Source organism: Thalassobacillus sp. B23F22_16, assembly GCF_043496955.1.
In the GTDB taxonomy this organism is placed as follows: domain Bacteria; phylum Bacillota; class Bacilli; order Bacillales; family Halobacillaceae; genus Thalassobacillus; species Thalassobacillus devorans_A.
Window position 1 is genome coordinate 1 of record NZ_JBIEKD010000016.1, and the last position, 57532, is coordinate 57532.

60 protein-coding genes are annotated in these 57532 nt (G+C 42.5%); 22 read left to right on the plus strand and 38 right to left on the minus strand.

The genetic code is table 11. The features are described 5' to 3' along the window. The first annotated feature begins 218 nt into the window (after positions 1–218). The gene (locus ACGTNI_RS13090; RefSeq protein WP_394463101.1) at positions 219–1136 is read left to right on the plus strand and encodes a zinc dependent phospholipase C family protein; all 918 of its coding nucleotides are present in this window, start codon (positions 219–221) and stop codon (positions 1134–1136) included. 41 nt (positions 1137–1177) lie between these two features. Here ACGTNI_RS13090 and ACGTNI_RS13095 read toward each other — a convergent pair whose 3' ends face one another. Then, complete coding sequence (locus ACGTNI_RS13095) at positions 1178–2473, minus strand: MFS transporter (protein WP_394463103.1); 1296 nt, start codon at positions 2471–2473, stop codon at positions 1178–1180. 100 nt (positions 2474–2573) lie between these two features. On the opposite strand from ACGTNI_RS13095, the gene ACGTNI_RS13100 reads away from it, so the two are divergent. Continuing rightward, positions 2574–3194, plus strand: a complete 621-nt coding sequence (locus ACGTNI_RS13100; RefSeq protein WP_394463105.1) for an NAD(P)-dependent oxidoreductase — start codon at positions 2574–2576, stop codon at positions 3192–3194. Between the two features lie 238 nt (positions 3195–3432). On the opposite strand, the gene ACGTNI_RS13105 is transcribed toward ACGTNI_RS13100, so the two are convergent. The 4 genes from ACGTNI_RS13105 to ACGTNI_RS13120 form a co-directional block, all read right to left on the minus strand. Continuing rightward, on the minus strand, positions 3433–4284 hold the full coding sequence (locus ACGTNI_RS13105) for a M15 family metallopeptidase (protein WP_394463107.1): 852 nt from the start codon (positions 4282–4284) through the stop codon (positions 3433–3435). A 149-nt stretch (positions 4285–4433) separates the two neighbouring features. After that, positions 4434–4676, minus strand: coding sequence for an IDEAL domain-containing protein (locus ACGTNI_RS13110; protein ID WP_062444120.1), 243 nt, complete (start codon positions 4674–4676; stop codon positions 4434–4436). A gap of 298 nt (positions 4677–4974) precedes the next feature. Continuing rightward, positions 4975–5586 (minus strand): NAD(P)H:quinone oxidoreductase, encoded by a 612-nt coding sequence (gene wrbA, locus ACGTNI_RS13115; RefSeq protein ID WP_394463109.1) that lies wholly within the window; start codon positions 5584–5586, stop codon positions 4975–4977. Positions 5587–5860: 274 nt separating this feature from the next. After that, complete coding sequence (locus ACGTNI_RS13120; RefSeq protein WP_085506860.1) at positions 5861–6079, minus strand: hypothetical protein; 219 nt, start codon at positions 6077–6079, stop codon at positions 5861–5863. Between the two features lie 239 nt (positions 6080–6318). On the opposite strand from ACGTNI_RS13120, the gene ACGTNI_RS13125 reads away from it, so the two are divergent. Continuing rightward, positions 6319–7191, plus strand: a complete 873-nt coding sequence (locus ACGTNI_RS13125) for a cation diffusion facilitator family transporter (RefSeq protein WP_394463111.1) — start codon at positions 6319–6321, stop codon at positions 7189–7191. A 96-nt stretch (positions 7192–7287) separates the two neighbouring features. Here the strand turns inward: ACGTNI_RS13125 and ACGTNI_RS13130 are convergent, their stop codons facing one another. The 4 genes from ACGTNI_RS13130 to ACGTNI_RS13145 form a co-directional block, all read right to left on the minus strand. Further along, the gene (locus tag ACGTNI_RS13130; RefSeq protein WP_394463113.1) at positions 7288–7842 is read right to left on the minus strand and encodes a GNAT family N-acetyltransferase; all 555 of its coding nucleotides are present in this window, start codon (positions 7840–7842) and stop codon (positions 7288–7290) included. Between the two features lie 71 nt (positions 7843–7913). Continuing rightward, complete coding sequence (locus ACGTNI_RS13135; RefSeq protein ID WP_394463115.1) at positions 7914–8423, minus strand: hypothetical protein; 510 nt, start codon at positions 8421–8423, stop codon at positions 7914–7916. 63 nt (positions 8424–8486) lie between these two features. Then, positions 8487–8777 carry an AzlD domain-containing protein gene (locus tag ACGTNI_RS13140; RefSeq protein WP_394463117.1) on the minus strand — a complete coding sequence of 97 codons (291 nt, stop codon included), beginning with the start codon at positions 8775–8777 and terminating at the stop codon, positions 8487–8489. Continuing rightward, positions 8774–9460: an AzlC family ABC transporter permease gene (locus ACGTNI_RS13145; RefSeq protein ID WP_394463267.1), complete on the minus strand. Its 687-nt coding sequence runs from the start codon at positions 9458–9460 to the stop codon at positions 8774–8776. The genes ACGTNI_RS13140 and ACGTNI_RS13145 overlap by 4 nt, the downstream gene beginning before the upstream one ends. A 674-nt stretch (positions 9461–10134) precedes the next feature. On the opposite strand from ACGTNI_RS13145, the gene nhaC reads away from it, so the two are divergent. Next, positions 10135–11511, plus strand: coding sequence for a Na+/H+ antiporter NhaC (gene nhaC / locus ACGTNI_RS13150; protein WP_394463119.1), 1377 nt, complete (start codon positions 10135–10137; stop codon positions 11509–11511). Positions 11512–11752: 241 nt separating this feature from the next. Next, a complete protein-coding gene (locus ACGTNI_RS13155) occupies positions 11753–12580 on the plus strand; it encodes an MBL fold metallo-hydrolase (RefSeq protein ID WP_394463121.1) in 828 nt (275 codons plus the stop codon). On the opposite strand, the gene ACGTNI_RS13160 is transcribed toward ACGTNI_RS13155, so the two are convergent. Beyond that, a complete protein-coding gene (locus tag ACGTNI_RS13160; RefSeq protein WP_394463123.1) occupies positions 12577–13362 on the minus strand; it encodes a cobalamin-binding protein in 786 nt (261 codons plus the stop codon). The genes ACGTNI_RS13155 and ACGTNI_RS13160 overlap by 4 nt on opposite strands. Before the next feature lie 95 nt (positions 13363–13457). On the opposite strand from ACGTNI_RS13160, the gene ACGTNI_RS13165 reads away from it, so the two are divergent. Beyond that, complete coding sequence (locus ACGTNI_RS13165; protein ID WP_394463125.1) at positions 13458–14324, plus strand: alpha/beta fold hydrolase; 867 nt, start codon at positions 13458–13460, stop codon at positions 14322–14324. Positions 14325–14373: 49 nt separating this feature from the next. On the opposite strand, the gene map is transcribed toward ACGTNI_RS13165, so the two are convergent. Beyond that, the gene (gene map / locus ACGTNI_RS13170) at positions 14374–15126 is read right to left on the minus strand and encodes a type I methionyl aminopeptidase (protein ID WP_394463127.1); all 753 of its coding nucleotides are present in this window, start codon (positions 15124–15126) and stop codon (positions 14374–14376) included. A 244-nt stretch (positions 15127–15370) separates the two neighbouring features. Between map and ACGTNI_RS13175 the strand changes: the two genes are divergently transcribed. The 3 genes from ACGTNI_RS13175 (at position 15371) to ACGTNI_RS13185 (ending at position 18335) form a co-directional block, all read left to right on the plus strand. Continuing rightward, positions 15371–15874: a GNAT family N-acetyltransferase gene (locus ACGTNI_RS13175; protein WP_394463130.1), complete on the plus strand. Its 504-nt coding sequence runs from the start codon at positions 15371–15373 to the stop codon at positions 15872–15874. Between the two features lie 93 nt (positions 15875–15967). Further along, positions 15968–16690 carry an ABC transporter ATP-binding protein gene (locus ACGTNI_RS13180; protein ID WP_394463132.1) on the plus strand — a complete coding sequence of 241 codons (723 nt, stop codon included), beginning with the start codon at positions 15968–15970 and terminating at the stop codon, positions 16688–16690. Further along, positions 16683–18335 carry a putative ABC transporter permease subunit gene (locus tag ACGTNI_RS13185; protein ID WP_394463134.1) on the plus strand — a complete coding sequence of 551 codons (1653 nt, stop codon included), beginning with the start codon at positions 16683–16685 and terminating at the stop codon, positions 18333–18335. The genes ACGTNI_RS13180 and ACGTNI_RS13185 overlap by 8 nt, the downstream gene beginning before the upstream one ends. Positions 18336–18826: 491 nt before the next feature. Here ACGTNI_RS13185 and ACGTNI_RS13190 read toward each other — a convergent pair whose 3' ends face one another. Next, positions 18827–19246, minus strand: coding sequence for a universal stress protein (locus ACGTNI_RS13190; RefSeq protein ID WP_394463136.1), 420 nt, complete (start codon positions 19244–19246; stop codon positions 18827–18829). Positions 19247–19526: 280 nt separating this feature from the next. Between ACGTNI_RS13190 and ACGTNI_RS13195 the strand changes: the two genes are divergently transcribed. Further along, positions 19527–20999: a SulP family inorganic anion transporter gene (locus ACGTNI_RS13195; protein WP_394463138.1), complete on the plus strand. Its 1473-nt coding sequence runs from the start codon at positions 19527–19529 to the stop codon at positions 20997–20999. 105 nt (positions 21000–21104) lie between these two features. Here ACGTNI_RS13195 and abc-f read toward each other — a convergent pair whose 3' ends face one another. Continuing rightward, entirely contained in the window at positions 21105–22700 is a 1596-nt protein-coding gene (gene abc-f, locus ACGTNI_RS13200) for a ribosomal protection-like ABC-F family protein (protein WP_394463140.1), read from the minus strand. Between the two features lie 341 nt (positions 22701–23041). Then, a complete protein-coding gene (locus ACGTNI_RS13205) occupies positions 23042–23806 on the minus strand; it encodes a (S)-benzoin forming benzil reductase (RefSeq protein WP_394463143.1) in 765 nt (254 codons plus the stop codon). A gap of 146 nt (positions 23807–23952) precedes the next feature. Between ACGTNI_RS13205 and ACGTNI_RS13210 the strand changes: the two genes are divergently transcribed. Further along, a complete protein-coding gene (locus ACGTNI_RS13210; RefSeq protein ID WP_394463145.1) occupies positions 23953–24579 on the plus strand; it encodes a YczE/YyaS/YitT family protein in 627 nt (208 codons plus the stop codon). A 38-nt stretch (positions 24580–24617) separates the two neighbouring features. Here ACGTNI_RS13210 and ACGTNI_RS13215 read toward each other — a convergent pair whose 3' ends face one another. From ACGTNI_RS13215 to ACGTNI_RS13225, 3 genes are all read right to left on the minus strand, one after another. Next, the gene (locus ACGTNI_RS13215) at positions 24618–26726 is read right to left on the minus strand and encodes a TRAP transporter permease (RefSeq protein WP_394463147.1); all 2109 of its coding nucleotides are present in this window, start codon (positions 26724–26726) and stop codon (positions 24618–24620) included. Then, positions 26710–27249, minus strand: a complete 540-nt coding sequence (locus tag ACGTNI_RS13220; protein ID WP_085506843.1) for a DUF1850 domain-containing protein — start codon at positions 27247–27249, stop codon at positions 26710–26712. The genes ACGTNI_RS13215 and ACGTNI_RS13220 overlap by 17 nt, the downstream gene beginning before the upstream one ends. A gap of 83 nt (positions 27250–27332) precedes the next feature. Beyond that, on the minus strand, positions 27333–28340 hold the full coding sequence (locus ACGTNI_RS13225) for a TAXI family TRAP transporter solute-binding subunit (RefSeq protein WP_085506842.1): 1008 nt from the start codon (positions 28338–28340) through the stop codon (positions 27333–27335). A 309-nt stretch (positions 28341–28649) separates the two neighbouring features. On the opposite strand from ACGTNI_RS13225, the gene ACGTNI_RS13230 reads away from it, so the two are divergent. The 5 genes from ACGTNI_RS13230 to ACGTNI_RS13250 are packed head-to-tail and all read left to right on the plus strand — an operon-like array spanning position 28650 to position 33909. After that, the gene (locus ACGTNI_RS13230; RefSeq protein WP_085506841.1) at positions 28650–30200 is read left to right on the plus strand and encodes a spore germination protein; all 1551 of its coding nucleotides are present in this window, start codon (positions 28650–28652) and stop codon (positions 30198–30200) included. Beyond that, entirely contained in the window at positions 30197–31414 is a 1218-nt protein-coding gene (locus tag ACGTNI_RS13235; RefSeq protein WP_394463151.1) for a Ger(x)C family spore germination protein, read from the plus strand. Before ACGTNI_RS13230 ends, ACGTNI_RS13235 begins: the two co-directional genes overlap by 4 nt. 6 nt (positions 31415–31420) lie before the next feature. Further along, positions 31421–31654: a hypothetical protein gene (locus tag ACGTNI_RS13240; protein ID WP_085506839.1), complete on the plus strand. Its 234-nt coding sequence runs from the start codon at positions 31421–31423 to the stop codon at positions 31652–31654. A 31-nt stretch (positions 31655–31685) separates the two neighbouring features. Then, positions 31686–32822 (plus strand): GerAB/ArcD/ProY family transporter, encoded by a 1137-nt coding sequence (locus tag ACGTNI_RS13245; RefSeq protein ID WP_394463153.1) that lies wholly within the window; start codon positions 31686–31688, stop codon positions 32820–32822. Further along, positions 32809–33909, plus strand: a complete 1101-nt coding sequence (locus tag ACGTNI_RS13250; RefSeq protein ID WP_394463155.1) for a GerAB/ArcD/ProY family transporter — start codon at positions 32809–32811, stop codon at positions 33907–33909. The genes ACGTNI_RS13245 and ACGTNI_RS13250 overlap by 14 nt, the downstream gene beginning before the upstream one ends. Positions 33910–33928: 19 nt before the next feature. Here the strand turns inward: ACGTNI_RS13250 and ACGTNI_RS13255 are convergent, their stop codons facing one another. The 3 genes from ACGTNI_RS13255 to pyrH all read right to left on the minus strand — a co-directional run bounded on the left by ACGTNI_RS13255 (position 33929) and on the right by pyrH (position 36273). Continuing rightward, positions 33929–34369, minus strand: a complete 441-nt coding sequence (locus ACGTNI_RS13255; RefSeq protein WP_085506836.1) for a hypothetical protein — start codon at positions 34367–34369, stop codon at positions 33929–33931. Between the two features lie 194 nt (positions 34370–34563). Next, the gene (dat, locus tag ACGTNI_RS13260) at positions 34564–35457 is read right to left on the minus strand and encodes a D-amino-acid transaminase (RefSeq protein WP_394463157.1); all 894 of its coding nucleotides are present in this window, start codon (positions 35455–35457) and stop codon (positions 34564–34566) included. 75 nt (positions 35458–35532) lie between these two features. Next, positions 35533–36273 (minus strand): UMP kinase, encoded by a 741-nt coding sequence (pyrH, locus tag ACGTNI_RS13265; RefSeq protein ID WP_394463159.1) that lies wholly within the window; start codon positions 36271–36273, stop codon positions 35533–35535. A 465-nt stretch (positions 36274–36738) separates the two neighbouring features. Here pyrH and ACGTNI_RS13270 point away from each other — a divergent pair, with 465 nt between their 5' ends. After that, entirely contained in the window at positions 36739–38016 is a 1278-nt protein-coding gene (locus ACGTNI_RS13270) for a tetratricopeptide repeat protein (RefSeq protein ID WP_394463161.1), read from the plus strand. A 1-nt stretch (position 38017) separates the two neighbouring features. Then, positions 38018–38158 carry a hypothetical protein gene (locus tag ACGTNI_RS13275; RefSeq protein ID WP_394463163.1) on the plus strand — a complete coding sequence of 47 codons (141 nt, stop codon included), beginning with the start codon at positions 38018–38020 and terminating at the stop codon, positions 38156–38158. A gap of 76 nt (positions 38159–38234) precedes the next feature. Here the strand turns inward: ACGTNI_RS13275 and ACGTNI_RS13280 are convergent, their stop codons facing one another. The 4 genes from ACGTNI_RS13280 to ACGTNI_RS13295 all read right to left on the minus strand — a co-directional run bounded on the left by ACGTNI_RS13280 (position 38235) and on the right by ACGTNI_RS13295 (position 42091). Next, the gene (locus ACGTNI_RS13280) at positions 38235–39536 is read right to left on the minus strand and encodes a TrkH family potassium uptake protein (protein WP_394463269.1); all 1302 of its coding nucleotides are present in this window, start codon (positions 39534–39536) and stop codon (positions 38235–38237) included. 195 nt (positions 39537–39731) lie between these two features. Beyond that, entirely contained in the window at positions 39732–40115 is a 384-nt protein-coding gene (gene crcB / locus ACGTNI_RS13285; RefSeq protein ID WP_394463165.1) for a fluoride efflux transporter CrcB, read from the minus strand. Beyond that, on the minus strand, positions 40112–40510 hold the full coding sequence (locus ACGTNI_RS13290; RefSeq protein WP_394463167.1) for a fluoride efflux transporter FluC: 399 nt from the start codon (positions 40508–40510) through the stop codon (positions 40112–40114). The genes crcB and ACGTNI_RS13290 overlap by 4 nt, the downstream gene beginning before the upstream one ends. Before the next feature lie 153 nt (positions 40511–40663). Next, a complete protein-coding gene (locus ACGTNI_RS13295; protein WP_394463170.1) occupies positions 40664–42091 on the minus strand; it encodes a SpoVR family protein in 1428 nt (475 codons plus the stop codon). 161 nt (positions 42092–42252) lie between these two features. Between ACGTNI_RS13295 and ACGTNI_RS13300 the strand changes: the two genes are divergently transcribed. After that, entirely contained in the window at positions 42253–42912 is a 660-nt protein-coding gene (locus ACGTNI_RS13300) for a metalloregulator ArsR/SmtB family transcription factor (protein WP_394463172.1), read from the plus strand. Positions 42913–43000: 88 nt separating this feature from the next. Then, positions 43001–44236 (plus strand): MFS transporter, encoded by a 1236-nt coding sequence (locus tag ACGTNI_RS13305; protein WP_394463174.1) that lies wholly within the window; start codon positions 43001–43003, stop codon positions 44234–44236. A 49-nt stretch (positions 44237–44285) separates the two neighbouring features. On the opposite strand, the gene trxB is transcribed toward ACGTNI_RS13305, so the two are convergent. From trxB to ACGTNI_RS13345, 8 genes are all read right to left on the minus strand, one after another. Next, entirely contained in the window at positions 44286–45242 is a 957-nt protein-coding gene (trxB, locus tag ACGTNI_RS13310) for a thioredoxin-disulfide reductase (protein WP_394463176.1), read from the minus strand. Between the two features lie 205 nt (positions 45243–45447). Next, complete coding sequence (gene arsC, locus ACGTNI_RS13315) at positions 45448–45870, minus strand: arsenate reductase (thioredoxin) (RefSeq protein ID WP_394463178.1); 423 nt, start codon at positions 45868–45870, stop codon at positions 45448–45450. Between the two features lie 25 nt (positions 45871–45895). Next, entirely contained in the window at positions 45896–47191 is a 1296-nt protein-coding gene (locus tag ACGTNI_RS13320) for an arsenic transporter (RefSeq protein ID WP_394463180.1), read from the minus strand. Positions 47192–47206: 15 nt separating this feature from the next. Then, positions 47207–47551, minus strand: a complete 345-nt coding sequence (locus ACGTNI_RS13325; protein ID WP_394463183.1) for an ArsR/SmtB family transcription factor — start codon at positions 47549–47551, stop codon at positions 47207–47209. Between the two features lie 141 nt (positions 47552–47692). After that, positions 47693–47851, minus strand: a complete 159-nt coding sequence (locus ACGTNI_RS13330) for a DUF1540 domain-containing protein (RefSeq protein ID WP_394463185.1) — start codon at positions 47849–47851, stop codon at positions 47693–47695. A gap of 117 nt (positions 47852–47968) precedes the next feature. Next, the gene (locus ACGTNI_RS13335; protein WP_394463187.1) at positions 47969–48586 is read right to left on the minus strand and encodes a YhcN/YlaJ family sporulation lipoprotein; all 618 of its coding nucleotides are present in this window, start codon (positions 48584–48586) and stop codon (positions 47969–47971) included. A gap of 289 nt (positions 48587–48875) precedes the next feature. After that, positions 48876–49376 carry a hypothetical protein gene (locus ACGTNI_RS13340; RefSeq protein WP_394463189.1) on the minus strand — a complete coding sequence of 167 codons (501 nt, stop codon included), beginning with the start codon at positions 49374–49376 and terminating at the stop codon, positions 48876–48878. A 105-nt stretch (positions 49377–49481) separates the two neighbouring features. Then, positions 49482–49658 carry a hypothetical protein gene (locus ACGTNI_RS13345; RefSeq protein WP_062444003.1) on the minus strand — a complete coding sequence of 59 codons (177 nt, stop codon included), beginning with the start codon at positions 49656–49658 and terminating at the stop codon, positions 49482–49484. Positions 49659–49818: 160 nt separating this feature from the next. On the opposite strand from ACGTNI_RS13345, the gene ACGTNI_RS13350 reads away from it, so the two are divergent. Further along, positions 49819–50052: a YhdB family protein gene (locus tag ACGTNI_RS13350; protein WP_062444000.1), complete on the plus strand. Its 234-nt coding sequence runs from the start codon at positions 49819–49821 to the stop codon at positions 50050–50052. A 90-nt stretch (positions 50053–50142) separates the two neighbouring features. Here ACGTNI_RS13350 and ACGTNI_RS13355 read toward each other — a convergent pair whose 3' ends face one another. Continuing rightward, positions 50143–50868 (minus strand): SDR family oxidoreductase, encoded by a 726-nt coding sequence (locus tag ACGTNI_RS13355; protein WP_394463192.1) that lies wholly within the window; start codon positions 50866–50868, stop codon positions 50143–50145. Between the two features lie 15 nt (positions 50869–50883). Further along, positions 50884–52446, minus strand: coding sequence for a GNAT family N-acetyltransferase (locus ACGTNI_RS13360; RefSeq protein WP_394463194.1), 1563 nt, complete (start codon positions 52444–52446; stop codon positions 50884–50886). Between the two features lie 206 nt (positions 52447–52652). On the opposite strand from ACGTNI_RS13360, the gene ACGTNI_RS13365 reads away from it, so the two are divergent. Continuing rightward, a complete protein-coding gene (locus ACGTNI_RS13365; protein WP_085506817.1) occupies positions 52653–52877 on the plus strand; it encodes a DUF3892 domain-containing protein in 225 nt (74 codons plus the stop codon). A gap of 33 nt (positions 52878–52910) precedes the next feature. On the opposite strand, the gene ACGTNI_RS13370 is transcribed toward ACGTNI_RS13365, so the two are convergent. From ACGTNI_RS13370 to ACGTNI_RS13385, 4 genes are read right to left on the minus strand one after another with little or no spacing between them, the layout of a single operon-like run. Continuing rightward, a complete protein-coding gene (locus ACGTNI_RS13370; protein ID WP_394463196.1) occupies positions 52911–53642 on the minus strand; it encodes an ABC transporter ATP-binding protein in 732 nt (243 codons plus the stop codon). Next, the gene (locus tag ACGTNI_RS13375; RefSeq protein ID WP_394463199.1) at positions 53639–54694 is read right to left on the minus strand and encodes an ABC transporter permease; all 1056 of its coding nucleotides are present in this window, start codon (positions 54692–54694) and stop codon (positions 53639–53641) included. Before ACGTNI_RS13375 ends, ACGTNI_RS13370 begins: the two co-directional genes overlap by 4 nt. Further along, positions 54678–55865 carry an ABC transporter permease gene (locus ACGTNI_RS13380; RefSeq protein WP_394463201.1) on the minus strand — a complete coding sequence of 396 codons (1188 nt, stop codon included), beginning with the start codon at positions 55863–55865 and terminating at the stop codon, positions 54678–54680. Before ACGTNI_RS13380 ends, ACGTNI_RS13375 begins: the two co-directional genes overlap by 17 nt. A 20-nt stretch (positions 55866–55885) precedes the next feature. Then, positions 55886–57511 carry a hypothetical protein gene (locus ACGTNI_RS13385; RefSeq protein WP_394463203.1) on the minus strand — a complete coding sequence of 542 codons (1626 nt, stop codon included), beginning with the start codon at positions 57509–57511 and terminating at the stop codon, positions 55886–55888. Between the last annotated feature and the right edge of the window lie 21 nt (positions 57512–57532).

Consider the following 57532-nt stretch of genomic DNA (forward strand, 5'->3'; position numbering starts at 1 on the left):
TTTAGGGCTTCGCAGTTTGTATCAAAGATATATTTTCTTACGTCAATCTTAAAGAAACCGCCGTATACGGGTCCGTACGTACGGTGGTGTGAGAGGACGGAGGTTAGTCACCTCCTCCTACTCGATTAATGTAAGAAGGCCGTCTTCATATAGACTTTGCGACAAAACTGGTTTGTCTCCTGTATAATTAAAGCATATTATTGATTGGAGGGAAGGTTATGCCAAATATATGGACACATATTCACTTCGCACAATCATTATTGGATACACTTGAAAATACTGAACGTTATAAGGTTCTCTCCCCATTCATCAATTTAGGAGCCCAGGGACCTGATCCTTTTTTCTATCATCGCTTCTGGCCATTTCTGAAAAGTGAAGGAGTCGAGGAAGTCGGCATGCGCCTTCATACGGAAAACTGCGGGGATTTTCTCCTGGAGCTTATTGATCAAGGGACACATGCTGCCGCTCCTGTACAGGCTTATATTTTCGGGTTTATCACCCACCATATCTTAGACCGAAATACCCACCCTTACATACATTATCGTGCCGGTTATGAAGGGAACAAGCATCAAAAGCTTGAAGTGATCATCGACACCCTTCTTCTGGATCGTGATAGAAATTTGAAGACATGGCGAAACCCGGTCCATAAAGAAATCGATGTGGGAAAACAGCTGGATAAAGGATTGATCCACCTGCTTCGCAACACCATCGAGCAATATTACCCCGACTTGACTGCTGATCTTCCTGAAGATTATATTCAGGCATCGTATCGCGATATGAAGACTGCCATGCGCGTCTTATATGACCCGGCAGGCTGGAAAAACAAGCTGCTCGGCTCGCTCGTTTCCTCCTTCTCTCACCAGCCGGTTGAGGAAACGGAAGATTATCTCAATACGAAGGAACAAGAATGGCGGCACCCGGCTACTGGAGAAACAAGGCAGGAATCCTTTGACACCCTTTATAACAATGCATTTGAAGAAGGAAAAGATATCCTCTACCTAGTGACAGAGTATTGGAGAAATGGGGCAGCAGACTCCCTTGAGCAACTGAAAGAAAAGCTGGCCGATATATCTTATGACACCGGTGAACCCCTGCATAAAAAAGCGACAAACCAATATAGTGATCCGATTGTATAAGAAAAAAGCAAGTGGACAGTCCAAAACGTCCACTTGCTTTTTTAAGTATGAATTTCCACTTTATCCTGTAACTTTGTCTGATCTTTTGCATCTTTTGCTCCTTGCTCAATATCAACTTTCTGCAGCAATATCAAACCTGCTACAAAAAAGACGACAAGCGCCAGGATGCCCAGACGGCTTGAACCAGTCAATTGACCGACTAAAGCGAATAGGAACGGGCCAAATATGGCAGCAAATTTGGAAGATATCCCATAGAAGCCAAAGAATTCGGCATGGCGATCACCAGGAACCATACGGCCAAAGATCGAGCGGCTTAATGATTGAGCTCCACCCTGCACCATACCGACACAGGTGGCTAAAAGGTAAAAGTGAAGGGCTGATGTCATAAAATAGCCAATAATGACGATGATGATATATACGACCAGACTAAGGGACAATGCATTTTTGGCTGTTATTTTTCCAGCAATCCATCCAAAAAAGAAAGTGAATGGAATACCGACAAACTGGGTGATTAACAGAGCAAGAATCAAATCGTTACTGCCGATACCGATATCTCTTCCGTACACCGTCGCCATTTTGATGATAGTAGAAATACCATCATTGAATAGCCAGAATGCTACTAAGAACAGTAACAGCTGTTTATATTGCCTGATTTCCTTGAAAGTGGTGCTTACCCGCTGGAAGCCGATCCGTGCGAAGGATTTCGTCCGCTTCTGTTTGACCTTCTTTTCCTCAAAAATATTTTTAAATAATGGGATGGAAAATATCAGCCACCAGATACCCACCGATACAAAAGCGAGTCTGGTTGCCATCAATGTGTCTGTGATGCCGAATAATCCAGGCTGCATAATCATTAGCAGGTTGATAGCGAGAAGCACACCTCCGCCAATATATCCGAAAGCGAAACCCCAGGCTGATACTTTATCCATCGTATCCTCCTCGGCAACTTCCGGCAGAAAAGCATCATAGAAGACGTTTCCTCCTGAGTAGCCGATTGTGCCAAATACCATGAGAACGGAAGCCAGCAGGTAATCCCCTTCCCCTACAAAAGCCATCAGCATACTGGCCAACATCCCCATAAATGCAAAGAACATGAGGAACTTCTTTTTAGCCGCAGAGTAGTCGCTGATAGCTCCAAGGACAGGCGCAAGTACAGCAACAATCAATACGGCGATGGATTGGGTATATCCCCAATAGCTGGCGGCAAGCGATTCTTTCAGCCCTGCCGCTGCTACATCATAATAAAAAACAGGCAGTACGGCCGCCATCATGGTTGTGGCAAAGGCAGAGTTACCGAAGTCATAAAATACCCAGCTTAAGACCGGCTTCTTTTTCATATGCTTCCCCCATCGGAATACGACTTGTTATACTAAGCATAGCAAAATTTTACTGCTGTGATGCAAAATTTTTTCAGAATATTTTCTTAGGAGGATGCGAATGAAAATTGCTGTATTCGGAGCCACTGGGAGAGTCGGATCTTATATGACCACCTTTGCTTTGGAAGCAGGCTGGCAAGTTAAGGCTCTCGTACGAACTCCCGAAAAAATCATTCAAAAAATACCAGAACCCGAAGTCATCAAAGGAGACGTTTGCGACAAGCATTTAGTAGATGAAACAATTGCAGGATGTGACGCCGTCTTTGTCAGCCTTGGCACTGATAAGACAAATACACTTTCAGCCTCTGCCCCTCACATTGTTTCAGCAATGAAAAAACACGGAGTCATGCGAGCAGTGATCATAGGCACCGCCGGTATTTTAGCCAGCCGCCACCAACCAGGGAAATACCGGTTTGAAACACCAGAAAGCAAACGAAAAACCACTACGGCAGCCGAGGAACATTTAAAAGCCTATCAAATATGGAAAGCAAGCGGTCTGGAATGGACGTATGTCTGTCCCACTTACCTGCCTGATGGTGAGCCAACAGGTGAGATTCGCTACGAAGCGGACTTCCTCCCAGAAGATGGGAAAAAAATATCCGTAGGCGATACAGCCCGATTCGCCTTTCATGTACTCCATGATAAACGGTTTGAGTGTCAGCGGATCGGAATTTGCTATTGAATGTTAAGGGTGGTTTTTTAAGAGACAATCTAAATGGATGGGAGACAAATACTAGCGGATGAGAGGAATTAGAGCCTGTATGAGAGACAACTTCGCGAAAAAGAGAGACAAAAATTGGAATAAGAGTGCCACTTTTAAAATTAATTGAGACAACCGCCCTATTATAAGAGTCACTTGCTAATAAAAACACCACCTGTCAGCTAACAGCAATGCCTTAGCTTCAGGTGGTGATTTTTATTTATGGATACAGGCCGAAAAATTCTTCTAACGTTTCTTCCTGTTGATGGATTTCTGCGGCTGGCTCTTTGCCTACATAACGTAAATGCCATGGTTCATAGGCATAACCAGTGATATCTGATTTTCCTTCTGGGTAACGGATAATAAATCCATATTCATGGGCATGGTCTGCCAGCCACTGACCTTCTTTCGTTTCGATGAAGTCTTGATCCAGCTTAAAGGCAGCGGCAGCTGATGTTACATCCATCGCAAGTCCGGTCTGGTGTTCACTTGTACCAGGCTTGGCAGAAAACTGGTTAGCATGTTCTTCCCCATTTTTCTTCACATTATCTTCATAGATCAGTTTCTGACGTTCATATGAGCGATACCCGGATGCTGCAATGAGTTCCACTCCGTCCTGCTTCGCTCCCTTGAACAATTCTTCCAATGCCTCGGCAGCTTCCAGGCGCATTTGTTTTTTCTCATGAAATTCATCAAATGGGAAAGCAACTTCTGGTACAACAAGGTCATTCGGTTCAAAACCGTCTGGAAGCTTCCTGCTTTTATTAACCACTACAGTTAGAGCCTGCGGTTCATCTACCGTAACCATTTCATCTCCTTTATCTGCAGCTGGTTCTTCTGAAGCCTCTTCCTCATTATTTGCCGACTCGTCACTTTCTTCCTGTCCCTGTTCTTCCTTACCTTCTTCACCAGCTTCATTGGATTCATCTTCTTGCTCAGGCTTCTCGGGTGATTCTGGTTGGGAGTCGTTATCTGCGGGCGCCGACTCATTACCGGTTTCATTACTGAGCCCGCTGCATCCGGCCGCTAGCAGTAATAAAGAAACAAAAATCAGACTGTAAAATCGTTTCATGGCCAATATCCTTTCTTAAAAACTTAGCTGGTCGCCAATAAGTATAAAAATCTACTAGACAACTATAACATGGAAAAAGAATATTTTTACAGCCCTTAATCCAAAAAGACCGGCTCACCTTTAAGGTGAACCGGTCTGATATCTAATCATTATTCCCAAGTATAAGGCTGGTACTGCTTGCTTAAACGATCGAAACTATCTCGGTCTTCATTCGCGATTGCCTCATTGATCTTTTCATCCAATCTATGTTTATTGAACTCGTAACTTAATTCATCAAGAATCAATCTGGAGGCTAGCTGTAAACCAAAGGATAATTCTCGTTTAGCTGTGATTGTCTTATTTCCATAAACAGGGCTTCTTCGCAACACGTAATTGATTTTTTGCTTTTTCATGTGGCCTACCCCCTAATGACTTTTTTCTATTATGCAGGAAATCGCCGCGTTTTGCAACAATTTTCTGAATATTTACTATACAGTTCCCCGCTAATAATCTATTTAAACCTCAACGTAACGATTATTATTATGTAAATATTGGAATTGAATGAATCAAAAAGTCCCACCCGGGTGCTGCCAGATGGGACAAGTTTTATGAGTCTCTAAGCTCAATTTTCACTCGTACATCTATTGATTCCTTTAAAAAAGCTTAGAGTTTTCATATTACTCTGAGCAAGGATTTTCTATCTTGTTATCCTTATTGCTGCCCTTTCACTACCATTTCAGCTACTTGAAGTGTACGCAGCGCCTGATTGCGGACGGCTTCTTCTACATCTTCCTGCATATTGCCTTCTGCATCTACGGTTACGCTGGTTCCATATGGGTTCCCACCTGATGAGAATGCTGCATCGTTTGTGTAACCAGGTGCCGCAATCAATACACCCCAGTGGAAGAGACTCGTATATAGATTCAAAATAGTAGCTTCCTGGCCACCATGAGGGTTTTGCGCTGAAGACATTGCACTTGCTACTTTATTCACCAATTTCCCTTGGAACCAAAGACCGCCAGCCTGATCCATCAACTGCTTAAACTGTGCCGGAACGTTACCGAAACGTGTCGGTACACTGAAAATATAAGCGTCCGCCCATTCCAGATCATCTACTTTAGCTTCTGGTACATCTTTGGTCGCTTCATAATGTTCTTTCCAAGCTGGATTTTGCTCGATGGCTTCCTTTGGCGCAAGCTCAGGAGCCTTTACTAATTTGACTTCTGCCCCTGCCTGCTTTACTGCATCTTCGGCCCACTTGGCCATCTTATAATTGGTTCCGGTTGAACTGTAATAGATTACTGCTACCTTTACATTTGCCATAAATGATTCTCTCCTTCCTTTCAATCTTTTTTCAGGCAGGTTATACTGCCCTTTCCACATTTTAACTACATTCCCGCACTCCATACACTTCAAACTAAAGAATCTTTAATTGAAGATATATATTGCACTGGTCACTTCAAAAATAAGAGGAATCAGATAACGGAGGCTGCTCGTTGAACTGTTTTATCTATGTACATAGAGCACATATAAAAAGACTGCTCCAATAAGTCCTTGCTGGACTTATGGAACAGCCCCATGAAACAGGATGACTCCCTTAAATCACCATTTCGTAATAGGCCGGATATGTCCAGTAAGCATCCGTCCACCCTCGTTGAATGGATAATTCTTCAAAACTTCTTGCCTGGCTACCATAAAAACTAATCAATGCTTGTTCCGGCGTTTCAGACTCGGGGTTATAAGATAATAAGACTGGTTTAGAAAATTTCATTCCATCTACTGCACCCTCTATAATAACGGTTTCTTGAATAATCACACACCCACCCCTTTTCATAAAATTTTAAATATTATAATAATTGCCCTGTTGATTTTATATACCCTTGTAACAAAAAAGTAATCATCTTTTAATTTAATGGATGATTTGTTTGCTTCATACAAAGAATATTGCCATGCTACAAATACTGTGACAGAGGCAATCATTGTTTCTCTAGACTTATCCACGAAGGCTTTGGTAAGCTATTTATGCTCGACAGCCTAAATTGCGGAGGCATTACGATGAATGAATATGAAAACCTGAAACGAGGAGAAAAAGGGGCATGGCTCAGTATCATTGCCTACCTTGTTCTGGCAGCAGTAAAATTGACCATCGCTTATATCGGGGGCTCTTCAGCTCTGCGCGCCGATGGATTAAATAATACGACCGATATCATTGCGTCACTCGCGGTCCTGATTGGACTGAGAATCTCACGAAAACCCCCGGATGAAGACCATCATTACGGCCACTTCCGCGCAGAAACAATCGCCTCGCTGATCGCGGCTTTTATTATGATGACCGTGGGGCTCGAAGTACTTTTCGGTACCTTCCAGGCGATGTGGTTAAATGAATATAATCAGCCAAGCATGCTGACCGCCTGGACAGCCTTAGGCGGGGCTATTGTCATGATCGGTGTCTACCGCTTCAATCTATCTTTATCAAAAAAAATTGACAGTTCTTCCCTTTATGCTGCAGCCCAGGATAACCGCTCCGATGCCCTTGTCAGTCTTGGAGCATTCACAGGTATCATTGGAGCACAATTCGGCCTGTTTTGGCTCGACCCACTCGCCGGTTTCATTGTCGGTATCATCATTTGTAAAACAGCGTGGGATATCTTTTACGATTCTACACATACATTGACCGATGGATTTGATGAAGACCTGTTGCAGGATATCCGATATCATATTTCCAGAAATCAAGGGGTCTGGGAAGTAAAAGATGTTAAAGGGCGGCTGCAGGGCAACATTGTCCTGATTGATGTGACCATTCTTGTCGATCCCCATATCAGTGTTCAGCAAGGCCATAACATCACGGATGAAATCGAGGATATGCTCGAGAAAGAGTTAAATATCCGTTATGCCCAAATCCATATTGAACCATATGAAGAAAAATAAAGCCATGTCCCAGGGAGGTCATTTCCCGGCGACATGGCTTTTTTACTAGCACTATAAGTTAATTTCCCTTTCAGTAAAGGTAAACGGGGGTGTTAATCATATTTGGTGGTTTCTTTCACTGACAAAACGGTCTACCAGCTCATCGATATTCTTCCAGCCAAAAGCAGTCTCCTCATACGTACCTTCTCCAATTGTCACCATTTCGGCTTCAACCTGCTTCGCTCCGTATTTGCGGTAAAATTCGCTGGATGGGTTATTCGTAAGCACCCAAACGAGAAGCGAGTGATAACCAGCTTCCTTCATCTCTTTCCCGAATGCTTCTAATAGCATTCCGCCAAGTCCCTTTCTTTGATAGGAGTCGAGCAAATATATGGCATAGATTTCTCCATCATAACCGTAATGCTTGGTCCGCTCTTTGCCGCCTGAAACAAAGCCGACGACTTCTCCCTGCTCATTCTCAACGACAAGGGCGACCTGGCCGTTCACCGGCACCTTCAACACAGCTTCCCATAAGGCTATCCGGTTTTCAACGGTTATATTACTTACATCTTTTTCATCTATCAGATCTTTGTATGTAGATTTCCAGCTGCTGACATGCACATGAGCTATTTTTTCTGCATCTTCAAATACAGCCTTTCTTACTTGATACATGGGATGTCCTCCTTTTACATTAAATAGGAATGCCGGCAGCATTCGAGAAACGCTGCCAGCGATTATTCATGTTAACACTGAAAGCTGACAATACGGTCGGTGTCGATACCGAAATACACCCATTGTCTACGACGGGGACGCCAGCGATATCCTGCAACAGATTGACGGCCAATAAACACCGGATAAAACCAGAACCGCTGTCCGTTACGTAATCTTACACGCGTCATCCGGAATAAACAGCGGTAAAAAGCACCCGGATCTACTGCATAAACGCCTGGTCCTCCCTGATATGTCTGCGGACCAAATTGAGGGACATCGGATGGCGGTGGTGGCAATTGCATTGTCTGACCTGGTCCTCCGCCTCCTGGACCCGGGAATCCGCCTGGTCCTCCTGGAAAACCGCCCGGTCCGCCAGGGAATCCTCCTGGTCCGCCCGGAAATCCACCTGGGCCTCCGCCGGGACCCTGGCCTGGAAACCCGCCGCCTCCTGGGCCTAAACCAGGAAATCCACCAGGACCCTGCCCCTGACCTGGGCCGCCAAAGCCTGGTAAATTAAAAAATCCTCCTTGTTGTCGATCCATATACGATCAAACTCCTTTATAGGAATAATCTCTACACTATATGCATCGCAACAAGGCGTGTGACTAGAGCGTTACTAAAAAGACAGTAGCAATCGCTCCAACTACCACAAGGATAATGTTCAATCCAAACCAAGATAAAGCAATGGCTACTGCTCCACCGATCAGGCCGACATGAGGAGCATCGGGCTTTACCGTCATTATACCTGGAAAAATGAGAGCGCCAAGGGCTGCATATGGGATAGCATTCAACCACCTGTCCACCCAGGCAGGGAAATTCAATTTATCTACAATGAAGGCCGGCAAAAAACGAGGCACTGCAGTTACAACTGCCATACCTAAGATCACCCAGATCATTGTTCTTCCTCCCCTTTCAGCAGGAAGACCCCACAGCTTCCCCCGATAATCGTACCAAGCACAATCGCCCAGCCATCACTCATAAATAAGGAAAATAGAAAATTGATGAGCATGGCGAGAATGGCTATAAGTGCTACCTTCGTCTCTTTTTTTACGGATGGGATCAACAAACCGATAAACATTGCATATAAGGCAATTCCCATACTTTGACTGAGTCTGCCTGGTATCACATCTCCCAGTATTCCGCCTAAGAATGATCCGCCTACCCAGGATATATAAGCAGTCAAGATTAAAGCTCCGTAGAACCAAGTACCATAAGGCTCTTTCGCTTCTTTATTATGCAAGGAAGAAACGGTGAACGTTTCATCGGTAAGGCCAAGTGACAAGGGCACCTTCCACTTCAAGCTAATATCACGCAGGCGGTTCATAAAAGACAAACTCATAACAAAATGACGGAAATTCAATACGAAAGTAGCGATAACTATTTCGACCATGCCAGTTCCAAGCGCAATCATATTCGCCCCCATAAACTGGGCAGCACCAGCAAAAACAAGTATACTCATTAATGTCAGTTCCATATTAGTAAGCCCTGATTGTCTTGCCAGCACTCCATATGTAATCGCAATCGGCAAATAGCCGAGCATGATAGGAAATCCTGCAGCAATTCCCCGTTTGATCATCATCAAGCGTGCAGATTGGTTGGTTACAGCAACAGCATTAGGTTCCACGACATTCCCCCGCAATCATTAGATAAACTTGGCTTGTCGCCCTTTTTTGGCGAAAGCCTTAGTTTTTCTTATACTTTAATCCTTTAACGAGACTAAACCTTCTTAAAGTATTAGATAAACTTGGCATGTTGCCCTTCAATTTTAACGCAATATGACATATGCCTTCTTTGTTTATAAATTGGTTTTCTTCTTAACGATAGAAAATTTCCACTATTATACACAATTATAACGGAACTTGAAAGAATTTATAGTAAATACGCTCATGAAGAAAAATTTGACATCATGATATGCATTGACAACAATCCTTGCTTTCCTTTATATTTACTTTACAACATAAAAGCGTTTAAGCATAAAAGATTTGCACAGGAATACCGCAGTAGTATAGTCAGAAACAGCAGTCAGAGACTGGGTGTCCGCTGAAAATCCAGGTTTCTTTCTATCACGAAATACAGCATTCGCTAAGCGTGTTTTCTTTTTCAAGAGTGGATGATCATTTGTCATCAATCAGGGTGGTACCGCGGAGTAAGCTTCGTCCCTACAGAGGGATGGAGCTTTTTCTATGTCTGCGTACCAAATACCCTCCTGGCACATTCGCTTGATAGTCTTATTTATTAGTGGGAGGAATTGTCATGTTACATTTACAACCTAAGAACTTACCTCGGTTAATGGAATCTGTCAGCATGCTGGCCGTCATTGTCATCCTGATCAGTTATTTCATTATCGAACTGCAGAGTGTGCCCCATGTACCGATTTTACTGGCGGTGCTGATTATGATTACGTATGGATTTGCAAGAAAATTTTCCTTTAAGCACCTCCAGGAAGGTATGGTGCAGGGAGCTCAATCCGGGATGGGAGCTGTACTGATTTTTTTCCTGATTGGTATTCTGATAAGCAGCTGGATGGCAAGCGGGACAATCCCAGCGCTTATGGATGTATCGTTTGCTCTTGCAGGTGGCTCCTGGTTTTTGGCAATCGTATTTACAATTACAGCCATCACCGGCGTTGCACTCGGCAGTTCATTCACAACAAGTGCAACATTAGGCGTGGCTTTTCTTGGGGTAGCCCAGTCTATGGATGCTTCTCTTGCCATGACTGCCGGAGCGATTGTTTCCGGAGCATTTTTTGGAGATAAAATGTCTCCTCTATCTGATACAACCAATCTTGCTTCTACCGTGGTCAAAGTAGATTTATTCGAACATATCAAAAACATGACCTGGACGACAGTCCCAGCCTTCATTATTAGTTTTATCTTGTTTGCTGTCTTGTCTCCGCAAAAGCAGGTAGAATCCGAAAATTTAAATACGATCCACCAGGCATTGAATGATTCTGGTCTGGTCCATTGGAGTTCATGGATACCGGTACTTGTTTTACTTGCCATGACTGTTACCAAACGGCCGGCATTCGTTGCCTTAGCTGTGAGCAGTATAACTGCGACACTCATCGCGGGAGTTCGCGGCGTGTTGCCATGGGGAGAATTATGGAGTACGTGGTTCGCCGGATACAGTGCCAGCACAAATAATGAAATGGTAAACGAAATGCTTTCCCGAGGTGGAATCGAGAGCATGCTATTTACTATATCACTTGTCATTATTGCCCTGGCACTTGGAGGATTACTCTTTGTGACCGGAGTCATTCCCGCTGTTTTATTCCATGTTCAGCGCCTGCTGCAATCCGTACGGACAATCACTTTATCAACTGCTTTTACTGCAATCGGCATTAATGTTTTTATTGGTGAACAGTACCTGTCCATTTTGTTGACTGGTGAAGCCTATCAGGACGTCTATGATCGGGCAAAGCTTGCCAGAAAAAACTTGTCACGTACACTGGAAGATGCCGGAACAGTAATCAATCCCCTTGTACCTTGGAGCGTCTGTGGTGTATTCCTTGCTGATGTCCTTGGAGTAGCTGTCATCGATTATCTTCCTTTTGCGTTTTTCTGTTTGTTAAGCCCAATACTGACAATCATTTATGGACTGACCGGCAAAACAATTACAAAACAAGCATAGCGTTTATTTCAGCCGTTTTGCTTATGCGTGTCGTGTTTTTCAGGGCGCTTGCGCTTTTCTTATTGGCTAGATTCAGCGCCCAGACACTCGCGACATAAGCAACCCGTCTTGCGGAAGGGAAGGACACATTCCTCCAGCCGTTTTGCTTATGCGTGTCGTGTCTTTCAGGGCGCTTGCGCTTTTCTTATGCATAACATCTTTGTTTTCAATGAAGACTAAAAGAAAACAAGGAGTATGAGATATGGATAAGCATGAGGAACATTTACAAGAAGGCTGGAAAATGGACCATGCGGAACCCGATATCATCAAAGAGGACCTGGCGATATACCAGACGCTGGTTGCCAATGTCTGTATGATTGGTGCTAAGGGCTCAGACGATTGGGTGTTGATTGATACCGGGATTGCCCGCTATGGAGAACGGATACAGGCAGCATGTGAAAAGCGGTTCGGAAACCGTCCTCCCAAAGCCATCATATTGACCCATGGCCACTTTGATCATGTAGGATCGGCCAAATACCTATGCAAACATTGGAATGTCCCTTTGTTTGTCCATCCAATGGAATGGGATTATGTCATTGGAAGGCGGGATTATCCTGTGGGGGATTCCACTGTAGGAGGCGGGACAATCGCTTTACTCTCCCCATTCTTCCCATCACGTGGAAAAAACCTTGCCAAGTTTGCGGAAAAATTGCCAGAAGACGGATCATTACCATTTTTACCGGATTGGCGTTATATCCATACCCCAGGTCATACACCGGGACACATTTCATTATTCCGGGAAAAGGACCGAGCCTTGATTGCAGGCGATGCATTCACCACCGAAAAAACGGAATCCAGTTTATCTGTTTTCACCCAGGCCCAGCATGTACATGGGCCACCTGCGTATTATACGCATAACTGGAGGGAAGCAGAAGCTTCCGTCAAACTTTTGGCGGAACTTGATCCTTCCGTCGCCATTACTGGACATGGTCTTCCAATGGAAGGAGAAGTCCTTACCAAACAATTGAATGAACTGGCAGATAATTTTCGCGAACTTGCGATTCCTAAACATAAGCGGAACCTCCATTAATTCCTCCACTCTGTTTCAGGGTGAAGCAGTTCGGCAAGCTTTTTTAAACCTTCCAATAACCGTGGAGATGGTCTGCAGTACAGTGATTCTTCGAGAACATGAATTCTATCCTCTTTTATTGCAGGCATCTCCATCCAGCCCGGTCGCTTTTTCACAAGCGCCGGGTTCATTTTTTCTTCTTTCACTCCTACCCATACCATACAGATATGGTCCGGGCTACGTTCTAATACATTATCCCAATCTGTTTTAACATTCGCTTCCGTTTCTGTGCGGAAAATATTATACCCTCCGGCAAGTTCACTGATTTCTGTCAGCCAGTTCGCTTTACCAGGAGTGAAAATAGGTTTCGGCCACCACTCCCAATATAAGGAAGGGCGATCTTTTAGCTCCGCTGCCTTGTTACGGTAAATAGTAATCGTTTGTAAGAACTCTTCTTTCCTACCCCTGGCCTCAGCTTCTATCCCAATCGCCTTACCGACAGTGACAAGATCCTCTCCGATCTCTTCTAATGTATTAGGATTGAGAATAAGGAACGGCAGCCCCTTCTCTTTTAAGCCTTCGATGTTTTTTTCCATTCCTGGCACACTCAGTGATGCCAGTACAAGGTCAGGTTCCAGTGCTGCGACTTTATCAATATCAATCGATAAGTCAGGCCCGAGACGCGGAAGCTGATTAACGCTTTCCGGCCAATCCGAATAGTCATCCACTCCGACCAGCCACTCTGTTTTCCCTAGATATTCCAGTAATTCTGTATTACTGGGGCAAATCGATACAATACGCAAAAAATCCCCTCCCATTTCAAATTGTCAGGTATTTCATTTTCTTCCATTATAGCTTATATTTAAAGTATCGATAAACGAAAGGAAAGGGTGAAAGGATGAAGCCGGTATTATTGGAAACTTCAAACGGACTGGTTGAATTCAGGTATGAAGGAAAAGGACCAGTTATTCTGTTACTGAAAGGCGGCCATTGCAGCCGTGATACGGACCTTTCCCACCAAAGTCTGATCCACGAAGGTTATAAACTGCTGACCGTTTCTCGTCCAGGTTATGATAAAACCGATATTAAAACCGGAAAGACACCGGAAGATTTTGCAGACACCCTGATAGAAATCCTGGATCACCTGGCAATCCCATCTGTCCAGGTTATCTCTGTATCCGCAGCCGGTCCAACAGGACTTGCCCTGGCTTATTATTACCCTGAGCGTGTTACTTCTCTTATATTGGAAGCTGCACTTGTCACTCCTTGGGAGGTAAGGTTTAAACGCAAAGGAAAGCTGTTGTTTGGCCCGGCGGGGACACTCGTCTGGAAAGGACTCAGAGGTTTGTTGAAAGTGCACCCGGACTTCGTCATGAAAATGATGCTCAAAGAACTGACGACGGAAGATCCTGAAAAATTACTAAAACAATTATCCAGTCAAGATCGTAAGTTCGTTTATGAAATGTTAGCCACTTCCCATTCCGGAAAGGGATTTTCCGCTGATTTGGAACACCAGCCGATTGATTTATCTAATCTAACCGTCCCTGTATTAGGTATGTACGCCAAGAAAGATGGCAGTGTTCATTATTCGAATGCTATTCTGCTGCAATCACTTGTCCCCCATGGTGAAATTTATGAAGTACCGGCAGACAGCCACCTAATCTGGATTGGAGAACACGCAAATGCTGTCTGGCGAAAACGTCTGGACTTTTTACAGAAGCATACGAGAAAGCCATCTGCAAAACAAACTGTGGAGAGCCTTTAAAAAAAGCTGTTTCCAATGGCTTAGACCAGCCTTTGGAAACAGCTTTTTATTAATCATCTTGTTCGGTCAAAATCACCGGGCCATCGGCGGTGATGGCAACTGTATGTTCATACTGAGCAGACAAGGAACCATCAACCGTTCGTGCCGTCCAGTTGTTGGTGTCCATCTTGCTTTCCCAGCCTCCGATATTTACCATAGGTTCAATGGTTATTACCATACCCTCTTTCAAGCGAGCGCCTTTTCCTGCTTCACCAAAGTGAGGGATGTATGGATCCTCATGAATCGTTTCACCGATACCATGACCGGTGAAATCGCGGACCACCGAATATCCTTCGCCTTCCACATAACTTTGAATCGCATGACCAATATCACCAATACGGTTGCCGACACGAGCCTGCTCAATCCCTTTATATAAAGATGTTTTGGTTACGTCCATTAATTTCTGTGCTTCTTCACTGATGTTGCCGACTGGATGGGTCCAGGCGGAATCCGCCAATCCGCCGTTTAAGCGAATGACCATATCGACCGTCACAATGTCTCCATCTTTCAATTCATCTTTTCTCGGAAAACCGTGGCAGATCTCATCATTGATCGAAGAACAAGTGGCAAATTCATAGCCTTGGTAGCCTTTCTGTTCAGCTGTAGCTCCGTGCTTCTCTAAATACTTCTCGACGAAATTTTCTATATCCATCGTCGTGATGCCAGGCTTGATAAAAGTCCGCAATTCTTTATGCACCTGTGCCAGCAGCTTACCAGCTTCGTGCATTAATTCGATTTCCCGTTTGCTTTTTCTTTTTATCATATTCTGTTCCCCTCTTTCCAATATATCAATATCCTTCAACTATTATAGATAATAACGAAATATAATGTGATAGGCTAACCATACGCTATTGTATCAGATTGATTGCTAAACACCACAATACAGGCAGCTGACATACCTGTGAACGCACCAGAATTCCATCTTACTCAATTTTTACTATTTCCTCTATTTACAATAACAAAAAGATAGGCTACTGTATTCAATAAATTAAAAGAGGTGGATAACAATGGAAATATGTCGTTTGTATTCGGAAGATGCCGCCGCTTACTGGGACCTTCGCTTAGAAGCACTGCAGACTTCTCCTGATGCATTTATCACTACCTATGAAGATGCTGTAGCCAAGGAGAATCCCATCGCGCAAGCAGCAGACCGGATGACTAGTAATAATAATTTTACATACGGAGCTTTTATTAATTCCAATCTGGTCGGCACGGTAACCATGCTGCGTCAATCCCACAAAAAGTTTTCTCACAAAGCTGATATCCTTGCTATGTATGTCTCCCCTCACTCTCGTGGAAAGAATATAGGAAAGTGGCTGCTGCAGCAAGCTATCGAAGATGCAAGACAAATAGGCATAGAACAGTTACTTTTAGGCGTTGTGTCTACTAATGAACCAGCTGTTCGTTTATATCAATCCCTCGGATTTACTGTGTTTGGAACTGAAAAGAACGCCATTAAAGATGGCAGTATTTATTTTGATGAATATATGATGGTCCTATTTTTAACGTAATTACTACTTTCTAACCATTTACTACCATACACAATGAAACTTATTTCCAGGGAAATCGTATATATACAGGAACATAAAGAAGGTGGGATTCGATTGATTACAATTAAAAACGTGACGAAAGAATATGCAGGGAAAACAGCAGTCAAAAACCTGGACTTAGTCGTCCCCGACGGAAAGATTTTCGGGTTCCTTGGTCCGAATGGAGCCGGGAAATCAACTACAATTAAAATGATTACCGGTATACTCCCAATCGACAATGGGACAATTACCGTGAACGGTTATGATATTGCCAGCCAGCCGATTGAAGCGAAGAAGATTTTCGGGTATGTACCAGACAGCCCGGACATTTTCCTCCGCTTAAAAGGGATCGAATATTTGAACTTCATCGGAGATATATTTGATATTCCAAAAGATACCCGCGAGGAAAAAATTGAGGATTTGACGAAAAGCTTCGGGATATATGAAGCGCTTGACGACCATATCCAAACCTATTCCCACGGTATGCGGCAAAAAATTGTTGTCAGTGGTGTACTACTGCACGACCCTGATGTATGGATACTAGATGAACCGTTGTCCGGACTTGATCCAAAGTCATCCTATACGTTAAAAGAAATGATGAGAGAACATGCTGCCAAAGGAAATACTGTCTTTTTTTCCACCCATGTCCTCGAAGTAGTGGAGCAATTATGTGATGAAGTAGCTATCATTAATAAAGGTAAGCTTCAGTTCAGAGGTAATATGAAGGAAATGAAGGAACAATTTAAAGCTGATGAAACACTGGAGAAAGTCTTCCTGGAGCTGACCAGTAATGAATAAGACGCTCCGCTTAATCCGAACGATGTTAAAAATGCAGTATTCTTTGGCAGGCAAAAGCAGCGGAGAAAAAATCGGATATGTTTTGTTAGCAATATTTTTGATTCCTTTTTCAGGCATTATCATCAGTGTTCTGAATGCCATCGTAGAAACACTATACGACCAGCTGGCGCCGTCAGGAAATGAAAACGCACTGCTTGGTCTATTGTTCGTCGGGATGACCATTGTTCTGTTGTTTGTCAGCTTGAGCTCGGTTCTAAGCTCCTTTTATTTTGCTGAAGACATTGAGGGTTTTATTCCCTACCCTTTCCATCCCTACCAGCTGCTAGCCGGAAAAGCCGCGGCACCATTCATCAACCTGTATGTAACGAGCGGTGTCCTCATGGTACCTATCTTGACGTTATACGGCATCCATAGTGGCGCTGGATTTACCTATTACATATATGCCCTATTACTGTTCCTTGTTTTTCCAGTCATTCCTTTTACGATGATGTCCATTCTATTGATGTTTTTCATGCGCTTTGCCAATATAGCAAAAAATAAAGATCGCACTAAAGTGTTCGCCGGTCTGCTTACTTTTGTATTTATAATCGGCTTCAACGTTATCATCCGTCTGAATCAAAATCCCGAACAGACCGCTGAAGGAGCCGCACAGCTCATTCAACAGCAAAATGGATTGTTGAATGTAATTACTGGCATGATCCCTACCGCTTATTTCAGCACAATGGCATTACAAAATGCAAAAGGGTTAAATGGATTATTTTTCCTAGTGGTGATTCTCGCTATTTCTGCAGGAGCTATCTTCTTATTCCTAACTGCAGGTCAAAAGTTTTATTTCAAAGGTGTGCTCGGCCTTACAGCAGGAAGTACGAAAAAATTCGATTCTGGGAAGGTCGCTAAAAAAATTAAAACTCAGCCCGTGTTTTTGGCATTACTTTTGAAAGAGTTACGAATTATTTTCAGAACACCGACATTCTTCATGCAGATTGTTGTGCAGAGCTTATTTGGACCGGTCTTTTTGATCGTTATCCTGGTTTTTGAAAGTTCCTCGGGATCAATAGGAGCACTTGGCTCCATGCTAGAACAGTTTGATGGTAAAGCTCCCCTGTTGTTATTATTTATCTTTACGTTGTTCATTTTAGGGGTCAATCCAGCCTCCTACTCATCTATTTCAAGAGATGGTCGAAGCTGGCCCGCTAATTTGTACTTACCTGTCCCGGCAAAAACTGTGATTTTCAGCAAAGTGATGACAGCCTGGCTGATAAATTTGCTTTCGATCATTTTATTAGCGGCAGTAGGCCTAATGGTCGTTCAGATGCCCCCTGCATTATTTACTGCCTGGATTACTTTGACGTTTTTAGCAAGCTGGTTCACCAGTCTGGTAGGTACGGCACTCGATTTGAACGACCCTAAACTCAATTGGACAGATGAACAGGAAGTATTCAAATCACGGTTTATCAGTCTCATAGCATTATTAATTGAAATGGGGACGTTTGGATTTATCGTTCTGCTATTATGGAATATTGACTCCCTTCAAAGTCTGTGGATGACATCGCTCTTACTCGCCTTATTATTGGCCTTTGCTATTGTCATCAGTCACATAGCACTACAAAAACTAATCCGTACTAAGTTTCTAAAAACCCGTTAAACGTACAAAAGCGCAAGCACCTTGCTAGTAATGACGTTCGACTAAAAACGGCACGTCCTCAAAAAAGACTTTGTCTTTTTCTGCGATGTACTTTCGCAGAAGTAGTTCTAGTGTGCCAACGTCGAACTGACCTGCATCCTGCAGGCCTCCGACAAGCTTAAGACAAGCCTCGCCGTGACGTTTTTTGTACTTTTAGACCAATTAAGTTTATTAAGGTTTAAAGTATAAGTAAAACTAAGGCTTTCGCCATAAACCATTGGCGATAAGCCAAGTTTTTCTAATCACAGAGAGGATTGACTTAAGACCTCGAGGGGGTAGGCGCTGGCCGATGAAAACGCCACGTCCTGTGGCATCATCGGCACTAGCACGTCCTGTGCGTCGGAGCTGGATGTAACCCACTACTTAAAGTTATCTACAAAAAAGAAATTTTATAATTTCCTAAACTAAAAAAACGCTTGATCCCTGTAGAAGTTCAAGCGTTTTTTTATAATTCATTTTACAATCATGACTGGACATTCCGCGCGTTTCGCCACTTTATGGCTGACACTTCCTAACACCATTTCCTGAAGCGTATTAAGACCTCGGCTTCCGATAATAACAATGTCAATATCCTCTTCATTGGCATACTTGACGATCGTTGGTCCTGGTTCTCCCCGCTTTAGTACTACTTCATAATTGACGTTCGCTTTTTCCAGACGTTCCTCTATCGGCTTCAGACGTTCAAGCCGCTTCATATCGATCGTAGCCTGGTTCCCTTCCACAAGTACATCATGTTTAGAAGTATCTCCATCGACAACATAAATGACCGTAATATGGGCATTCCCCTGCAGCCTTGCAAGCTCAGCTGCCTGTTCTGCTGTACGGATCGAGTGATCTGAACCATCAGCTGCAATTAAAATATTCCTGTACATAGCTTACTCCTTCTTAATTAAATTCGTCTTTTCATTTTATCACTTTTCAACTTAAACAAAAGATTTTTTCCTTATGAAATTTTAACTACATAAATAGTAGAAACTTGATTTTGCTAATATACGAAAGTAAAACGGAGTATATGTAAGCATGTATCGAAATCATGCGCTTACATGCGATTACCACTTATTGTTCATGCGTGATATAATCAGTTCCGTTCTTGCCGGAAATAGCACTGTTATGGGCAGTGCGACATTTAAAATTTAGAAAAGAGGTGCAGCATTGAACGTAGAAACAATTAAAAATCAATGGTTTGGAAACGTGAAGAACGATGTGCTGGCAGGCCTGGTCGTAGCCATGGCCTTGATTCCAGAAGCTATCGCCTTCTCGATCATTGCCGGAGTCGATCCGATGGTGGGTCTTTACGCTTCCTTCAGTATTGCTGTGGTCATCGCTTTTATGGGTGGACGCCCCGGAATGATATCCGCTGCGACAGGAGCTATGGCGTTATTAATGGTGACATTAGTAGCAGAGCATGGATTGCAATACCTGCTGGCCGCCACTATTTTGACAGGTATTATTCAATTCGCATTAGGTGCTTTGAAAATTGGACAATTTATGAAATTCATCCCACGTTCCGTTATGATCGGTTTCGTAAACGCACTTGGGATCCTGATTTTCACTTCCCAGCTTCCTCACTTTGTTGGTGAGAGCTGGCCAATGTATGCTTTAGTTATCGGATCTTTAGGTATCATTTACCTTTTTCCTCGAATCACTAAAGCTGTACCAGCTCCGCTAGTAGCTATTATTGCTATGACAATCCTGGTCACTACTACGGGAATGAATGTGAAGACTGTAGGAGATATGGGAGAACTGACTAGTACCTTGCCAATCTTCCTGATTCCTAATATTCCGTTGACGTTCGAAACATTGCAAATCATTTTCCCAACCGCTTTAGCATTAGCTTTTGTCGGTTTGCTGGAATCTTTACTAACTGCGCAAATCGTCGACGATATGACGGATACACTAAGTGACAAAAACAAAGAAGCACGCGGACAAGGTGTTGCCAACGTCGTTACTGGTTTCTTTGGTGGTATGGCAGGCTGTGCAATGATCGGTCAATCTGTCATTAATGTAAAATCAGGGGGACGCGGCCGGTTATCAACGCTTGTCGCTGGTGTGTTCCTAATGTTGTTGATTATCGTATTCCAAAATGTATTAGTTCAAATACCAATGGCCGTGCTCGTCGGGGTTATGATCATGGTTTCCATCGGTACATTCGACTGGAGTTCTTTAACGAAGCTTCACGTTATGCCGAAAACAGATGCCGCTGTCATGATTGTTACCGTTGTAACGGTTGTTAAAACGCATGATTTATCCAAAGGTGTCCTCGCTGGTGTCATCTTAAGTGCCATTTTCTTCGTAGCAAAAATTTCTTCGGTTCATGTAGCAAAGAAATTCGAAGAACAAACACGTACGTTGACCTATACAGTAAAAGGACAAGTATTCTTGGCTTCTGTCGATAATTTAATAAAACATTTTGATTTCAATGCAGACGCAGATTACGTTAAAATCGACTTCAGCCATTCCCATGTATGGGATGATTCCGCTGTTGCAGCAATCGATAAGCTCGTCCTCAAGTTTCGTGAACAAGGTAAAGAGGTTGAAATTACCGGCTTAAACGAAGACAGTTCAAAGCTTGTTAAACGACTTGGTGTTCATAATAAACCAAACGCTTCTTTATCTAACCATTAACTGAATTTGCAATTAAATCAACAAAAGCTTAGAGTTTTTATATACTCTAAGCTTTTTTATAATGACAGGAAATGTTGCATTTGACTTCCTAAAGATCATCCATTACTAGCTATTTTTTAGCTTTCTCACCTGGCCGAGCACCATCTGATACTCTTCTTCTAGCTGACTAATATCCTCTCCTTTAGCTGCCATACTGATTTTACTAATCAGTTCAGTCAACTTTGTTTCTAACGTCATTAAATCGTACTCCTGCTCATCAGCCTGTTTCGGCTTCCGTTTCTCTTTTTCATATGCATGGAGACTCCCTTCAAAACTATTGACCGTTTTGTTCTCCAGCACCCATAGATGGGTGGCTGTACGGTCTACAAACCGCCGATCGTGCGTGACGTATAAAACGGTACCCGGATAGTCACGCACGAGACCTTCCAGTGCCTCGATCGCCTCCAGATCAAGGTGGTTGGTAGGTTCATCAAGTATTAATAAATTGTAGTCGCCGGTCAGCAACCGCGCGAGAGCTACTTTGACACGTTCCCCTCCGCTCAGGACGCCAATCGTTTTATGAACATCATCCTCTTTAAAACGCAGCCTTCCAAGTATGATTCGTAATATATGTTCCGGAAGCTGGCTAGTTGACCTGACAAATTCCAGCACACTTTGCTGATTCGGTAGTTTTTCCAAAGACTGATCAAAATGCCCGACTTTCGTCCGGGCGGCAAAATCAATGGTATCTCCGCCTGCAATCAGCTGGCGGATCAATGTCGTTTTCCCACTGCCATTTACGCCAATGAGCGCTGTTTTCGACCCTGTCTTCAACTTCAAGGATGAGACCTCGTATAATTTCTTTTCTTCTATTGTTCCAACAACCTCTTTCGCAATAAGCAGCTGCTTGCGGTGGATTGGTGATTGAAGGATATAGTCCATTTTTACTTCATCCCACTCAAAAGGTTTATCTACGTTTTCCATCCGTTCAATCCGGCGTTCGATAACCTTTGATACCCGCTCAATTTTCTTTTGCTGACCGGCGGCTTTGTTTTTACCAAGCTGCCATTCCGAGTTACCCATCCTGGACGGGGGTTTACGCATTCCTTTTGCCTGGTTCCGCTTGATAGTCAACCGTTCCGTCAAACGCTGCTTCTCTTTTAAAAATTTTTCATGCGCTTCCTGCTGCTGCCTTCTCTGCTTTTCTTTTTGTGCCGCATAAAAGCTGTAATTACCCGCGTAACTTGTGATTTTCCCATCTTCCAACTCCCATATTGCGGTACATACCCTATCCAGCAAACTTCGATCATGAGAGACAATGACAAACGCTCCGTAATGGTTTTCCAATTGCTGTTCCAGCTGTCCGATGTGGTGCCAATCCAAATTATTGGTCGGCTCATCTAAAAACAATAGCTCCCTCTTTTCAGTAAATATCCGATCCAGCTTTGCTAACGTTTTTTCGCCTCCACTTAAAGAGTTCCATCTCTTGTTCTGACTACCGATATCGTCCAATTGCTGAAAACAGCTATATTGCGTATGAAAATCAACTTGCGGTTTCATTTCTGTGGCTCCGGTCAGATAATTCAATAGCAGCGTTTTTCCCTGACCATTTTTCCCTACCAGGCCGATCCGGTCGCCTTTATGAATCTTCAACTCATCTATATCCAGTAACTTTCTGATACCAATACTATATTCAATATTCATCGCCCTCATAAAAAGCATAAAAAAACCTCCCTGATTATTCAGAGAAGTGGTGTCACATCATTACTTATACAGATAGACGGAAGGACAGAATCCCTCTGCTGCGACTGGTCAAGCAATGATATCCAATTTTGGACAGACTAACCCCATCTCCGAACGAGTGAATGTGTTTATTCAAATCTCGTCTAAGTAATAGGATTAGTACTTCATTGCTCTAAACTTCAGTCCCTTCTTTTTCGTTACAACTATTATATGATAAAAATGTATGCGGTTGCAACTAAATTTTGTATCACAGTTGAAGCAGGAGAGTGCGTATGGTCACAGACTCCTGCTCATTGAAATCAACATTAAATTTATAAACTTTATTCCTTAATTAAATCATAGAGCTTATAAACTTTTCCGTTTTCTATTTCGTTTGGTTTATTCAAGAGATCCATTAACACAGCAGATACCGTATCCGGACCCCGAAGTTGCCCTTCTTTTTTCAACTGTCTGAATTTCTCTACATCCCGGAACGCATCTTTAGAGGCGGAACGAATGACATCCTGCATGTCTGTGTCCATCACCCCCGGACTGTAGGCCAGGATTTTATGATCGCTATCTTTTGTTTCAAGTTCCGCTGCCACAGTGGCTGTAAATTGATTGATTGCCGATTTTGTGCTGTTATACGTACTCCATCCAGGTGTTGATTTTTCAGCAGCACCAGAAGTTATGTTGACCATTGTCAGCTTTACATCATGAGTATCGGCATAAGATAAGAGACTGTTCGTCCATACAATGGGCGCCACCAGATTAACCTGCACATGCTTCGTCACCTGATCCGTATCCAAATTCCCAACCGTCTCGATTGGCTCAATCATGCCAGCATTATTAATCAGGTAAATATGATAAGTCTCTTTGTTAAAGTGCTGCTCAGCTATTTTCTCAAAGCATTCTTTCGCTTGCGCACTGTCACTCAAATCACAGGAATAGTGGTGATAATCCGCTTTCTCATTCTTTGAAAACTTCTTTAATTCTTCACTTCCTGAACGGGAAATGCCAATGACATCTATCCCATATTCCATAAAATCTTTAGCAATGGCTTCCCCTAGTCCTCTTGATTCACCGGTTACAATTGCAAACTGCATTTTATCCCCTCCGTTTTTTAATTAAATAATTGCTTCTCTTTTACCATAAAATAAATAGAGCCTACCGTCGAACTTTACATCCCAATAGGGTAAGTATATGCTTAGTAAAGCATCAGTTATTGTTATTAGCTTAAGGAGCCAGCACAATGAAACACTTGATTCTTTTTATCATTTACCTGGCTGGAATCGTAATTTCCAGCCTTGGTTTAGCTATGATTATCAAGTCAGGATTAGGCGTAGGTCCAGGCGACAGTGTGGCAGTCGGAATCTCCATGCATCTCCCTGTCTCGGTCGGTACCGTATTAATCATCAGCTTTATCATATTATTATTAATCAACGCCAGGATCGAAAGAAAACGTCCCGTTTATGAATCGATCCTCCCTATCGTAGTCCGGGGATGGACTTTAGATATTTTTCTTTACAAGGTACTAACTGAGGGTTATGACCTCTGGTGGTCTCAATGGCTTGTTTTCACACTAGGATTGCTGGCAATGGGTGCAGGAATCGCACTATACCTGCGCACACCGTTTCCACGAATTCCATTGGATCACTTTATGATGATTGTCAACAAACGAACAAACCAATCCAAAAGTTCTGTTCGAATATTTGCTGAATCAGGCCTGGCCCTGGTCGGGTATTTACTTGGTGCGCCTGTTGGTATCGGAACACTTATTGTTGCCTTATCGACTGGACCGGTGATACAAATGTTTTTCGTCCTATTCCGACCACTCATCAAACTCTGGGGCATCCACGAAAGGGAAAAAATGTTATAAAAAAGAACAAAAGCAGCCTGCACGCGCAGGCCGCTTTCTTATGCTCTTGCCTTTCTTCCTCTTCTTTCCACTGGCACGCCGAGCTTATCTCGTTTAAGCAGGAACTGCAAGCCAAGGATTAGAGCAAATACGGATAAACCAATAACATCAGAATAACCGCCAGGATAAATTAATGTCAGTCCGCCTGCTAAAGAAATGATCCGCTCAAACCACATCAGTTCACGGAACCAGTAGCCGATTAATCCGGCACCAATAGCAAGCATTCCACAAATAGCGGTAAAAATGATCCATAACAATTCTGTTGTTGTTGTATCAATCATCAATAGCTTCGGTTCTAATACAAACATGTACGGAATGATGAAGGCAGCAATTGCAAGTTTTGCGGCATTCACCCCGGTTCGAATCGGCTCTGAGCTTGCTACCCCGGATGCAGCGAATGCAGCAAGCGCTACCGGAGGCGTAATGTCCGCCACAATACCAAAGTAGAAGACAAACATATGCGCCGGCAGGTCAGCAATGCCTAACAAAATAAGAGCCGGTGCGGCAATCGTAGAGGTGATGATGTAGTTCGCCGTCGTTGGTGAACCCATCCCTAATATAATTGCGGCAAGCATGGTAAAGAACAACGTCAATAATATTTCTCCATTGGCTAATGATACTAAGCTGTTTGCAAGTTTCAATCCAAGTCCTGTTTTAGTGACGACCCCGACTATGATACCGGCAGCTGCTGTAGCAGCTACTACTCCTAGGGCTGTGCGGGCCCCATCAACTAAAGCCTCGATCGATTCTTTGAAATTTCCATCAAAAAGATAACTGACCAGGATGGTTACAATTGTAGCTGTAACCAGCGAACTAGTAGCTGAAAATCCGCCTGTAAGTGAGCCATAAAGCCCCATCCCTACGGCTACGACACCAAATACGATCGGATATATTTTTCGGAATTTTTCTTCTCTCATCATACCTACCAGGATAGTAGTAAGAATTCCATAAATAGCAGCACGCATAACACTTAGACCACTGCTCAAATAGAAAACGATAGCCACAATTGGCAGGAGGAGATAAATTTTCTTGAAAACTTCTTTCCTATCCGGCATTTGATCATCTGACAATCCACTTAAGCCAGTACGCTTCGCTTCAAAGTGGGTCATGATCCAGACACCCGTAAAATATAGCAAAGCGGGTATTGCAGCAGCCTTAGCGATACTCCAGTAATCCATTCCGATGAACTCAATCATAAGGAACGCCGCGGCACCCATGATTGGAGGCATTAACTGACCACCTGTAGAGGCAGCAGCTTCTACCCCACCGGCAAATTCACGACGGTACCCTAACCGTTTCATCATTGGAATTGTGAAAGAACCGGAAGTAACAACATTGGCAACAGAACTACCACTGATTGTGCCTTGCAAGGCACTGGAAAAGATGGCGACCTTTGCAGGACCCCCTGTCCGCTTCCCGGCAAGTGTTACGGCCAAATCATTGAAGTACTGTCCGACCCCGGTCTTCACTAAAAAAGCACCGAATAATAAGAACAGGAATATGAAGGTGGATGATACCGCGATTGGTGTGCCCAGGATACCTTCTGTTGTGAAGAACATCGACTGCACCAGACTGTCCAGGTTAACACCACGATGAATCAAAAAGCCTGGCATTTGTCTTCCCCAATAGGCATAGACAAGGAAAAGCGCGGCAATGATTGTAATCGGCAAACCAACTGCTCTTCTTGTCGCTTCCAAAACGAGCAAAACAGCTAACAGGCCAACATAAAAGTCGAGTGTAGTCATGTCACCAGCACGCGTAATAATATCTTCATAAAATAGTGGCCAGTAGGCACCTACCCCAAAACCAAGTATAGCAAGGACTAAATCATACCAAGCTATTTTCCCTTTGATACGGTTTTTCTTTGTTGCAGGGAATAAAAGAAATATTAATACCAAGCCAAACCCTACGTGTATGGATCTATGAATCTGGGCAGGCAGCGGATTGAGTGTGGTTGTATATAATTGATAGATGGAAAATGCTAATAAGATAAAAAATACGATTTTTGCCAAGAGACCGGTCAATTCACGCACGGAAGACTCTGGATCGTACTTCTGCATGATTTCCTGTTGTTTTTCTGTAGATAGTGTCTCATCTTTCTTGCTCATGCACGTTCACTCCTCTCAAAAGTTCCCAGTTGTTGATATAGAGGGGCTGAATACGAACGATTGTCCCGCCATCTACATAGTCCTTCAGTGCAAACTGCAAGTCATTGTAGATGATCCTATGGTTCGCTTTAACCTGTCCGACGGAAAGATCGATGTAATCGTGTTCTCCCTTTAACCCTGTTATATAATACTTTCCATCTTTTAATTCAAAAGCTTCTCCCTCTGATGCATTCCCAGGCATCCCTACTGCTGTATCTTCGTAAATCAGCTGGACTGGTATCAGTTTATCGTCTTTCACTTTGTATTCCTCTATAACATCACTTAGATGAATCGAATGCGTAAATTTGATTTGAAAATGCTCACTTTCCTTTAAGGGAACAAAAACCGCAAATTCCTCTGTCTGTTTATTCTGGAAGGAAAGGACATATTGGCAGGGATAAAATAACCAAACAGCAAGACCGGCAAAAACAAGAAATATTATGAAACCTGCTGCTATTCCCCTATTCATATCTGCTCTTCGCATTCCGAAAATCCTTTCTCACAAGAAAAGATAGACCGATATCATATCGGTCTATCACAAGCCATAATCCTCTTTAAGGCTTTTTATTATTCGGCAGAAACGCCCGCTTCATCGAAGTATTTTTGTGCACCGGGATGTACGTCAATGCCAACACCCTTAAGGGCAGAATCAGCTGTAATCACTTCACCTTTACTATGTGTGATTTGATCCGTGTTTTCAAAAATAGCTTTCGTGATTTCATAAACAGTATCTTCATCCATATCAGAAGTTGTAACAAGCATTGCTTGTACAGCAACGGTCTGGATCGCTTCATCTAATCCGTAAGTGCCTTCAGGTATTTCATCTTCAGAATAGAAAGGTACCTTATCCATCAACTCCTGGATTTTTCCATCGCCGAATTTCACGATGTTGACATCCGTAGTTGCTGCAAGACTTTCTACCGCACCTGTTGGGGTACCCGCAGTGATAAATGCAGCATCAATAGATCCGTCCTGAATTCCGGAAGTTGAATCACCAAATTCCAAATCGCGCTTCTCGATGTCATCCATCGTCATATCATGGATTTCAAGAATGTTCTCAGCGTTCGCGTACGTACCGGATCCTGGTGCACCGACAGAGACGACTTTTCCTTTCAAGTCTTCCACTGTCTCAATGCCAGTATCTTTTGTGGTTACGATTTGAATTGTTTCCGGATATAGGGTCCCGATCGCCTGAATGCCTTCGATCGGCTCATCAAACATTACTTCGCCGTCTGCTGCATAGGAAGCAATATCTGTCTGTGTAAATGCCAATTCTCCATCGCCATCACGCAATTTTTTCATATTTTCTACAGACGCGCCAGTAGAAACTGCGTTAGCCTCTGCTCCATCTACATTCGAGTTGATGATCGTAGCGAAGCTTCCTCCAAGCGGGTAATATGTACCTTGAGACCCGCCAGTCAGAATGTTCATGAAGGATGCGCCGCCTTCATCGCCGCCACCTTCATCTCCTCCGCCTTCTTCACCGCCGCCAGCTTCTCCACCGCCGCAGGCAGCAAGGAACAAGGAAAGCGTTAACAACATCGCCATAGTTAAAAACCAATTTCTTCTTTTCATGATTAGCCCCCTCTTTCAAATAGTTGCTTAGTAGAATAATGTTAGCAAAAATTGATGAAATATTCAAACATTTCATCGGGTTTCTGCATAGGTTTCTTGCAAAAAGTGATACTTATGCAGCATATATATTCTACTATAAAAAACAGGAAATTCAAACTAAAACAAAGCAATCGCTTACTTGTAATTTTTTTCTCTCACTTTCAAATATTTCTATAGATAACGAAAAGCTCCTGCATTCCCACCTTATAAATAAATTAACCATAGATGTACAAACTAAAAGGTAAAGGACCGAGTGAAGGAGCAAGTTCCATGAAACGGCGCAAAAAGAACCGGACACCAAAAGAAGATGTTCAACTGGACACCAGCCTGGCGAGAGCAATCAGCAGCGATCTTGATAGTAACCTGGCCTTCATAAAGGAAACTTTAGGCAACGGCTCCGATTTGGTTACAAGACGAATGACTCTAAACAAAAAAGCCAAAGCCAGCGGGGCCGTCATTTACATTGATGGACTGGTGGATAAAAATACGGTACAGGATTTTATCCTCGAAGTTGTCATGGTAGAAGTACCATCTGAGGATTTATCTATCTCACCTATTTATGAAGCAATAAAAGATTCCACCCTCCCTATCGGGGAAATATATGAGCTGAAACAAATGGATGAATTAATACTCCGGCTTCTTTCCGGAGAAACAATTGTAGTGCTCGACAATGAAACCAGAGCGATTGCAGCAAGCACAAAAGGCTGGAAAGACCGTGGTGTACAGGAAACCACCTCAGAAAGCGTCATTCGTGGTCCTAAAGAGGCTTTTACAGAGACTTTAAGAACGAATACCGCCATGGTGCGAAGAAAGATCAAAGATCCAAAGCTTCGCATAGACGCCAAGAAAGTAGGAAAAATGACAGTGACGGATGTCAGTGTCATTTATATACAGGATACAGCTGAAGAAAGCGTGGTGAAAGAAGTACATGCCCGATTAGATAACATCGATATCGATGGTGTGCTCGAAAGTGGCTATCTGGAGGAATTCATTGAGGACCCTCCCTATTCTCCTTTTCCAAAAGTTTATTATACGGAGCGTCCCGATGCGATTGCTGCCGGGCTGTTAGAAGGTAAAGTGGCGATCATTACAGATGGAACGCCTAATGTATTGCTCGTACCTGCCTTGTTCGTAAATTTCATGCAGTCAAGTGAAGATTATTATCAGCGCTACGATATCGGAACATTCATCCGTCTGTTGCGTTTATTCGCTTTTTGTATCGCTTTATTCATGCCATCTTTGTATATTGCTATCACGACGTTTCATCAGGAAATGATTCCTGCTCCTCTATTGATCAATTTGGCTGCCCAGCGGGAAGGTGTCCCTTTTCCTGCTTTTGTGGAAGCTGTCCTCATGGAAGCTACGTTTGAAATTCTCCGCGAAGCAGGGGTCCGGCTGCCGAAAGCTGTCGGTTCCGCCGTATCGATTGTTGGAGCGCTTGTATTGGGAGAATCAGCTGTCCAGGCAGGTCTTGTATCACCTGCTATGGTCATTGTAGTAGCAATTACTGCAATCAGCAGTTTCGTCTTCCCTTCCTATAATATGGCTATCCCTGTTCGGATGCTGCGATTTTCTTTGATGATTTTAGCCGCAACTTTTGGGCTGTATGGTATCATCCTTGGCTTAATTGCACTAGTTCTCCATCTCTGCAGTCTACAGTCATTCGGAGTTCCTTATATGTCTCCGCTTGCTCCTTTGGTACCTAAAGATCAAAAGGATGTGCTCGTTCGCTTTCCTCATTGGGGATTGTTATCGAGACCTTCCTCCACCTCTCATCAAAACGAAAAACGGACCAGCGGTCGAAAGGGGAATGGAGAATGAACAATAATTTCTCTTTTCTTCCTATTAGCAAACGGCTGTTCATCACTCTAGCTTGTCTATTATTTCTCACGGGATGCTGGAACAGCCGGGAACTGGACGACCTTGGTATAGCGGTAGCTTTGGGTATTGATAAGACACAGGAAGGAAACTACTCGCTTGTGGTACAAATGATCAATCCTTCTGAAATTGCTACAGAAGCTCCTTCAACACGCCCGCCGGTATCTCTTTATCAATCAGAGGGGGAAACCATTTTTGAAGCATTGCGAAAAATGACTTTGAGTGCACCGAGAAAAATTTATATGTCGCAATTACGATTATTAATAATCGGACCTGGCCTGGCCGAAGAAGGAATCTTACCTACACTGGACTTACTGTACCGGGATCCTGAATTTCGAACCAGCTTTTTAGTGACCGTAGCTAAAGATATCGAGGTGGAAGCTCTTCTTAGTGTCATAACGGCCTATGAGAAAATCCCAGCCAACAAAATCATGGATAGTATTATAGCAGCTGAATCCCACTGGGCTGCAACTCATGGGGTTTATATCGACCAAATCGTCTCAGATATAAGGAGCCCAGGGAAAAGTCCGATTCTGACAGGTATTCTTTTAGAGGGAAGTGAAGAGGCCGGGAATAATATCTCCAATGTAGAGAACGTCGATTCTCCTGCTCGTATCCATGTTGACCACCTCAGTGTTTTCAAAGGTGACCGGATGCTTGGATGGCTGAACGAAGATGAAAGCAAAGGCTATAATTATATCGTCGGGAATGTAAAAAGCACCTTGATCAATTTTCCCTGTGAAGAGAAAGAGAGTGGAAAGATAGGAGTAGAAATTTTACGGACTAACGCCGCTATTGATGCAACAAAGACAGGCAGCAACCCCAGTATCACTGTGACGTTGGAAGCAGAAGGGAACGTGGGTGAAATCCAATGCGACTTGGATTTGACAAAACCGGAAACCCTTCAAGAGATTGCTGATAAAGCTGAAGAGGATATCAAAACGAAAATATCTGCAGCAATTACAGCTGCCAAGGAGCAGTATCAAACCGACATCTTCGGGTTTGGAAATACGATTGCCAGAAAAAACCCGACTTATTGGAAAGAGGTCGAAAAGAACTGGGATGAGCACTTCAAGGAAACAGAGGTAAAAGTGGAAGTGAAATTAGATATCAGAAGAAAAGGAACAATTGTACAGCCAGTTCAAAAGAAAGGATAGTGTGTGATGTGGCCGATTTTAGGTATTCTATCTGTTTCAACTGCCGTTTTTTTCATTGAAGTTCCTAAACTAAGAAAGAAGGATAAAAAGAAAGATTTAGTATATTTTTGTATATTCTTAGCTGCCGCCACGATTGTCAGCATTTTAGAGAGTATGGGTAAAAATCTGTATAACCCACTTGATTTGATCCAGGCTTTCTATGCTCCTTTCAATGCGTGGCTGCAAAGCATATTCCCTTGAATCTTTAAATGGAAAGTGAGGGTGGACAGTAATGGACAACAATGTAATCAGCCCACGTCAATTCATGTACCTTGTCATTCTGTTCCTAATCGGAAGCTCCATCCTCATCGTTCCTACCCCTTTAGCAAAATCAGCAGATCAAGATGGTTGGATAGCTTCTTTTCTGGGGATGAGCATAGGAGTGCTTTTCATCCTTCTTTACCATAAAATAGCAGTCACTATTGGAGATAGAACCTTTATTGAAGCTACCATTGATGTTTTTGGAAAATGGTTTGGGAGAGTCATTTGTTTTTTTCACCTTGCGTTCATTTATATCCTGGCATCTCTGGTATTGAGGAATATAGGAGATTTCATTACCACTCAAATCCTTGAAGAAACACCGCTTCAATTCACTCATATTCTGTTCATGCTTGTGGTGATTCTGGATGCCCGTTTAGGAATTGAAGTGATTGGAAGATCAGCAGAGATGTTCATTACCTGGATTTCCCTGCTGCTACTTTTCCTATTCCTATTTCTTACCCCACAATTGGAGATGGATAATGTCCAGCCTATGTTCGGCAGTGGGATAAAGTCTATGATTCAAGGTTCGTTTACGGTTATGAATACCCCAGTTCTTGAAATGGTAGTTTTATTGATGATTTATCCAAAAGTAAAGGAAAAAACAAAGGCAAGGCAGGCTTGGCTTTTAGGGTTACTTATCGGAGGAGGATTTTTGTCGATGATCACCCTTTTCAGCATCCTTGTGCTTGGCAGTGATTTGACGGCGTTGAATGAGTATCCGGTTTATGAACTGGCAAGCAAAATCAACATTGCAGGATTTTTAGAGGGAATCGAAATCATCGTTGCAATTGTATGGATGCTCACCATATTTTTCAAGCTGATCATTCTTTATTATGGAGCGGCTTTAGGGATTGCTCAATTCTTGAATATAGAGGATTACCGGGTATTATTGCTCCCTTTAGGCATGGGACTTATCGTCCTGTCTATCATTGTGTATCCGGATGTAGCTTACTTTGAAACATTTGTCCGAAATGTCTTTCCCTATAAAATAATGCATGGGCTCTTACTGCCATTCCTGCTTTTAATTGGAGCATTAATTAAAAAGAAAACTAATCTTAAAGGGAAGCCTGCCCTAAAAGGAAAGGTAGACAGAAATGTACAGGAATAACACAATCAGCCCGCGTCAATTCATGTATTTAGTCACCCTTTTTACAATTGGAAGTTCTATCCTTATTGTGCCCGGTCCATTAGCAGCTGGGGCACAGCAAGACGGATGGATTGCTGCCTTGCTTAGCTTAGCTGTCGGCATGTTATTGATATTCTTGTATCATAAAATCGGTATCCTGTATGAAAACAAAACATTTATAGAGGTCACCATCGATAGTTTTGGCCCCTGGATTGGAAGAGGCATCAGTTTGTTTTACATTTTATTCATCTATATCCTTGCCGCACTGGTACTAAGGAATATTGGTGATTTCATGACCACTCAAATCATGCCTGAAACACCTTTGCAATTTACTCTTATCCTTTTTCTATTAGTTGTCATTATGGGAGCGCGTTTAGGCATAGAGACCATCGGGCGTTCTTCTGAAATGTTCATCAGCTTTATCGTCCTGCTTCTGTTTTTCTTATTCTTGTTTGTAACACCCCAGATAGAAACAGATAACTTTCAGCCAATCTTTGGAAGTGGCCTGAAGCCGATCATTAGTACCTCTTTCACCATGCTTGGTACTCCTATTCTTGAGATGGTCGTTTTATTAATGATCTATCCCGAGGTTAAAGAAAAGAATAAAGCAAAATACGCCTGGGTTTTTGGAATGTTGATTGGCGGTGTTTTTTTGACAATGATCACCCTCCTAAGCATTCTCGTTCTCGGAAGCGATCTTACAGCTTTGAATGCTTATCCAAGTTATGAGTTGGCGAGCAAAATTAATATTGCAGGTTTTTGGGAAGGGATCGAGATTATTGTTGCTATCGTATGGATGGTGACTATCTTTTTCAAATTAATCATCCTGTATTACGCCTCCACAAAAGGAATCGCTCAATTTCTTTTGATTGACGACTATCGCACCTTATTATTGCCTTTAGGGATGGGAATGGTCGTTTTAGCGATTGTCGCTTATCCAGATGTCGCTTACTTCGAAAATTTTGTAGGCACTTCGTGGTTCCCATACGCCTTGACCCATGGCTTGTTTATTCCAATATTGGTGTTAGCAGGAGCGCTTATAAAAAGAAAAAGGAAGTCTAAGAAATAGACATCCATTATTTAATAATTTATTCGCGCTCCCATTTTACACGTTGAAGCCCATTCATTTTCAGATCTTCTTCTATCTCTTCTTCCAAGGATAGCTTCCTTAATATCTGTCCCTCATTCAGGGGTACAGCAACCGGTCCTTCTGTTTTGACTAGTTCGCGGTCTGCCAGTTTTTCCGCGAGCTTTTCCCAAAATACTTGCTCATCATAATTTTCAATGTAACGGGAGAGCAGTCTGGACTCATAATCTACATTTAAGTCTTTACAATCGATTTCCTCGTTCTCTTCAATCAACCCTTCCATCCCAGCTTCCTTATAATACTGGAACACATGATCACGAAGCGCTTCAAATTCTTCATCCAATTCTTCTCTTGTAGTGTTGATCATCCAGCCACTTAAAAACAAGGTTTCTACAAGCTTTTGATACTGCAATGGAGTTAAATCCAACTGAAGTTTCTTCATCATCATTTCCTCCTTTATATGTGCTGCTCTTTCATTGTACAGGAGAAACCATAGCCTGTCGCCAAGCGCTTACGGCGAAAGTACTTATACTTTAATCCTTTCACATGATTAATCTTTCTTAAAATGCAAAAAAGGCGGCCAATGATAGTTTGGCCGCCTCTGCTTATTTAATGACTTTTTTTATATTGCTAATACTAGGCGTTTTGTCTTTCCACACTTTCAAATAGTGAATTCGCCATGGGAATTCCTGCATCTTGTTCATAGGCATACTGCAGCTTTCGCGTAATCTCACCAGGTACACCGTTTCCGATTTTCTTACCGTCAAACTCAATGATTGGTGTAATTTCTGCCGTACTGCTGGAGATGAACATCTCGTCAGCATATTGGATATCTTCCACACGGAATGCATCTTCAACGAACGGAATATTTAAATCACGGCAAAATTGTTCTACGCGCATTCGTACACAACCATGGAGAATATTTTCTTTTGCCGGATGGGTATAAACTTTTCCATCACGTACGAGATAGGCATTCGAAGAGCTTCCTTCTGTAACCAAACCGTCCTTATGCAGAATCGCCTCTACACACCCATCCTCTTTTGCTTCCTGTTTGGCAAGCACATTAGGGAGCAGATTCAAACTTTTGATATAACACCAGTCCCAACGAAGATCTTTATGAGAAATGACAGATCCGCCGGTCCACATTCCTGCAAGGTTTCTGGGCAGCTCTTGCGCGTAAGCATAAAAGTTAGCTGCCACATCTAATGGAAAAGCGTGATCCCTGGCCGCTGAACCCCGAGTAACTTGCAGATACACTTTCGCATCCTTATCTACCATGTTTTTTTCTAACAGTTGATCCAGTAATTCTTTCAGCTCGTTTTTTGAAAATGGAAGAGCAATTTTAATTGCCTCTGCTGAGCGGAATAACCGATCAACATGTTCATTCAGCAGGTAGTAGCTGCCACCATAAACACGGATCACCTCATAAACGCCATCGCCAAACTGCAGTCCTCTTTCCTCAAAGGGATAGCTCAGTTCATCTTGATTCACAAATTCTTTCCCTGATAAAATGATTGGCTTGATTGCCATGTACTCTCTCTCCTTTACTTTTAAAGCGTATCTTATATTATAGTCTCCCAATTCGCACAGATTTTATAGAATTTCCTATGCATCTTCTTTCAGGGTGGAAGGGTGATTAGAGACAATCGTTCCGACATCTGTGCCTGCACATAATTCCTTCATAATACCCGGGTGGTCAAAATTGAATATATGCACGGGTAACTGATGGTCCCTTGCTAACAGTAATGCGGTTTGGTCCATCACCTGAATGTTTTTAAGTAATATATCATCATAATTCAAGTTCGTATACATTTTCGCATTGCGATTTTTATTAGGGTCAGCTGTAAAGACTCCGTCTACCCCTTGCTTTGCTACCAGGATGGCATCACAATTCAGTTCCACAGCACGCTGGACAGCTGGATAGTCTGTCGTCACAAACGGCTGGCCATTTCCTCCTGCACAAATGATCAAATAACCTTTCGCCAGGTGATGCATAGCTTTCAGGCGAATATAAGGTTCAGCAACTGCAGCAATCGGTACGGACGTCATTACTCTGACTTCCTGATTGGTTTTACTTTTCAAGACACCCCGGAGCATCAAACTGTTGATGACCGTTCCCATCGTCCCGATATTATCCGCTTCTACCCGGTCGATCCCCCAGGCTTCCGCCGTCCGGCCTCTGAAAATGTTTCCTCCGCCGACTACTATTGCTACCTCGATCCCTGCATCTATAAGTGATAATATCTCATTGGCTATATGGTTTAAACGATCATGGTCAAAGTTTTCATTATTATTTCCACCTAACGCACCGCCACTGATCTTAACTAAAACGCGCTGGTACCTCATACCATTTCCTCCTATTCTCCTGGGCCAAACATGCAGCAGAACTTCCTGGCATACAAAAAAAGAGCACGGCTGGATATGCCTATGCTCTCCTGTAAATAAAGGAACGATAATGACCATGTTGACCTGCATGTTGTATTCTCCAAGGCTGTTTCATCAAGATCGCTCCTTACTTCTTCAGATTTGTTCAACCATTATAGCATATTCAGAATTTTTGAAAAGGATAACTTTTTACCCATGTTTCTTTTTAACGGTTAATAGATATATACACCTTCTAAAAGATGTAAATAATTGGCGGGTTATAAGAAAAAAGATTTAACAAGTAGGTCTTTTCACCTGTTTTTCATGATAGTTTTCTCACAAAAACCGTAAGGAATATTTCCTTTTTTCCTGTTTTGGTATAATATGAAAATAATTAAGACTCGATATTCTGAGTCTTTTGAATAAAAAACACGATGGGGTCTGATTATGCACATTGGTAATCGCATTCAAATCATGAGAAACAATCGGAAGCTAACCTTAAAGCAAACAGCAGACACTATTACTTCTTCCAGCTATCTGGCTAAAATTGAGGAAGGCAACTACCCTCCCAGGCCGCATGTGTTGCAAGCATTAGAACGAAAATTCGAAGTACACCCGGGGTTTCTGACGAATTACGAACAACGGGATGAGGATGCGGAATATATTCTGCGTCTCCTGCTCTCCAACATAGTGCTTCACCCGGATAAGGCGAGAGAAGTTATTGAAGTCATTGAAGAAAACTACTTCGAATACCTGTCACCGATCAGTCTCGAAGCCACCTATCTCTGCTTGAAATGCGCTTATTACTACAAAATCAATGATACGAAAAATGCCATTGATCTTTATGAAGGGTACATCATCAACTATATTGATGAAACCGAACTGCGCTCTTATCCAAAGCTGGTAAGAGAAAGCTTCAACTATATGATGGCACTCAAGACTTTTTCAGAGAACATGATCAAAGAAAGCACCTATTATATGGAAATGTTTGTTGATTCTGTAGAGCAGGGAGCTATGAAAGCTGCAGTCATTTATAACATTGCTTTGTTATATGGTGAATTGAACTTACATAGTAAAGCAATTCAATTCGGGTTAAAAGCTAAGTTTATGTTCGAATATACCAAGAAATATGAAACTCTCTTATGCAAAACAAATAATCTATTAGGAGTTCAACACTTATATATTGAACAATACGAAGAAGCTCTACAATACCTTAAACAAGCTGAATTGACAGCTCAAAAATACGAGTACAACCATTTACTTGCAGATATCTACTATAATAAAGGTCTTGTTTACAAACAACTTGAAGACTTTAAAAATGCTGTTGATTTTTTAGAAAAATCCATAAACATTGATATTGAAGAAGAAAGCAGTTCTATATGGGAAACTTATAACACATTAATGGATATTTATTTAAAAACAAATCAAGATCTACGAGCAGAAAACTTATTTGCTATTGTTTCTAAAAAGGAAATGTTTGAATCTAACTATATCATTTATTTCGTTGAATTTATTTTGAAATTCACAAAAGATGATGAATACCTTTCTAAGTTGTTCTCAGCAATTGAATGTTATGAGAAATCGAATAATTATTCTGTGCTAATAGATGTTTACAAAACTCTTGGAGATCATCACTTCCAGGAGGGTAATTATAAACAATCAAGTATGTACTATCAAAAGACACTACATGCTACAAAAAAAATTAATTTTGGAGGAGGAGTTTAACTTGAAAAAAGCTACAAAATTGGTTCTAGTTTTGGGATTGGCTGCTATATTCGGTCTTGGTCTTGCTGAAAGTAATGTACAAGATGAAGCAGCTGACAAACCACGCGTAGGCGGTCTTAACTCAATCGAAATCACTGACTAATAGTAATTAAGAAAAAGAACAGGTGGAACCCTTCCACCTGTTCTTTTTTGATTCCTTTAAAAGATATGCATTTAAATTAACCGATGATAACTCGTTCAGTAGGATAGTGATAATGTTCTTTGATTTCTCTGCCTCTGATAATGAATAACAAAGAGAATATTCCAATCCTGCCTATAAACATGATTACAATGATGACAATTTTGCCTCCTGTACTTAGCTCTGGTGTGATGCCCATCGATAAACCAGTAGTTCCAAAAGCGGAAGAAACTTCAAATATGATTTCTGTCAAAGTGAATGCATCCTCAATCGTCGCCATAGTAATCACTGCAAATGCACAAATCAACGATGCAGTCATGATCACAATATAAGATCGAATAATATCTTGATGGTGAATTTCCCGGTCAAAAATCTTGATGGTTGTCTTTCCACGCGCAAAAACATAAAGGCTCAATACTGCAATCGCAAACGTAGTAGTACGTATACCGCCGCCGACACTGCTGGGAGAAGCCCCAATAAACATCAGCATTGCTATACCTAGTAAAGTTCCAGTAGCAAACTCACTGACATCCATTGTAGCTAGTCCGCCATTGCGTGTAGTGACTGATTGAAATAAAGCATAAAAGAAGCTTTCATGCCACTCTTTTCCGGCCAGGAAATTGCCTTGTTCAAAGATTAATATAAAAATCATACCTAAAGCTACCAACAGGAAAAATGTCGATGTAGTCAATTTGGTGTAAAGAGAAAAACGATAGTTATCTCCCTTATACGTTAAGAATTCTTTCAGTTCAATTAAAACAGGAAAGCCAATAGCTCCAAAAATCAATAATACTATATTTAAAAATTGCACAAAATAGTCATCGGCAAACGGGACAAGCGAGCTTCCTGTAATATCAAAACCTGCGTTCGTTGTAGCACTGACAGCAGCAAACGCCCCTTGATAATAAGCCTCCTGCCAGGTGGGAAAATATTGCAAGAAATAGGTACCCAAAATCAAAAAACCGATAAACTCAATGACAAGGATAAGTCCAAGTATTTGTTTCATCAGTTGAACAAGCCCAGAAAGAGTAGATTGGTTCTGATCCGTCATAATCAATTGTCTTTCCCGCAATCCGATCCGCTTACCAAAAAGAAGCCAAATGAAAGTGCCCAGTGTCATGATACCAATTCCTCCGAACTGAAGGATGAACATCAACACAATGTACCCTGGTACACTGAACGTATCTGCAGTAGAAACAACCGTAAGTCCGGTAACACTAATGGCACTGACGGCAGTAAACAGTGTATTAATAAAAGTCACATCGACCTCAGGACGATGGACAAATGGCAGGCTAAGCAAAATTGTAGCAATGAATACTGCTGATAGATAATATAAAACAATCTATTGGACAGAGGTGAACCGATGTATTCGATCAAGACTTTTCATTTTATGATGTTTTAGTTTAATTACATCTCACAGCTTTCGTCTTTTAATCTAATGACTATTATCCATACCCTATAGAATAAGCAACAATCCATTTCTTAGCAAGAAAAATTTCTATAAGATCGCCAGGATATATCGTTGCAAAGTTCAGGTTTATAAAAGTTCTCCTATATGTAAACCAGTGATAAAAGTGAGCAAACTGCCGATTAAGGAAAGAGATACATAAATCCAGACTTTTTTATAGCTCCCCTTCCGCACAAGCTCTACTGTTTCAACAGAAAAAGTTGAAAAAGTGGTGAAGGCGCCAAAAAAGCCTATTCCTGTCACTAGAAACCACGTATCATCATATGCATCTGCAGGAATTTCTCCATAAATAAGACCAAAAAACAAGCCAAGGCCAAAAGAGCCTATCACATTGACAAACAACATGGCTACTGGGACACGGGGATGCGGGAACCGGTTCATGATAAGGAGGCCAAACAGGTATCTTGCCATTGCGCCAAGGGCGCCTCCAATAGCAACTGCAAACATATTCATGATTCCCTCACCTTCCTATACCTTTCACTCCATTGTGTTCCCAGTATAAGCCCTCCAAAAGCAAGCAGTACGCCTCCGAATAAAGAAACTGTAAGATAAATGACGGAAGCCATAAAAGAGAATTGACTGCCGAGAACGAACGAGTCACTAGCTAATGTCGACATCGTCGTAAACCCTCCGCAAAAACCTACCCCAAGCCCTTTATTTATCCACTCTCGTGTGTTGCTATGCAGCATCCAGCCCGTAGCCACCCCCAGCATCAGACTTCCAGTAAGATTTTCAATAACCGTGCCTGTAGGGAGACCGGTTGATAATAACTCGAGATTAATCAAATATCTGAATATTGCTCCAATTGCACCACCAGCGGCAATAGCTGCTATGTTTTTATAAATCAACGCTCTCCCTCCTTTTTGATATGGAATTAGTATACCTCAATACTCTCCAATACAAAAACCCAGGAAACAGGATTCCGCCAGGGCTTTAGCATCCACCCTTCGTATAAAAAAACAACCCCTTAGCGAAATAGTCCGCTAGGGGCTGAGTGCCTGTTATAAAAACTTCTTCTGTACCTTTTTGCCACTGTAACTGAACAGTACTTCTTTCTTTTCGACTACCGTTTCCATGTGGACTGGACGCCCCCATAGCTGATAAATGTATGGCAGGGTCCGTTCCAAATATTCAAGATCAAGCTCGACATCTTCATAATGATGCTTCAGATATAGTTCCCCGTTTTTCAAGAAATCGCCGTCATTGACCGTGATATATGGGAATCCGCCGTTTACACGCATGGTTACCAGCTGGTCGCGGACAGCTTCATAATCTTTATCGGAAATCTTATAGTCCTTTCCCTGCTTTTGGAACAGATACAAATCCTCGTTTCGGCACAAATCTTTGGTGAGATAATTTCGGATGAAAGAGATATCTGACTCGATTTCACGAACTTCAAACATCTTTTCGCGCCCTGATCCAGGCTCGACTCCGCGCTTTTTCATCTCTTCCGTCGGATTGTCATAGCGTTCTTCAATATCTTCAAAGATTTTCAATCCTAAATAATATGGGTTGATTTGTGTTCGTGATGGCTGTACGACGCCTGCATTCAATTTTGCAAACTCAACCGCTTCACTGCTGGTGAGATCCATTTCCCGCAGGATTCGAGCGTGCCAGTAAGAAGCCCAGCCTTCATTCATGATCTTCGTTTCGAGCTGTGGCCAGAAATATAACATTTCCTGCCTCATCATTGTCAGCACATCGCGCTGCCACGGCTCCAATTCCCTGCTGTACTGCTCGATGAACAGCAAGATATCTTTCTCTGGTCTAGGTGGTAATTTTCTTTTTTTTCTTCTCTCAGGCTTTATGCTTTTGTCTGATGATTCACTGAGCTTCCATAAATCATCATAAGGTGTCGGCTTTGATGCTGGTTCATCGTCCTCTTCCATTTCTTCCACATCCCGCCAGGTCCACTCTAATTTGGGCCGCACCAAGGATGGATCGATATGTTCCTGGATAGCCAGTATTGCATTTAGAAAATCTTCCACTTCTTTCTTACCATATTTCTTTTCATATGCTGATATACGTTCGGCTGTTGCTGACATACTTTCCACCATATCACGGTTCGTGTTCTGGAAACGAACATTATTTTTGAAAAAATCACAGTGTGCCAATACATGAGCAACAATCAATTTATTTTGAATCAGACTGTTGGAATTCAGCAAAAATGCATAACAAGGGTTGGAGTTGATGACTAACTCATAAATTTTACTTAACCCTAAATCATACTGAAGTTTCATTTTGTGATATTGTTTCCCAAAGCTCCAATGGGAAAAGCGCGTCGGCATACCGTAAGCACCAAATGTATAAATGATATCCGCTGGACAAATTTCATAACGCATCGGGTAGAAGTCGAGCCCGAAACCCTCTGCGATTTCAGTTATTTCACTTATCGCTCTATGCAGTAACTGTTGCTCCTCAGATTTCAATTAGTTCTCCCCCTTATATGGTATTACTTCTAATGTATGAGGAGCCCGTATAGTTGATGAAAGATGCCAGAAAAAGAATAAATTCTTTCCTGTTTACGAAAAATATTATATCATGCTAATATTCAACTAATTAGTTGAATAGTTAATGAGAGGTGAAATTGATGGACGCAAGAGCTTTTAAAGATACGATATATAGTGAATTCACGCGCATTGGCAAGGTCTTGTCCAGTCCGAAACGAATAGAATTGTTGGATTTGCTGTCGCAGTCACCGAAGTCCGTTGAGACACTGTCCAGGGAAACAAAAATGTCTACCGCTAATACATCTAAACATTTACAGGCGCTATTGGATGCCCGGCTGGTTCGTTACCATAAAGAAAAAAACTTTGTGATTTATCAATTAGCCAATCCTAAGGTTGTGGATTTGTTATTTACCATTAAATCCATCGCGGAAGAGCAAATTGCTGATATAAACATCCTGCGGGAAGAATTTATCGTCAGAGACGATTCTTTAGAAACAATGGAGCTGGAAGAGTGGGAGAATCGTAAAGAAGAAGATAACTATGTGCTCATCGATGTCAGACCCAAAGCAGAGTACCTTAGCGGGCACCTGGAGGGAGCTATCTCCATTCCTATCGATGAATTGAATGAGCACTTTAAAAAAATTCCAAAGGGCAAAGAGGTAGTCGCTTATTGTCGTGGTCCTTATTGCGTTTACGCTACCGAAGCCGTTGAGCTTCTTCGATCAAAAGGGTACCATGCATCCCGATTGGAAGCAGGGATCCATGAGTGGAACCAATTTCAGGAAAGACAATTTCATTAAGGCTAGGGATTCCAATGAGTTTGCAAATAAATGAATTCTTAAACCCCTGATGAGGACTATCAGATTTCGTTTTCGAGAGGTGATAAATATGGATAACTCCTTAAATAAGATACAGGTGGGTGTAAAAGAAAACATCCTCCAATTCTCGCTATTAGTTGTTATCAACCTGTTTGTCGGGTCCATGGTTGGGTTAGAGCGAACGATTCTGCCCATCATTGGCGAAGAACAGTTTGGCCTGGCATCTACAAGTGCTGCTCTTTCATTTATAATTAGTTTCGGTTTTTCAAAAGCAATCGTAAACTTCTTCGCAGGGGACCTTGCCGATCGAATAGGCAGAAAGCACGTCCTTCTTCTCGGATGGGCTATTGGTTTATCCGTTCCCTTGCTTGTCATTTTTGCGCAAGCCTGGTGGGTCATCGTTTTTGCCAATGTGCTTCTGGGAATTAACCAGGCATTAACATGGTCGATGACGGTTAATATGAAGGTAGACCTTGCCAAGCCGACCCAGCGCGGATTAGCTGTTGGTTTCAACGAGTTCGCGGGTTATATCGGTGTGGCGTTGATGGCAGTAATTTCAGGTTATGTAGCTTCCACCTATTCGTTAAGTCCGGAACCTTTTTATATTGGAATTGCTATCGTCATTATCGGTTTCATTTTATCGCTCTTTGTAAAAAATACAGATAAACACGTAAAAGCCCAGGCTAAAAATGAAACACAACAACTGGCGGAAAATCTCTCCACAAAAGAAGTATTCAACCGGACTACATGGAAAAATAAAAACCTGGCGAGCGGCAGTTTTGCCGGTCTGACTACCAATTTAAAAGACGGAATGGCTTGGGGGCTGTTTCCGATATTCTTCTCTGCTGGTGGTTTGTCTGTCGGTCAAATTGGGACGGTAGTCGCTGTTTATCCAGCAGCCTGGGGATTCTTCCAGTTATTCACGGGCGTGCTTAGTGACCGCATTGGACGAAAGTGGCTGATAACATCTGGCATGTGGCTGCAGGCCTTGTCCCTGTGGCTGATTTTACTGGTCAACAGCTATTCAATGTGGCTTACTGGCGCTTTATTATTAGGAATCGGAACAGCTATGGTTTATCCAACGATTATGGCTTCGATCAGTGATGTCGCACACCCAGACTGGCGTGCTACTTCGATGGGTGTTTACCGTTTTTGGCGGGATAGCGGCTATGCCTTTGGAGCATTATTAGCAGGACTCATTGCGGATATGTTAGGGGTGAGCTGGTCGATCGGTCTGGTAGCTTTAATGCCTTTACTGGCCGGACTTCTGACAGCCATGCGTATGGATGAAACCCTAAAGAAATAATTGCAACTGAAATATAAAACCGACCAGCTTAAGCGCTGGCCGGTTTATTTTAAGAAGATAAGTTTTGACTCCAGTCGATGGTCACTTCGCCTTCCAGATACTTCTCGGCATCCATAGCTGCCATACAACCTGTACCTGCAGCTGTAACCGCCTGGCGGTATTTGTTGTCCTGCACATCTCCACAGGCGAACAGACCAGGAATATTTGTGTTTGTCGTACCTGGGGTCACCTGGATATAGCCGCTTTCATCGGTATCGACTTGCCCTTTCAAAAATTCCGTGTTCGGATTATGCCCAATTGCAATGAAAATGCCGTCCGCTTCAATAACTTCCTCTTGTCCGGTATCATTATCCTTCACTTTAAGGCCGGACACTTTCATACCATCAGAGATAACCTCCACTGGTGTCTTGTTCAGACTCCATGTGATTTTTTCATTGTTTTTCGCCCGATCCTGCATGATTTTAGAAGCGCGGAGTTCATGACGACGGTGCACGACATTCACTTCACTTGCGAACTTCGTCAGAAAATTGGATTCTTCCATTGCAGAATCCCCGCCGCCGACAATCAATACTTTTTTATCCCGGAAAAAGAAGCCGTCACACGTAGCACATGTACTGACACCTTTCCCCATATTCTCTTTTTCTCCTGGAATGCCGAGCATTTTTGCTGAAGCCCCGGTGGAGACAATTACGGTCTCAGCTTCCAGTTCGCCAAGTCCGTCTACAGAAAGCTTGAATGGACGTTCTGATGTATCCACATCTGTCACCCAGCCACGCTCGAAAGTTGCTCCAAAACGCTGGGCTTGTTTTTTCATATTATCCATCAGTTCCGGTCCCATGATGCCATCCGGGAAGCCGGGATAGTTTTCTACTTCTGTCGTCAATGTCAATTGTCCGCCTGGTTCCGGTCCTTCGATGACCAATGGTTTCATATTCGCACGAGCCAGGTAGACAGCAGCCGTCAACCCGGAAGGCCCAGTTCCTAAAATGATCGCTTTATGTGCCATTCGTTATTCCTCCTAAACAATTGCTTGGTTAGTTGATAGTATACCCAAAAACTGTGCACTTTTACTGAACTGCTTGTTGTGGTTCCATTATAACTATTAACCAAGCTGGATATTTTCAAAACATGTTAAGCTTTTCCCCTTAAAAAAATTAGCTTGCTCCCATGTCCCGCGAAAGTTCAAAAAAGCACCCCGGATCCAGCTTTGTTTATTCTCCTTCTTCGGCAAAACGTTTGATGCGTGCCTCGATTTCATCACGGACCCGTTGGAAGACCGCCCATTTCTCCTCTTCGGTGCCTTCAGCTTTAGCTGGGTCATCAAATCCCCAGTGATAACGTGTCACATGCGGTGGAGTCATGGGACACTTATCATTTGCATCCCCACACAAGGTAATAGCATAAGCGGCATTGTTCAGGATATCGTTATCAATAATATCAGAGGTATGATCGCTGATATCGATATCAACTTCCTTCATTGCTTTCACTGCATTCGGATTCAAACCATGGGCTTCGATCCCTGCTGATAATACTTTATACTGATCACCCAGGTACTTCTTTCCGAAACCGTCCGCCATTTGGCTGCGGCAAGAGTTTCCTGTACATAGGAAATAAATGACTGGCTTTTTAGACATAATGATTCTCCTTTTTTAACAAGATTTATATTAATAATAGCCATAGATATAAACCGATTAACGTAATGAAAAGGGTTGGGACAGTCAAAATAATCCCCACTTTGAAATAGTAGCCCCACGAAATTTTTACACCTTTTAAAGAAAGCACATGGAGCCATAATAAGGTAGCAAGTGAACCAATTGGTGTGATTTTCGGCCCTAAGTCAGAACCGATGACATTCGCGTAAATCAATGCTTCCCTGATTGTACCACTGGTATTTGTATCTGAGATCGCAAGGGCGTCAATCATGACCGTCGGCATATTGTTCATGATGGATGATAAGATAGCCGCAATGAAGCCCATTGAAATGGTAGCTGCGAACAGACCAGTATCCGCAGTCGCCTGTATGACATTAGCCAGGACATCGGTCAACCCAACATTCCGTAGTCCATAAACCACCACATACATCCCGATGGAAAAGAACACAATTGCCCATGGCGCTCCTTTCACAACTTTTGCCGTTTCCACAGCTGGACTTCTTCGTGCCATAATCAGGAAGAAAATAGCGACGATACCAGCAATAATCGATACGGGAATCCCGATGAATTCACTGGCAAAATAACCAACCAGCAAGGCACTTAATACGCTCCAGGAAAGCCGGAACATTTTATGGTCTTTGATGGCCTCTGCCGGCTTTTTCAATTGATCCATATCGTAATCAGCCGGGATATCCTTTCGGAAAAATAAATACAATACCAGGATACTTGCCCCTAAGGAAAAGAAGTTAGGTACAATCATACGAGAGGCATATTCAGCGAAACCGATATTGAAAAAGTCTGCCGATACGATATTAACGAGGTTGCTCACTACTAAAGGCAAAGAAGTCGTATCAGCGATGAACCCACTGGCCATAATGAACGGCAGAATCATGGTTTCCTTGAAATTCAAATTACGCACCATGGCAAGAACGATTGGTGTCAGAATCAATGCCGCTCCGTCATTCGCGAATAATGCGGCAACAATTGCCCCGAGCAAGGTGACATATACAAACATCCGAATTCCGTTTCCTTTAGCGATACGCGCCATATGAAGAGCCGACCATTCAAAAAATCCTATTTCATCTAAAATTAAAGAAATAATTATGATAGCAATAAATGCTAAGGTTGCATTCCAAACAATTCCTGTTACCGTCACGACGTCATTAAAGTCCACAACGCCGACGAGCAGCGCAAGAATTGCTCCTCCTACCGCTGTCCAGCCAATCCCAAGCCCTTTCGGCTGCCAGATGACCAGGACAAGCGTAATGATGAAAATTATAGTTGCTAATAATACGGAAGCCAAAAACTATTCCTCCTGTCAATCACATTGAATCCGTTTACCAGATTTCTCTAATGCTTCTAATTTTTCTTTTTGGTCCGGGATATGTTCCAGAACACTTACTACAAGTGGAAAGATCTCACTATTTTCATTCAGCTTATAAAAAATCCAGTGACCTCTGCGTTCTTCCTGGACCAGCCCTGCATCCCTAAGCTTTCTAAGGTGTTGGCTGATAGCTGGCTGACTCATCTGTAATATCTCGACAAATTCACAGACGCAGCATTCATTTCCCATAAGAAGTCCTACAATTGTCAACCGGGTTTTGTCACCGAGGAGCTTCAGCGTAGTTGCTGCTCGCTCAATGTCTACCATTGTTCTTTCCATTGCTCCACCTCCGCTACAAATCACTATATAAGCATATGCTTATATTTGCAACTGAAAATAACATTCTTTACATTTCTTTAATATTATTGCCTGCTAATTGTGAAATACAAAAAGCGTCCCCTAACAGGACGCTTTTCTTAGTTAATGAGCTTTCGGTTCGAATGTCTTACAATCGGTTTCTTTTTGATCTTCCGCTTGTTTTCCAGCATGACTGACCACATAAATTTCTGATGCACTGCATCGGTTACCTTCTACGTAATACACACAGTTATTTACTTCACAAAGTACATCTTGAGCCACTTTCCATCACCTCCCATGTTTATATTTTGCACGCTTACTTGACTCCACATGCCAAATAACTTACAGAGAGTTTTTCCCAATATAAAAACAGGCTGTTTGAAACAGCCTGTTCCGTAATTATTCTGCATCCGGGAAGATGCGATCAACCATTTCACCGAATTGACGGAAAAAGCCTTCTACCGGCTCTCCTCTATCTACATCATTGACATAGTTATCGGTCAAATCAGCAAAATCAGCATTAGCAGATACATAAACGTTGTCAATGTCATTATTTTGGTTCTTTACGATATCAGCGATTTTTTTCTTCATTTCATCACTTACATCACCGTCTTCGTTCTGACCAATATCCATTCCACCGTCGTCTCTCACACCCTCCGCGTTGTTCATCTGGTTGCCAAGGTCTGCATTGTTATTTTTTGCATCCTGGCCATCCATTACAACCGCTACATAAGCATTATTACGAGTAGTTAATACATTAGCACGCTTAACGCCTTCTACTTGATCAGCGATGGTTTCTGCTGCCTGTTCTGCAACTTCATAGTTATTGTTGCGGTTGTCATCGCGATCGTTGACATTCATGTTGTCACGGTTCGCCATGTTTTCCCCATCTCTTTCAAACTGGGTGTTTTCAATTCCATCGTTCAGGTTATCGTTTCGCGCCCCTTCATCATTAGCCTGGCAGGCAACCAGCGCAGAAGTCGCAAGAAGTCCAAGTGCAATTGCTTTTATTTTCATTTCCTGTTTCCTCCTTCTTATGGTTAGATATCGTTGATTATCTTTCCATAAAAAAAGGAAAATATACCGATGATTTTTTAGTTGGATTTAATTCACTTTAGAGAAAAAATAAATTGTTAGGAGAAACACCACATAATAAGGGAGACACCAAGTAAAGGAAGAGAGGAACTTTTGAAGAAAAGAGAGACAAAAATGAAAATAAAAGAGACAAATTTGAAGAAAAGAGAGAAAATAATCGAGGAAATGAGAGATAAAAAAAGGTGGAGGAAACATCCTCCACCTTACACTGTCAGGCTGTAAGCCCCCACCACATATTCAAAAAGACCATGTACAAAGTCAGCAAGGCATTTATAAACAGGAAGACTGCCGGAACGACTTTTAATACATTATCTATACGGGAATAGGAGAGCCTTATAAATACAACGGAAGCAATCAGTAATATATAATATGTAATGAATAATAGCCAGTAATTGCTCATAGGCTCACCAAGCCCAATCTCATAACCGATCGCAAAGATTGCCCAGACACTCAAAAACGATACAACTGCAATGGAAAACCAGCGCCGTTCGCCAGAAAAATAAATAATCCCGGCAATCCCTGCAGCTAATGTCACAACACCGAATATTTCCGTCAATATCACCATGACACGTAAGGCTGTATCAGTGCCGGCTACTGTGAAACTGAATAGCAGGAATAATCCAAACACAGCAATTCCCCAGACATTAGCGAAATACAACTGGTCTTTCCTGTCCATTCCTGTAAATAGTTGTTTTGTTCTTTCCATTTCCATAGCTGACTCAGCTCCTCCCCAACACGGATGTAATCAAAACGATTATACCATAAATTAAGCTGGTTACTCCGGGCTCGGGAAAAACCCAGAGTAACAACAGCTGGATCAATGTGTTTTTTTCGCTTTTGGTCCTTTTTTAGAGCGGTATTCTTTTCCTTTATTTTGGTCGCCGGAAGCAATTTCTTTACCGAACTCTTCGTTCATTTTTCCACCTGGAAGTTTACCGGTACGTTTGGGTGAACTTTGGTTTTTGCTTCCTTTACTTCCATTATGACTTGTCATAGTATCTGCTCCTTTCAATGGATTACCCTTATCTTCTGCCAGTAAAACCGTTTCATTCCGTTAAGTGTTGACATTTTTAGTACCAATCAACAAGGAAGATAGAACAGGATCCCGGATATAATAAAAGCAACCCTTCGCTTTAGAAAGGGGCGGAATAACGATGCATTACAGTGACTATGACAAAGCTTTATATTACACGCTTTGGGGACAATGGGACGACTTGTTAATTTTGATGGTACGGACGGAGGACCAATTCTTATCAAAAAAAATTGAAGTCTTCCTTCACGCATTTCATTATCACTCGACGGAAAAAGAAGTACTGGAATCCCATGAAAATTTACTATCCTATATCGACCATGCGATGGTATCGACAGCACCTGTCATGATGGTTTAACATTAGAAAAAACTTGGCTTAGTCTTTATGACGAAAGCCTAAGTGTTTCTCTTCAGGTATAAAAAAGCAGCCTATGAGGGCTGCTTTTTCTTATGGTCTAGGGTAGGTTTGTGTCAGTGGATGCAAATGTAATTCGTCAATCAGCATATGTTTTGGTACACCTGCCATATAGACGATCGACTCGGCAATATCTTCCACTTTGAGCCATTTTTCTTTTTCCGGTAGTCCCTGTTTACTATTCGCAAAATACGTATCGACCATACCGGGATTGATGGTTCCGACACGAATGCCTTCTTCGCGGACCTCCTGTGCCACTGCTCCCATAAATCCTTGTACCGCATACTTAGTGGACGTATATAAGGCTCCCGCTTCAGGGATTGTATAACGGGAAACATCGGAAGCCACGGTAATAATCGTGCCGAATTGATGTTTTTTCATAATAGGCAGGACGGCTTTGGTTGCAAGAAAAACACCCTGCACATTAATGGAAAATGTTTTTTCCCATTCTTCAACGGTAACATCTTCTACTTTTTTAAAAGCACCGATCCCAGCATTATTAATGAGTATATCAATTTTCCCGTAGGCTTTTTCTGTCGCCTGAACGACACGTTCAATATCGTTTTCTTTACTGACATCCGCGACAAATGACTGGATGTTTTCATAACCTTCTTCTTTTAAGCCTACTGCTGTCTCATGGATATTCTGGGAACTTCCAAGAATGGCAAGTTTCACGCCCTTTTCTGCCAACTGCCTTGCCACTTCTCTTCCTATTCCACGTGAGGCTCCAGTTACAATGGCAACCTGATCTTTTAACATCGAATCTTCCTTTCTTTACGTACGTTCTGGTTTCACCACGGTGTCTAATTTATAATCCAACTCGAATAAATCCCTTCTGCGATCATGGAGTTGTCGTACGGTTCCAGATTTACGCTGGCGCCTTAAGATTTCAAGATCGACATCACCGACAACGACGGTTTCGACGTTGGCATTACATTCGCCAACAATGCCGTCTCTTGCAAATTCAAAATCAGACGGAGTAAAAATCCCGGACTGGGCATACTGGATGTCCATATTTTCTACTTGTGTCAAGTTGCCGACTGTCCCAGCAATGACCGTGTACACTTGATTTTCAACCGCACGCGCCTGAGCACAATAGCGGACACGCAAATATCCTTGACGGTCATCCGTACAGAACGGCACAAAGATGATATTCGCTCCTTTATCGACAGCATAACGTGCAAGTTCAGGAAACTGGATATCATAGCAGATTTGGATGGCAATTTTACCGCAGTCCGTATCGAATACTTTTACAGCATCTCCCGGCTGGATTCCCCACCACTTTCGCTCATTCGGAGTGACATGAATTTTATATTGTTTTTCTATCGTACCATCTCTGCGGAAGAGATAGGAAATATTATAAATATGGTCGTCCTCTTCTACAAAATGTGATCCGCCGATGATATTAACGTTGTATTTCACCGCCAAATGGGTGAACAACTCAATATAATCTTCGGTAAATTCCGATAACCTGCGAACCGCCTGTGATGGGACTTTTTCTTCAAGAAACGACATCAACTGTGTGGTGAAAATTTCCGGGAATACAGCAAAGTCAGAACCGAAATCCGCTGCGACGTCTACATAGTATTCACACTGTCTCGCAAATTCTTCGAACGAATCGATGTTCTTCATCATGTACTGAATGACCATAATCCGGACCGGGTAGCTAGTCTTGAAATGACGCTTCGTTCTGGCACGATAATCAACATTATTCCACTCCATTAAAGTAGCGTACTTGGAAGACTGTGTATCATCCGGCAAGTAATTCGGATTGATTCGCATGACAGTAAACCCGTTCATTACCTGAAACGTCAGCACCGGGTCATAGATGCTTTTATTTAATACTTCTTCTACATAATCCCGCGGCGACATCTCCTGTTCGTATTTATGATAGTTAGGGATTCTGCCGCCAATAATGATACTTTTGAGGTTAAGTTGTCTTGCCAGTTCTTTTCTTGCTTCATAGAGGCGCCGGCCAATTTTCATCCCTCGGAATTCCGGGTGGACCATGACCTCAATGCCATATAAATTGTAGCCTTCATCATCATGATTCGTGATATACCCTTCATCGGTAATATCATCCCATGTATGTTTATCGTCATATTCATCAAAATTGACAATCAAACTGGAACAGCTCCCGATAATTTCTCCGTCATATTCCACGACGAACTGCCCTTCCGGGAAATGACGTAGGTGGCTTTCCAAATGCTCCCGCTTCCACGGTTCCATATTCGGAAAACAGACCGCCTGCAAATTCAATATAGCTTCGATATCTTTATCCTGGAGATTCCTGACCGCCAGTTTTTTTTCAAATTGGGATAAATCAAGTTTAGACATGCAATTTTATCCTTTCCTGGTAATCATTTTAGTCATAATATAGCTTACTGAAAAATGGATTCCTTTGTCTAGTTTTACCCGTTTACAGGTTTCCCTAACTGCTTATTATTTGCAACAATTAATTGATTGTATCGAGCAAATCCATATAGCTTAAACCTAATAAAATTCATAAAAGAGTACAAACTAGGATTAAGGAGGCGATCTATATGGCTGAACAAGTAGTGGCAGTAAGAAAAAATGGTGATGGGGATATCATAGAACTGAAGCTGTCTTCCGGCCAGGTTGTCGATTATAAGCAGGCCCAGCAGATGGCAGATAGTGGGGAGATCGAGCATGTTAACACCTTTCGTGGGAAAGATGGAGACAAACATCTAAGAAGTGATGCAGACGGAGACCCAACCAACAATCTCGATAACCTGCCAACATTTTAATACCAAAAAAAGAGCCTGCACACAAGCAGGCTCTTAATTATGGTCCAATGTTTCCTTACCGGCACGGACGATATTTGCCAGCTCCCCACTATAGTCGTTGGCGGGAAATTTAAGCAAGTCCTTCATCCCTCCATCAAAAACAAGCTCCCCTTTATCCATCAATAACAGTCGTTTACTCAGCCTGGTAAGCTCATACCAGTCATGACTGATATAAACGAGTGTTACCCCAGATTCATTCAACTTTTTTAGCCAATCAATGATTTCAACTTTGGCGGCGATATCTATTCCAGCCGTAGGCTCGTCTAATAGACAAATTTCCGGCTTGTGCAATAACCCAATACATAAATGAAGTTTTCGCTTCCATCCTCCTGATAAATCCTCTGTCCGTTGGTTCATCACCTCATCCAGTCGTAATACTTCCAGCATATTATTTAGGTAAGTATCATCGATTGCTGATGAACTGAGTTTACGCCAGGAATTGATTTGCTCCTTCACTTTCAACCCTTCGAACAAAGCGATTTCCTGGGAGATATAACCTATGCGTTTTCGAATGTTTTTCACCTGATTCCTGTAAGGGTAATCTTCAAAAAGCAACGTTCCGCTTGTCGGCTTTTCAATCGTAGCGAGCACTTTCAATAACGTTGTTTTACCTGCTCCATTCGGGCCAATGATACCAAGCGATTCCCCAGGTTTAATATGAAAGGTCAGATCATGAAGAATCGGTTTTCTTTTATAACTTTTAGTAATCGCTTCTGATCGGATCATACGAGTCCCTCCAGCCAAATTTGATGGAACAGCCATCCGTGCGGCAGCCATTTTTCCAAAAAAACACTATCCAAACTTTCTAAAGGTATACCTCCTAAAAGAAAGGAAACCACAATGATAGCAGCAGTGATGCTGATAAATACTCTGTGATTTTTAACGAGTATTGCCAGGACCAGCCAGCATGCATGGACAATACTGATGACGCCTGAAAGTTTCAGCAGCGATGGAAGCAGCAAAGTCCAGGAAATTTGAAATACGAAAGTAACCAGTGTAAGCACTAAAAAAGTAACACCAAGTAATATGCTAAACGACAACAGGAACAAAACAGCGTAGTAAGAATAGACATGGCCACTAGTCAGCTTCATCCGCGTCAATAAACCTGTGCGTCGATCATGGAACAGTGGTAAGTAAAGATAAGCAGCTGCTCCCATGAGATATACAAGTAAGATGGAGAACACTCCCTGCACCGCCAATGGAATTGTTTCTTTCTCCTTCTCAAGCCCGCTGACCCAATGGAAATCCATTTGAAAAAGTGGCTTTGGCTGCCAATAACTATCCGCTTGTGTAAACGTTTCTCCCCAAACCGAATCCCCCTGATACTCCGCAGCGAATTGAGCGGCTTTACTGTTAAGGAGGAGACGGGTCGCTTCTGAAGCGACCTTTTCTTTTGCAAAAGCGTCGAAAGCGGAATCTTCAGAGCGAAGCCAACGGATTGTCTCCTCAGTTTCCCCGGTTCTCAATTGTTCTTCAAAACCAGCATTCATAAGGAAAGCTGCCTCTAACTCTCCGATCTGTACCAGCCTTTTTGCTTCCTCCAAATCGAGTTTTTTCAGGTTAAGGCGTTCATTTTCTCCAAGCCGCTCATAGACGAGTGAAGAAAACTGCGTATTATCCTTATCCACCCACCCTACTGGAATTTGACTCCCCGATAGAGTCGCAGAAAGAAACGGATAAACTCCAACAACACACACGAATGGAAAGAAAACCAGAAATAACAGGCTTCTCCAACGTTGCATGAACCGGATAAATTGCAGTCTAAGCTGGGTACCCATGGCGCTTCTCCACCTTCCGAATAATAAGCCATCCTGTAAGGACCAGTGTCAGTCCCCACCCAGTGGGAACAAGCAAGAAAAATGGGGATGTCTCCTGCAGCCCCTGATAGATATGGGGCCAAGGTAATACAGCCTGCGCATGACTCAGCCACTCAGGCAAATAACTGCGTGGAATTAACACTCCGCTTGCCAAGAGTAAAGGAAGCGATAAGACAGCATACCATAAAGCAGCTTCCACTTTGCTTCTGGTAACAGCAAGGAAAAAAGCTGCCAGAGCCGCTTGTACCAGTGCATGAAACAAAAGCAGCAACTGAGAGGATTGCAGTGCTTCTTCGACGTAGAAACCATAACTGAAGAAAAATATCTCATTCCCAATTAAAGTAAAAATAAAGAACAAGACGGCATGGACAAGATAAATACGTCCTCTTCCTATATCCATCGTTTGCAGCCGATCCCTCACACCACCGTGCAGCAACGACTGTCGGGAAGCAATGAATAAGCTAAGCGCCACCCACGAACCCATCATCCAGGCAGCTATGGCAGCATGATTCTTCCACCCAATGGATGCTCCTCGCTCTATGTTTTCCGTCACAAACAGACCATTCCGATCTAGCGCCTCCAATGTAAAAGTAATGATGACCTGCTGCATCAATTGTTGCCGCTCTTCCGAATTTTCCATAGGTTTTATTACTGATTCATAAACAGCATTGACGCCACTTTGTGCGGCAGATATGTAACTTGCTGCACTGTCCAGTAATAACTCCACAACACCTGACTCTAACGGTTGTTTGTCATTAAGCCATACTTCCATTGGAGTGTTAGTACCGTTTCTTAAATCAGCAGTGAACCCTGCTGGAATGATTACGGCCCCTGTCCATTCCCCGTTACGGATCCCTTTTGTTACTTCATTCATTTCTCCCGGTATAAACCGTAATTGATCGTTTAATGTCTCGTCTTCCTGCAGCTGGTTGATCAGGGACTTCGTTTCAAAGGTCTGGTCCTCATCAACTACAGCAACCTTAATCGGCTCGTTCTCTCCATTCAGGAACCCTGCTATTCCATAGCCTAACAATCCTAAAAATAAATACGGTGCAAATACACACAAAAAAAGAAGGAGCGGCCGTCTGGCAGCCGCTCTGATTTCTAGCAAAAAAAGCGAGATGCTTTGCACGACCGTTCCTCCTTCACTCTTTAAAAGGCTCCCAGCCCTCCAAAGTTACCGAACATATCCATATAATATTTTTGCAGGTTCATTTCTATTTCCTGCATAATTGATTCCATTTCCTGATCACTTGTTTCCATTACATTCACTGTTCCGGTTTCTGCAAGGTCAGGAAAATCTAACGTATCCGTGAATTCTGTATCGGTAGTAATATTAAATTCGACCATACCACTGACAGGACCTGTCATTGGGTCCTCCATAGCGAAATCTATCCCGACATCCAGGTTTTGATTCGCCTTCTCCCCATCTAATTCAGCAGTTGTATTGATATACCCACTCAGTTCAGGAACGAGACCACCGGCAAAAGCGGCGCCTTCCATTATTATATCAAAAGTTGTTTCGCTGCTTGCCCCTTCCAGAACAGAAGAAAGCGTCACTCCTATAGTAGAGGGCTGGCCTTCCTCTTCCATCGAAAAGGAAATATCATGATCCACATGAAGCGCTTCTCCGGATTTTTCTCCGTTTTCATCCAGACGGAAGGAGAATATTCCATCTTCACTGGATGGTACAACTTCCATTGCTACCTTAGAGGTATAAGCTTCATCCTTTTCCTCATAATTCGTATGGAATGAGATAGCTGCTGATTCCTCTGCTTCTGCATGACTTAACGTAAAATTGATATCCCGGTAAGCAACTAAATCCCCGTCAAGATAGGCTTCCAGCTTGAAACCATCTGGCATTTGAATATTATCTACTTCTTTTTCTAAGTCTTCCACAGCAGATTTCCCATCCTCGACATCCCCTGCAGCCATATTCAATTTCATTTGTGCATCAACCAAATTCCAAATACGCTCATCATCTTTCAATTTATTTAACAATACTTTTATAAGATCTTTTGATTCTTGCTCCGAAAGGTTCAGGGTTACTTTGTCATACTTTTCGTTTTCATAACGTACCCCGTTTTCCATTTCGAATTGATCTTTGTCCAGTTCTTTGAGCAATGTTGTCGTATAGTCTTTCGCAATCTCATCCAATTCATCAGTTGTCAAAGTGGCAGATTGGTATTCCGCCAGGTTCGGCAGTTCTTCCATACCGGCCGCCTCTTCCCCGTGCTTACGCAAAAATTCACCTAGTTGATCGTTTGGCAAGGTGAAATAGTCTTCATAGAGAAAGGGAACTTTTAAAGCTGCTTGACTTTCGTTCTGGTAAAATTCTGCATTTCCCAGGCTCTGACCTTGGAACAGCAAGTCTAACGCCATGAACGTCTCTTTAGAACCAGGATCCATCATATGCTCTGTCTCTAATTTAGCAGACGAAACCATCCCTTTAATCATTGGGAGCATGGTACCGAATGACTGAGCCCCTTCCTCGACATTAAAATCTGCTGTCACCGTAGAAGAGCTATGGTAAGCACTTTCGGTCATTTTCTCTTCCAATTCTTCCATTTGTTCGGATTGGCTTTCCAGAAATGTCATCTGTTTTTCGATTGTATTCTGCTCCGATGTCAAATAACGAGCCATTGGATCTTTATCCTTCATGACACCGAAAGCAGTGGCACCAATTCCCGCAACAATGATAACCGTCACCACTATAAATATCCAGTTTTTCATCCCACCTCTTCCTTTAGCGGTCCCCTTGTTTCGTTGGTTGCTCATGCTTCTCCCCCTATTTTGTGT

Bases quoted from the DNA above. Each gene is read 5' to 3' on its own strand.
- ACGTNI_RS13090 (WP_394463101.1), top strand. From the start codon at position 219: ATGCCAAATATATGGACACATATTCACTTCGCACAATCATTATTGGAT.
- ACGTNI_RS13095 (WP_394463103.1), bottom strand. From the start codon at position 2,473: ATGAAAAAGAAGCCGGTCTTAAGCTGGGTATTTTATGACTTCGGTAAC.
- ACGTNI_RS13100 (WP_394463105.1), top strand. From the start codon at position 2,574: ATGAAAATTGCTGTATTCGGAGCCACTGGGAGAGTCGGATCTTATATG.
- ACGTNI_RS13105 (WP_394463107.1), bottom strand. From the start codon at position 4,284: ATGAAACGATTTTACAGTCTGATTTTTGTTTCTTTATTACTGCTAGCG.
- ACGTNI_RS13110 (WP_062444120.1), bottom strand. From the start codon at position 4,676: ATGAAAAAGCAAAAAATCAATTACGTGTTGCGAAGAAGCCCTGTTTAT.
- wrbA (WP_394463109.1), bottom strand. From the start codon at position 5,586: ATGGCAAATGTAAAGGTAGCAGTAATCTATTACAGTTCAACCGGAACC.
- ACGTNI_RS13125 (WP_394463111.1), top strand. From the start codon at position 6,319: ATGAATGAATATGAAAACCTGAAACGAGGAGAAAAAGGGGCATGGCTC.
- ACGTNI_RS13130 (WP_394463113.1), bottom strand. From the start codon at position 7,842: ATGTATCAAGTAAGAAAGGCTGTATTTGAAGATGCAGAAAAAATAGCT.
- ACGTNI_RS13135 (WP_394463115.1), bottom strand. From the start codon at position 8,423: ATGGATCGACAACAAGGAGGATTTTTTAATTTACCAGGCTTTGGCGGC.
- ACGTNI_RS13140 (WP_394463117.1), bottom strand. From the start codon at position 8,777: ATGATCTGGGTGATCTTAGGTATGGCAGTTGTAACTGCAGTGCCTCGT.
- ACGTNI_RS13145 (WP_394463267.1), bottom strand. From the start codon at position 9,460: ATGATGATCAAACGGGGAATTGCTGCAGGATTTCCTATCATGCTCGGC.
- nhaC (WP_394463119.1), top strand. From the start codon at position 10,135: ATGTTACATTTACAACCTAAGAACTTACCTCGGTTAATGGAATCTGTC.
- ACGTNI_RS13155 (WP_394463121.1), top strand. From the start codon at position 11,753: ATGGATAAGCATGAGGAACATTTACAAGAAGGCTGGAAAATGGACCAT.
- ACGTNI_RS13165 (WP_394463125.1), top strand. From the start codon at position 13,458: ATGAAGCCGGTATTATTGGAAACTTCAAACGGACTGGTTGAATTCAGG.
- map (WP_394463127.1), bottom strand. From the start codon at position 15,126: ATGATAAAAAGAAAAAGCAAACGGGAAATCGAATTAATGCACGAAGCT.
- ACGTNI_RS13175 (WP_394463130.1), top strand. From the start codon at position 15,371: ATGGAAATATGTCGTTTGTATTCGGAAGATGCCGCCGCTTACTGGGAC.
- ACGTNI_RS13185 (WP_394463134.1), top strand. From the start codon at position 16,683: ATGAATAAGACGCTCCGCTTAATCCGAACGATGTTAAAAATGCAGTAT.
- ACGTNI_RS13190 (WP_394463136.1), bottom strand. From the start codon at position 19,246: ATGTACAGGAATATTTTAATTGCAGCTGATGGTTCAGATCACTCGATC.
- abc-f (WP_394463140.1), bottom strand. From the start codon at position 22,700: ATGCTTTTTATGAGGGCGATGAATATTGAATATAGTATTGGTATCAGA.
- ACGTNI_RS13205 (WP_394463143.1), bottom strand. From the start codon at position 23,806: ATGCAGTTTGCAATTGTAACCGGTGAATCAAGAGGACTAGGGGAAGCC.
- ACGTNI_RS13210 (WP_394463145.1), top strand. From the start codon at position 23,953: ATGAAACACTTGATTCTTTTTATCATTTACCTGGCTGGAATCGTAATT.
- ACGTNI_RS13215 (WP_394463147.1), bottom strand. From the start codon at position 26,726: ATGAGCAAGAAAGATGAGACACTATCTACAGAAAAACAACAGGAAATC.
- ACGTNI_RS13220 (WP_085506843.1), bottom strand. From the start codon at position 27,249: ATGCGAAGAGCAGATATGAATAGGGGAATAGCAGCAGGTTTCATAATA.
- ACGTNI_RS13225 (WP_085506842.1), bottom strand. From the start codon at position 28,340: ATGAAAAGAAGAAATTGGTTTTTAACTATGGCGATGTTGTTAACGCTT.
- ACGTNI_RS13230 (WP_085506841.1), top strand. From the start codon at position 28,650: ATGAAACGGCGCAAAAAGAACCGGACACCAAAAGAAGATGTTCAACTG.
- ACGTNI_RS13235 (WP_394463151.1), top strand. From the start codon at position 30,197: ATGAACAATAATTTCTCTTTTCTTCCTATTAGCAAACGGCTGTTCATC.
- ACGTNI_RS13240 (WP_085506839.1), top strand. From the start codon at position 31,421: ATGTGGCCGATTTTAGGTATTCTATCTGTTTCAACTGCCGTTTTTTTC.
- ACGTNI_RS13245 (WP_394463153.1), top strand. From the start codon at position 31,686: ATGGACAACAATGTAATCAGCCCACGTCAATTCATGTACCTTGTCATT.
- ACGTNI_RS13250 (WP_394463155.1), top strand. From the start codon at position 32,809: ATGTACAGGAATAACACAATCAGCCCGCGTCAATTCATGTATTTAGTC.
- ACGTNI_RS13255 (WP_085506836.1), bottom strand. From the start codon at position 34,369: ATGAAGAAACTTCAGTTGGATTTAACTCCATTGCAGTATCAAAAGCTT.
- dat (WP_394463157.1), bottom strand. From the start codon at position 35,457: ATGGCAATCAAGCCAATCATTTTATCAGGGAAAGAATTTGTGAATCAA.
- pyrH (WP_394463159.1), bottom strand. From the start codon at position 36,273: ATGAGGTACCAGCGCGTTTTAGTTAAGATCAGTGGCGGTGCGTTAGGT.
- ACGTNI_RS13270 (WP_394463161.1), top strand. From the start codon at position 36,739: ATGCACATTGGTAATCGCATTCAAATCATGAGAAACAATCGGAAGCTA.
- crcB (WP_394463165.1), bottom strand. From the start codon at position 40,115: ATGAATATGTTTGCAGTTGCTATTGGAGGCGCCCTTGGCGCAATGGCA.
- ACGTNI_RS13300 (WP_394463172.1), top strand. From the start codon at position 42,253: ATGGACGCAAGAGCTTTTAAAGATACGATATATAGTGAATTCACGCGC.
- ACGTNI_RS13305 (WP_394463174.1), top strand. From the start codon at position 43,001: ATGGATAACTCCTTAAATAAGATACAGGTGGGTGTAAAAGAAAACATC.
- trxB (WP_394463176.1), bottom strand. From the start codon at position 45,242: ATGGCACATAAAGCGATCATTTTAGGAACTGGGCCTTCCGGGTTGACG.
- arsC (WP_394463178.1), bottom strand. From the start codon at position 45,870: ATGTCTAAAAAGCCAGTCATTTATTTCCTATGTACAGGAAACTCTTGC.
- ACGTNI_RS13325 (WP_394463183.1), bottom strand. From the start codon at position 47,551: ATGGAAAGAACAATGGTAGACATTGAGCGAGCAGCAACTACGCTGAAG.
- ACGTNI_RS13335 (WP_394463187.1), bottom strand. From the start codon at position 48,586: ATGAAAATAAAAGCAATTGCACTTGGACTTCTTGCGACTTCTGCGCTG.
- ACGTNI_RS13340 (WP_394463189.1), bottom strand. From the start codon at position 49,376: ATGGAAATGGAAAGAACAAAACAACTATTTACAGGAATGGACAGGAAA.
- ACGTNI_RS13345 (WP_062444003.1), bottom strand. From the start codon at position 49,658: ATGACAAGTCATAATGGAAGTAAAGGAAGCAAAAACCAAAGTTCACCC.
- ACGTNI_RS13350 (WP_062444000.1), top strand. From the start codon at position 49,819: ATGCATTACAGTGACTATGACAAAGCTTTATATTACACGCTTTGGGGA.
- ACGTNI_RS13355 (WP_394463192.1), bottom strand. From the start codon at position 50,868: ATGTTAAAAGATCAGGTTGCCATTGTAACTGGAGCCTCACGTGGAATA.
- ACGTNI_RS13360 (WP_394463194.1), bottom strand. From the start codon at position 52,446: ATGTCTAAACTTGATTTATCCCAATTTGAAAAAAAACTGGCGGTCAGG.
- ACGTNI_RS13365 (WP_085506817.1), top strand. From the start codon at position 52,653: ATGGCTGAACAAGTAGTGGCAGTAAGAAAAAATGGTGATGGGGATATC.
- ACGTNI_RS13370 (WP_394463196.1), bottom strand. From the start codon at position 53,642: ATGATCCGATCAGAAGCGATTACTAAAAGTTATAAAAGAAAACCGATT.
- ACGTNI_RS13375 (WP_394463199.1), bottom strand. From the start codon at position 54,694: ATGGGTACCCAGCTTAGACTGCAATTTATCCGGTTCATGCAACGTTGG.
- ACGTNI_RS13385 (WP_394463203.1), bottom strand. From the start codon at position 57,511: ATGAGCAACCAACGAAACAAGGGGACCGCTAAAGGAAGAGGTGGGATG.